Here is a 57671-nt window from a genome sequence, read left to right as displayed (position 1 = left end):
CGTTGATTTGCAGAACGCCTACGTAACCTTCGTTCGTATCAAGCTTGGTATCCGCCTGCGCTGCCGCCGCGATAATTTCATCCGTCGTCTGGAACTCTCCCGCGATGAGCCGCTTCAAGAAGCCGTCCCTTACGAGCGGAAGCTGCCGGTTCAATTCATTTTCGAGCTGCCGGTTGCTCGTAATGATATTAGAAATGTTACCCTGCAAAAAGTCATATTCGTTCCGTCCCGTTACGCCATCCTTGCCGAACTGCTCTTTCATTACGGTAAGCAGCCGATTGATGGGCGCGCTATTGCGGTAGGACAAGACAAGACCGACTAGAAGCCCGAGCAGCAGCGCCGCTCCGGTTACGAACCAAGTAATGTGCTTGATTTGATTCGCGTTTTGCATCAGCACCTGCTTCGGTATTCCTGCTCGGTAGATCCAGCCGTTCTTGTCGGAATGAATCGTAATGACGAGGTCGTCATTGTAAAACTGGCTGACCTTACTCTGATCAAGCTTGGCATCCAAGGACAGCTTCTTGGCGTCTTCCTCGCTTATGCCCCGCAAACCGATCGTATTCCCTTCCGCATCGCTAATATGAGCCCATCCGCCGTATCGATCCTCAAGCCCGGCGAGCAGATTCGAAATATTTTCCTCGTCGATAATAACGACAACCGTTGCCGGTGATGAGCCGTTAAAGCTATCCAGCGGAAGCGACTGCATATACGTAATGACCGAGGTCTGCTTGGCGTTACTTAGAAAGGAACTAAGCGGCTTGATTTCGCTGCGATGCGTTTGATCCAGCACCGACTTTTTCCATTCTTCAAGCGACAGATCCGCATAGCGGTAGTTCTCGTAATAATGCTCCGGCCTGAAATAGGCAGAGCCCTGCGTAAAAATAACGTCATAATTGCTTAAATAGATAAAATAGTTTTGCAAAAAATCGTTCGTCTGGCTAAAGGGCGTAACCTGCTTCAATAAGCTCCAAATGCCGTATACGTTTACGGCCTCGCCGTTTTTCTTTTCATTCATTAACTTGTTTAAATCCGGATTCAAGGCAAGCTGCCTCGTGAAGCCCTCGACCTCAACCATTCTCCGCTCCAATATTTCCTCGCTTCGCTCAAGCTGCGTGATACTATTTTCGATGGAGATCGACTGCGTCACTTCAATTGAGGTCCGATAGGAAACGAAGCCCGCTATGCTTGGAATGATCAAGATAATAAGATAAGAAATAAGAAACTTGCGAAATATGGTTGAGTACTTTGGCACAGCCAACCACCTCCCCCCTTCATAAAAGCGCTTACAAAACATGGGCAAAATTTAAGATTCTCTATTAAAAAAGCTCCGCTCATTCATAATAACCTAATGATACGAAAAGACAACTACTAATAAAACAAGTAGTTGTCTAATACGTTCATTTGGTTAGTTAGATGTGCGCAGCTTGCTGCTTAATGACTTGCAGCTCTTGGTCAAGCTTGTAGACTTGGCCGGGAACAAGCGCGATGGATACTGCCTGCTCGCCGAAGCGTATAATCGCATCCCCGGCGGAGAAGGCTCGAATCGTCGCTTCCGTCAGCTTGCCATTTTCCCACGCGACATCGACCTCGGCATTTCCTTTTGCCCGCAGTCCCCTATAAGAGCCCCTCGACCAAGCGGCGGGAAGCGCCGGAAGCAAATGAATCTCGCCGGCATGGCTTTGCAGCAGCAAATCCGCTACCGCAGCGGTTCCGCCATAATTGCCGTCGATGACGAAAATATTCGTCTCCGCTCCGGCAACGCCTGCTTTGGAATACGTCAGCAAATTATCGAAGCACAGCTCCCCGATTAGATGAATGATATGTCTCAGCGCACGATCGCCGTCAAACAATCTGGAGAAGCCGGTTGCGAACAATACCGCCGTAAATTCAATATCCTCAAGCTCATCGGTCTGCATTCTGCCAAGCAGCGTTTCCCTTGCGGCAGCACTAAGCTCCGGCGTTTTCCGCGGCGTAATTTGATTGCCCGGATATAAGGCGAAGAGATGGGCAAGGTGGCGATGCTCCGGCTGTGCCTCCTCGTAATCCTCCAGCCATTCCTGCAGCTGTCCCCGCTTCCCGATCTGGAGCGGCGGCAGCAGCGGTATCGCTTGCTTCAGCTTCGCTTGAAGCTCCTCATCGACTTGCAGCTGCTCGGCTGCTTCCAGGCAGAACGTGAACAAATCCCGCACCAGCACCTGATCCATCGTCGAGCCCATCGACAGCTGCTGCGCTCCCTCCTCGCGGTTGCTCGTATAGAAGCTGTTCTCGGGTGAGTTCGACGGTCCCGTCACGAGCCAGCCATTGTCCGGATGCACAGTCATATAGTCAAGGAAGAAAATCGCGGCTTCCTTCATAATCGGATAAGCTTGCTTCGTTAAAAACGCATGGTCCAATCCGTACTCATAATGCTCTTTCAGATGAGTGGCAATCCAAAGTCCGCCCGTAACGTTAAGCCCCCAGCCGGTTTCCCAGCCCGGCGCCGAGAAGCCCCATGCATTCGAGAACACATGCGCTACCCAGCCTTCGCTTCCGTAGAAATCCTGCGCCGCTTGCCTGCCCGCGATTGACAGCTGCTCAATGTAATTCATCAAGGGCACATGGCATTCTGCCAAGTTGCTAATTTCCGTCGGGTAGTAGTTCATTTCCGTATTGACGTCCAGATGGTAATCGCAGCTCCAAGCCATCCGGTTCGCTTCGCCGTCATTCCATATCCCCTGCAAATGCAGCGGCAGCGGCGAATCCGCGCGTGAACCGGCAATCGTCAAATAACGGCCATACTGGAAAAACAAAGCGATCAAATCGGCATCCTCGTGCCGACCCTTCGAAAACAGCTTCATTCTCTCGTCCGTCGGCAGCTTGCCGCTCTCCGTATCGCCTAAATCAATTGCCACCCGGGCATACAGCTCCCTATAGTCGGCAATATGATCTTCCTTGAGGCGCTCATACCCTTTCGTAATTGCCGCTGCGATCTCCTTATCGCATTCCAAGGTCCATTTGTCATCCTTTTTCCTGTAATCCGTATGGATGGCAAAATAAATGATCGCCTCATCCGCATCCGATACTACGATTTCGTTCTCCCTGCTTTGAACGGTGCCGCCTACGGCAACAACCTTAAGCATCCCCTCGCAAAATACGCCGCATTTCCCGTCGCTGTGCACGTCCTCGGTCGCTTGCCCATGGAAGGCGAGCGTATCCTCATCTGTAATCACCGTGGCAAAATCGCACGTGCGCCCTTGAACGCCCAGCGAGAAGGAAATCGCCCCGGCTTGCTCGCTCTTCATTCTTGATACAACGATGCCATCGGCATGTGTGGCGAACGTTTCACGAGTGATTTTGTGGCCGGAGTGCGTATAGGAAACCTGCACGGTTGCATTTTCCAAGCTCAGCTCGCGTATTAAATTCTCTCCTTGCTGCCCGAAGCGCAGCTTCACGTCGCACACCGACAGGTTTGTGCCGAAGTTCTGCTTCTTAGGCTGCAGCGCCTGCTTGGCAAGCCGGTCACCCTCGTTGTAGTCTCCTTTAAAAAAGGACTCTCTCATCCGCTCCAGATCCTCTTTCGCGCTGCCGCTGCCTGGAATACGCTCCGTTTTGCCTGACCAATACGTGATCTCCGTCATGCTCCATATTTCGTTATCGATACCGCCGTGTATGACGGCGCCTATTCTTCCGTTTCCGATTGGCAGCCCCTGCTTCCAGTCCGCTGCTGCCCCGTTATACCACAGCTTTGCATGATTCACTTTATACACCCATCCTTTACTATGATTTGGAATAAGCTTCGCTCACCATCCGATTGGTCAAGCTCCCAAGCTTCTCGATCTCAATCGTCACCACATCGCCGTCCTGCAAATAAACGCGCTTCTCCTCCGGATAACCAAGCACGACACCCTCCGGCGTTCCCGTCAAAATAATATCGCCCGGAACAAGCGTCATATGCTGCGAAATATAGCTAACGACCTCATCGCATGGAAAAATCATATCGGAAGTATTGGAGTGCTGGCGGATCTCTCCGTTCACGGTACATTTGATCTCCAAATGATTCGGATCAGCGATCTCGTCCGCCGTCACCAGATAAGGGCCAAGCGGACTGAAATCGTCGCAGCTCTTGCCGAGCAGCCATTGCTGCGTTCTCATCTGGAGATCACGCGCCGACAGGTCATTCACGTTGCAATAGCCGAACACATGCTGCAGCGCCTCATCCTTGCTTACGTATTTGGCCGTTTTGCCGATGACAATGACAAGCTCAGCCTCATAATCAACTTGGGAGGTTACGCGTTCAGGCAGCGCAATATCCATGTGATGTCCCGTAAGCGTGTTGTTGAATTTGTTAAATAGAATCGGATACTGCGGAATCGGCGCATTCGTTTCAATCGCATGCTGCCTATAGTTCAGGCCAACGCAGATGATTTTGTTCGGCCTCGTCACGCAGGGCCCGAATCGAACCTCCTCTTCATGGAGGAGCAAAGCTTCGGTATACTCAGCAGACCCTAGCAAACGCTCCGCATACGCAGTTATCGCGGCAACGCTCTTTTCCCCGCCTTCAATGACAGCCATGACGTCCGTAGGCACAGCCTCATCAGGCAGTTGCTCAAGCGCGGATTGGATATCGAGGATACGCTCATCCAGCTTTACTCCGAGTCTAAATTGTCCGTCTTGCTCTATCGTTACAAGCTTCATACTGTTAGGTCATCCTTTCGTATTGTGAATTAAGCATCCTTGCCGAATACGACTCCGCCATCGATATATAGAGGGGAACCCATCATAAAGGACGATTCATCGGAAGCTAGAAAAAGCACGCCGTTCGCCACATCCGCCGGCCTGCCCAGCTCTCCGCTGAGCTGTCTCGTCTTAATGGCTGCGATTGCCGCCTCAGGGTCTTCGTAGGAGTTCTTTAGGTATTGCTCAACAAAAGGCGTCATAATCGTTCCCGGCAAAACCGCATTTACGCGTATATTGTATTTGGCGTAATCGACCTGCATCGACTTGGTCAGCGCCAGCACGGCGCCTTTCGTAGCCGAGTAGGAGGCGCGGCGCGCGAGGCCGATCTCCGCGATGCAGGAGGACATGTTGATGATATTGCCGGACCTGCGCTCCATCATATACGGAAGCGCATGCTTCGAAGGGAGGAATACGCCGCGAAGATTAACCTGTACGACGCGGTCCCAAGCTTCCGGCTCGATCTCATGCAGCGCCCCGACTCCGCTAATGCCGGCGTTGTTAAATAAAATATCGATCTTGCCGTGGACTTTGATCGCTTCCTTAACCATCGATTGGACCGAGTCCGAGTCGGTTACGTCGGCGTGAAGGAACAAGGCGCTGCCGCCGCTCTCTTGAATCGTTTTTGCCGTTTCTTGACCTTTTGCCTCGTCAATATCGTTAACGATGACCGTCGCTCCCTCTTTTGCGAATAGCTCGGCTGTCGTTTTTCCAATGCCTGAACCGGCTCCCGTTAGGAGCGCGACCTTGCCCTGAAGTCTCATCGGCAAGCTCCTCTCTCGTCCGCTATCTAATGCGGAACTCATTAAAGTATTTCGGTATGATTTCGGTGGAAGCGCCCGGCATCTCCGGCAGCACGTAATGGCCGTTTTTTACAGTTGCAGGCTCGGTGAAGATCGTTCGAATCCAAGGGATATATTCCAGCATGATTGCCCCCGGCGTAGCAGCCACCAAATGCTGATGAATTTGGCCCATATCGCCGACATGAGGGCAGACAGGGATATCATAAGCTGCCGCGAGTCCCGCCACCTGCAGCCATTCCGTAATGCCCGCTACCCGCGTAACGTCGACCTGGCAGTACTCGATTGCTCCTTGATGAATGTAATCGCGGAACGCATATTTGGAATAGACATGCTCACCGAGCGCGATCGGCACGTTAAGCGCGTCCGCCAGCTTTTTGTGGCCAAGGATATCATCAGGGTTAAGCGGCTCCTCTAGCCAAAATAAATCAAACTCCTCCAGCTTTTTGCCCCAAGTCATCGCCGTATTGATATTCCATTGCTGATTGACGTCGACCATAAAAATCACTTGATCGCCAATCGCCTTGCGAACCGCCTTCACCCGGTCGTAATCCTCATGCGGATCTGACTTGCCGACCTTGATTTTCACGCCCGTAAAGCCTTGCTCGACGATGTCCGTCACATCCTTCAGCAAGCGCTCCTTCGACCAGTTCAACCAGCCGCCATTCGTGTTATAAGCTTTGATGCCTGTTGATTTATGTCCGCCTAAGTACTGCCATAGCGGTTTATTGGAAGCCTTCGCCATAATGTCCCAAAGCGCGATATCAACGGCGGCAAGCGCCATATGCGTGATGCCTGCCCTACCGATCCAGTGCATCTTGCCGTACCGCAGCGTATCCCAAATTTCCTTGACCATAAAAGGGTCCTTGCCGATCAGCTCGGGCGCATAATAACGGTCGATCGTATCGACGATCATATCGTCGCCATGCGCGCAGGTACCCGTGTAGCCGTATCCGACAAAACCTTCATCCGTAAAAATCCGAACGCCCGACAATCCCCAATGCGTCGCAACATTAATGGCATCCGTAATCGGCGGATCAATCGGCACATGCAGCACGAACGTTTCTACTTTTGTAATTTTCATCGTTAGCTCTCCCTTATTTTTGTTTCGTTTAGTAGCCTAGCGAGGCGCCGCCTTCTACCGGCAGCGCTACTCCCGTGATAAAGGCCGCTTGCTGCGAAGCCAAGTACAATACGGTTTGCGCAATCTCCTCAGAGGTGGCCGGGCGGCCAAGCGGATGCATCGCATTTAGCGCTTGGATCGTCTCCGCAGGATCCGGCTGCTGCCTAGTCCATTCTTCCAATAAAGGCGTCATGACGCCCGCCGGGCACACGCAGTTGACCCTAACGCCATCCGCGGCAAAGTCCAGCGCCAATGATTTGGTCATCGCGATAACCGCCCCTTTGGACGCGGCATAGACCGGATTGTGCCGCTGGCCTACGAGCCCGTTAAGCGAAGCCATATTGACAATCGAGCCTTTTGTCCGCCGCAAATGCGGAACCGCGTGCTTTATCGTCAAATACACGCCCTTCACATTCACCGCAAGCACATGGTCGAACGCCTGCTCTTCGATTTCCTCAAGCGGCTTTGGCAAAATGACCGCCGCGTTATTGAACAGCACGTCGAGTTGGCCAAATGCTTGAAGCGTTTGAGCGATCAGTTTTTCGACCGCATTTTGCTGCGATACATCCGTTTGAATGGCTACCGCTATTGCTTGCGCGCCCGTTTGTGTAAGCCCTTTCACATTTGCGTAGTGTTCATTGAGCTCACGCGCTACACGCTGCCCCTCCGCCTCGTTCCAATCCGCAATAACGACATGCGCGCCTTCACCGGCGAACAGCTTAGCGCTAACCTCGCCGATGCCGGAGCCGCCTCCTGTTATAAGCACAACCTTATCCTTAAATCGCAAGGGCATCCCTCCTTTTAGCTCCATCTTTAACCCCGCTAAGCAATGAAGTTTATGTTATTAAATAATCCGCATTTTAGGTTGATTGTTCTTTCCCTTATTTTTCAGTTATTGTATCATCTATATAGAACCGTGTATTTGATCGGACATCCATAAAGTTGACAATTCATCCGCTAATTTTCCCATTATAATAGAGCAGAAGAGGGATAACGCTTGAGGAGACTGAATGAGCTTACGCCGCATGTCGGGGATTCAATGAACTATCTTTATGACGGCAGCTCCAACGAAAAGCTGCGCGTCTGCAGCGTCTATGCTTTTCATCTATTTACTGACGGACCGGGGCAAATGGAGATCAACGGAAAGCTGTTTCCTATCGACAATCGAACGCTTATTTTTCTTAGGCCGGATGAGCCTCACGCCTTCCATATTTCCTCTGACCATCCGTTGGCATCGCATAACGTCTATTGCGATTTATGGGATCAGCGCGATCCGCTATCCGTAAACCGGACATTTATCTACGCACCGGAACCTTTTGAGCTGAGCAGCATCGCTTTGTCTTTTCCTTGCGAGGAATTGGAGAGCCTGCCGAGCGTTTTTTCCTTGCAGCCCTATCCGGAGTTATATGAAGCCTTCCTGCTGTTAGCTAAGCTTTTTAATGATACGCAGCATTATCGCACGGAAATGGTAAACAGCCTGCTGTACGCATGGATACTCAACTGGTACAACACCATCCATACCCATCAGCCGACGGATTACCGAATCGTCCGTTTGCTCGCTCACCTAAACGCTCAGCCCGAGCAGCGCGAGCCGGTTGAAACCTGGTGGAAGTTCTGCGGTTTGAAACGAACCTACTTCCACGCCTTATTTTTACGCGAGACGGGTCTCACTCCAAAGGCTTACCATCATAAATTGCTGATGAGACGAGCCTCCCATCTCCTGCTGGAGAGCGAGCTCAGCGTAACCGCTATCGCCGAAAGGCTCGGATATCCCTCGATCCATCCGTTCACCCGTCATTTCGGCGCCTTTTACGGCGTCAGCCCCAAGCATTATCGGCTGCAGCCTCAGTCTCGGTAATAACCATTAGTGGATATAAGCACATATCTGCCTGCATTAAGCTCACATACACGCTTAAAGTACTGAATCAAAAAAATAAAGCCAAGGAGATCCAGGTTATCGACCTGTATCCCATGGCTTTTGTTTGTTAACCTGCACTATTTCAGTTGCCCACGCAAATCAGCGTCGACAATAGCCGGAACCATAACATCCATATTAAACGAGTTGCTGCGATAACATCTGCGCTTGTCTAGAAATAGCCCTTCAGCAGGTCATTCGCCAAGTTTCCGAACTGCCTGATATCGCTTAAGTAATCGTATCCGTTAGCGTTGCTTAGCTGATTGTACATTCTGACGACGACCGCGTCGTACTTCGGCACAACAAGGCATGCGCATCCCGTTATCCCAAGTATTTGATAAGAACAGCTTGGCAGCCTCTCGCCCAGTTGGTTGAGATCAGTGTCGCTTTGCAGCCACCAAATAAAACCGTTTCGCGGCAGGTGGGACGGCACGCCGCTTGGCGTCTGAAGTGACGTGACGCGTTCAAAAACACGTTGAGGCAGCAATTGCTCGCCGTTTATGCGGCCTTGGGCAAGATGCATATAACCCCACATTGCCAAATCTCTTGCACTAACAAACAAGTTGCTTTGGTCACCTGCGTCACTGTCATTTGGCCCGACCCATGTGTCATGGTCCTTGTAATAGTTGTAAATAAGATGCTCATGATTCGCCGTTCTCCAGCCCGTTTCATGAAGCTGATAACCCGCAAACACATGATCTCTCATAAAAGCGCTTAAGGTTCTACCCGATAAGTGTGCGACCAATTGAATGAGCATTGTTATGCCTTCGTTTCTGTAAGCGAAGCTCTCCCCCGCCGGAAAAGCTCTGCCAATCGCTCCGCCTTCCGCTTGTAGACCATGCGTATGCGTGAGCAAATGTCGGAGCGTAACTCCTTCTGCCACAGCTTTATATTCAGTTAAGTAAACGCTAATTTCATCATCAATGCTGGCTATCAGACCTCTTTCCATCAGCAAGCTTATCGCTAGAGCAAGATAGGTTTTGCGGATAGAAGCAACATTAAACTGCGTACGCTCTCCTACAGCCCTCGACTGCTCGAATGATTCATGCCGGCCTGAATACCATTCATTGACGACAGCATTACTTTTAATGATGTACGTGGCTGCTGCCGTGGCACCAATCTCTTTTTGCATGCCATATACATATTCATTGAGTGGTTTAAAATGACCCGTATCTATCTTCAGCATAGCGATACTCTCCTCGTTCGGCTGCCGCTTTCGGTGCACAGAGACCTACAAAACGGATACCAGCCATTTAATCCAGTAGGCGGCTGGCACAAGCAGCACTTGGGCAAGCAGCGTGCCTAATAAGCGCGAAACCATCAATAGGCCAAAAATTTTGTTAAGCGCGTTGATATCTTTTTCGCCTCTAAGCACTTTGTCGGTAATTAAACCAATTTGCGGGTCTATGAGTATGGTCAGCAATATAGTCGCCATCCCATTTATAAGCCCAGAGGCCTGTGAGGCGGAGATTGCATGTTCTTTAGTTAAGGTGGATGCCAATAGAGCAGCCAGCACGCCGATGGTATAAATGGCGGTCACCAAGCTATTCAGAATGACCAGCCTTTTCGGAATGCCGCCGATTCTGAGGCGTGACAGCATCGATAATTTGGGGAATCGCAAATGGTAGCGCACATTTTGCAGCTTTTGGATCGAAACCGAGGTCCGTACCATTTGGGGAATGGAGCCCGCCACTTCAAAATGGGATATGACCCGCTTGGACAATATGACCGCAGACGGAAAAAGCAACAACGCAATAAATGTCCCTACCGTCGAAGCGCCGATAATAATCCGCATCTGATCGACTAGATTAAAGTCCGGGTTCTTTTTGGCAAAATCTATTATTTTACCAGAGAGCGGGCCTTGAACCATATTGGCTGTTCTTGAAATGAGGAGAATGATGCCGGATAAGGATAAGGCAACCGCCAATTTCCCTAAACGAACGCCTGCAGAGCGGAGCGCATAGGTGAGCGTCTCGGAGAGATGAATAATAAAAGTAAAAATGACAACGAGCATGACCTTATCGAGCATATCGCACACCTCATCTCATGGTAACGGCATGTCTATTCTATTACAAATAATGCCATCTAATCAATTAATTTAGTTAGTCTACTATAATCGCGATAAGGAAAAAAAATAGCCTGCTGAGCTTCCTCAGCAGACTATCCCTTTAATTTGGCGCTAGTATTAGATAATGTAAGGGTTCGCTTCCATCTTCTCTGCTTTCGCAATCGCTTCTTCCAAAGTCATGCCGGCAAATGGTTGAGCGTGAAAGAACCGTCCGCTCTTCTGGTCATCTACAAAGGCACCGACTGCAATTCCAGGAATCACGCTTTCCACTGCGCTTGGCGCCTGCGGGCCTCCCAAATCGGTCCTGCACCAGCCCGGATCGGTAATATTAATCATGACGTTGGTTCCTTCCAGCCTTGATGCCAAATCCTTCGTAAATTTATCAAGCGCTGCTTTGCTTGCTGCGTAACCTGCCTGCTCCGGCTCATTCTTAATTCCACTTGTAGTATTAATGACGCGGCCAAAGCCGCGCTCGATCATCTTAGGAATCAGACGATGGCATATCGTAGCAATTGAAATAAAATTAATCCGGAAGCTCATCTCAAAATCTGAAATCGGCGTGTTCCAATAATCCGTCCTATATGCAATTTGCACCGCCGCATTGTTGAAAATAATATCAACAGCCGTCCCCTTACCTTCTATTTCATCCAGCATGGCAACAACCTCTTCGTGGTTAGCGAGCTCTGCTTGCACGCAATATGCCTCTACACCAAGCGCTTTTACTTCCTCTTCCACTTTCTTTGTATGTGCCCTATCTCTGCTATGCAAAATCAAATTGCAGCCTTGCTTAGCCATAAAAATAGCGGTTTGATAACCTACGCCTCTGCTTGCGCCTGTAATAAGCGCCCATCTTCCTGTAACGTCTGCCATGATAAGTTTATACTCTCCTTTTAAACGGCTGTTTGCTTGATTTTGAGCGAACGGCTGAAAGCCCCTCTGCTAGTTTTTTAATTGATAGCTGACAAAAGCCAGCTGCTTGCTATCGGGCGACCATGAATTAACGTTAATGGTGCCTTGGCCTCCGAACAGCTCGGCCAAAGTCCGGTATTGCCCGCCGCTGCTTGCCATCAGCCGAATTTCGACGTTTTTGTTGGCAGGGTGGTCGTTCGGCGCAACGTCGCCTTTGCGATAGGTGATATAAGCGACGGATTCGCCATCCGGGGACAAATGCGGGAACCAGCTGTTGCTCTCGTCATCCGTCATTTGAGTCTGCTCGCTGCCGTCTGCGTTCATTCGCCATACCTGCATCAAGCCCGATCTCGTCGAATTGAACCAAATATGCCGATTGTCCGGCGAGTATTCCGGCCCGTCATCCAGCCCCGGCGTATCCGTTAGCTGCGTCTCGATCCCGCCGTTGACTGAAATGGTATAAATATCGTATTGTCCATTCCGTTCGGCGCAATAGGACAAGGTGCCGCCGTCCGGCGACCAGCCGTGCAGATAGCTTGGCGCAAGCTCCGTAACGAGCACGGGTTGATCACCGCCTGCAAGCGGGAGGATATAAATGCGCGACTGGCCGTCCTCCTGCGTATGATGGCTGACCGCAATTTGCGAATCGTCCGGAGAAAGCACATGGTCATTGTTGCATCTTGTTGCAAAACCTGTGTTGATCACCGTACTCTCGCCGGAGGAGAGGTCAAAGGAGCAGAGCAGCCCTCCGCTGTTATAGATGAGACGTTTGCCGTCTATTGTCCAGTTCGGCGCCTCGATTAAATAATCGAATTCAGCCAGCACCTTCCTATCGCCGGTTACGACATCCACCGTTTCAAGAAAGCTGTTAACGCTGCGGTCAGCGTGCTTGAGAAGCTCCTGCAAGGTCTTCATCATTATCTACCATCCTTTGGGTACCCGTATTTAAACTTCTGTGCGCATCAACCACGTGATTGTGAACGCGTGTTTATAATCGAACAAAAAAATAATGCCATTCACTATCCTGTAGCATCAGGAAACTTTAAACAACCCAGCCCATCGAGTTCACTAAATGCGCCGCATCCTAACCAAGCTTAACTGGCCTCGCCATCTCCGTTACGGGTTTGTTTGTAAACACGTGTTCATAACTTCATCATACCTAATACATGAAATCGCTGTCAATCCTTTTTACAGCAGGACGCTCGCTTTTTCATCAGCCCACATAACGTATGCCGCATAAAAAATGGCATGCCAGGAGTACTCCCTAACACGCCATTTCTTATAATTTAACGATTATTTATCCAAATAGCGCCAGCAGCGCCTTAGCCTCTTCATGCTCCGGCTCAAGCGCTAAAGCGAAGCGCGCAAACTCCGACGCTTCCGCCTCGCTGCCCGTCTCATAGCAGCAGATCGCCATGCTGTAGAGCGTCTCGGCCGTTCCTTCATTGTCCTTCAGTGACCGCTCAATGTAAATTCGCGCATCCTCGTACAATTCCAGCTGATAAAGCAGCATGCCGCAGTCCAGCGCAAGATCATGCTTCTCGTTCATCGGGTAATAGCCATCCCACATTTGATAGATGCCTTGGCGAAGATCCTCTGCTTCCTCATCGCCGGCCTCCGACAGAAGCAGCAGCATGCGCTTCGCGCTTTGAAGGAACAATTGCGAATCGTAGAGGCTTAGCCGCCAAAAGGCGATGATTGGAGACAGCTCCATTTGGTCCAAATGCTCATCAAACCATAGCTTCATGCTGAAAAAATCATCTGGCCCGAACCGGTCGACAAACCGGCGGTAAGCTAGTCGCGTCTGGGCATAGCCAAGCGGATTCTGCAGCATAAGAATGCAGCCTACATTCAAGTTTTTATAATGATGCTCGGTAAAATGGGACAACGCCCCCTTTTGCTCGAAAGCCTTCTCAATCGCATGGTAATTCGCCGTTAAAGAGAAGCTGCCGTGATGAATCAGCTTGGGCGGCTCGGCGAACGCCCAGTTGTCCAAGCGGTGGTCGCCTTTGTCCGCCGTGAGCAGAACAAATCCCTCTTGGGACAACCCGCCAAGCCTCTCTAAGCAATCCATGCCGATCTCCGGGAAAAGAATATGCGAATCCTCAAGCTGCTGCTTATACAGCTCAAGCACCGCCTTGTAGCGATAGGATTCCTCTTCATATTCGGCGGCACGGCGATAATGATATTCGGGAACCATCTTCCCAAGCATGTCCGGCTCAGCCGCCGCTTCATCCTCGGCCATGAGCGGAAAAGAAACTCTGCATTCAAAAATACTGCCTTCATCCACGTAGATCAATTGCTGCGGGATGCTGTCAAAAAAATAATTTGCGACAAGGAGCAATGGCTGCTTCAGGCTTGCCCGGCGTATCGTATCGCCCGATTGGGTCAAATGCAGCTCTGAGTCCTGCACCGCATCAAACTTAGCGAAATCCAGTTTGCCCTGCTGTACGAACGGCTGCAGGCTAGGGTGCTGCTGCCAATATGCCACATTTTTAACCGGCAAATCACTCAAGACATACCGGAATGGCGGAAGCTCGATGCCAGCATAATCGATCAGCTCGGTTAACGCTTTAAGCACATAATAGGCTAAGCGGCCCGAGCCCGCTCCAAGCTCAAGGATCGTAACCGGCTCGCCTGCATTGCCCAGCCTTGCCCTATCCTGAAGGAATCCAAATATGATTTCCGCGTACGCCGTTGCGATCACTGGATTATTCGTGATATATTGCGGCACTTCCTCGTTCTGCCATGCCTCGATGCCCTGTTCTTCAAAATACGCGCGCTGCAGCTCCCAAATAGGCGCTTCACTAAATCGGTAAAGCGGTTGATCGTTATGATTCATTTTAAATAACCTACTTTGCTCTATGTATTAAAAGGATTTAAACAGGCTCCATCAAGTATGCTAGGTCAAAACCGTCCGTTTTAAACCTAGCATCTGTATGCTGCGTTGTCCACACTTAGCATTCTATAACTGCCCATTTGATACCTAAAACAAATATTGACAATTAGATTATTTCAGATTACTCTGAATTACAGAGTTATCTGAAATAATACGTATTCGAGAGGAATGGAGCCATGCAGACCGTGATTCAGTTGGATCAAGTATGCAAGCAGTATGGGACCACAACAGCCGTCGACCATATATCGATGCAGGTAAACAAGGGCGAAATCTTCGTTATCGTAGGACCTAATGGTGCTGGAAAAACAACGTTAATCGAAATACTTGAAGGACTGCGAAATGCAGACAGCGGCATCGCAATGGTATTAGGCAAGGACATCCGCAAGCATTCGCAAGAGATCAAGCAGCGAATCGGCGTGCTGCTGCAATCCACCGCCATGCCGGAGAAAGCCAAAGTTAAAGAAGTGCTGCACATGTTCGGCTCCTTATATAAAAAAACGGCTGATCTAAACGAAATTGCCGCATTCCTTGGACTTGAGGATAAGCAGAATGCTTTCATCAAATCTTTGTCCGGCGGGTGGAAGCAGCGCGTATCGCTTGCGCTCGCATTGATCAATGATCCCGAAATTATTTTTCTCGATGAACCCAGCATGGGTTTGGACCCGAATGCGCGCAGTGAAATGTGGGAGATGATTCACCGGCTGAAGAAGCAAGGCCGGACGATTGTCGTTACGACCCACTACATGGAGGAAGCCGAATACTTGTGCGACCGGATCGCGGTCATCAGCCGCGGGCGGCTGGTCGCTCTTGATACGCCGCGGAAGCTCATTTCCATGCTTGGCGGCACCAAACGCATCAGCTTCAAAAATCCCGGCCATTCAAACGAAAAACATTTCGCAAAGCTGGCACATGTCGCCCACGTCGAATACGGAGCCGATCTCATTAAGCTGCATTCGAGCCATATTGATGAAACGCTAAAGCAGCTGTTCCACTTAGCCTCACAAGAGGATTGGATGGTCAGCGGGCTGCGGCTCGAGGACGCTTCCATGAACGACGTCTTTACCGAGATGACGAATTTGCAAAGCAAGGAGGCTGCGAGATGACTGCCCTAATCCGATTGATCTCTTTCGATTTCCGGTTATATTTGCGCGATTGGCTGACGATATTTTGGATGCTCGTCTATCCGATTCTGATGCTACTTATATTTGGTTCTGTATTCGGCAATCAGCCGGGCGCGATAGAGGGCGCTGCATTCATTGATTCCTATATTCCCGCCTTATGCGCGATGAATGTCATCTCCGTATCTGTATTCACGTTAAATATTAATATGATTACGCAGCGGGAGAGCGGCGTTTTGCGAAGATACCGGGTTAGCCCTATTCGCTCAGGAGCGGTGCTGCTGTCCCATTCCATTCAAGGCGTCATTCTCGTAGTGGCAGGCGCCATCGAAATTATCGTCATTGCCAGCTTAGTGTGGGATATTCAGTTCTCTGTCACTTCGCTGCTCTTGCTCTTTGCTTGTCTATTATTCGGTTGTCTCAGCTTCTTCAGCCTTGGCTTTGCCTTGTCGGGACTTACCCATACGCCAGGCGCTGCGAGCGGTTTAGCGATGGTCGTCTTCTTCCCTTCGCTCTTCCTGTCTGGGATTGCGATGCCAGTCGAAATTTTGCCTACGTTCATGCAGAGAGTAAGCGAATGGCTGCCTCCGACTTATTTCGTGGAGCTTGCCAGAGGGGTATGGCTCGGAGAATCGATCGCTTCGTTCGGACCCCAGATTGCCATTATGGCTGGCTTTGCGGTTGTATGCTGGATACTTGCGTTCTTCCTTTTCAGATGGGAGAAATAAGGCTAGAATGGTTTTAGGTTAAGGAGTGGTTAGATTGAACAAGGATCATGACGTGGCGCATGCCACAGAGTCTCTGCAAGCTTTGCGGGACATCGATTTCATTAAGCAAATCATTACGCGAAACGAGAAGAAAATGGATCAATCGCCGCCCTACTTGTTCATTTGGGGCACATTCCTGATGCTGGGGATGATCGGCATGCAGTTCGACAACGAAACGTGGCCCATGTGGTATTGGCCGATCGCCGCTGTCCTTAGCAGCGTCCTTTCCGCTGTTACCGGCATCAGGCAATCGCGCAACATGCCCAAAAAGCAGGGTGGCACAAACGGCTGGATGTATGGGCTGCCTTTCCTCGTGATGATGGTGGCTGGCTTCTTCATGATGGCAACGGGCATGGTCGAGGCGCAGTATATCCCTTTATTCTGGTTCATGCTCGTAGGCATCCTATATGTTGCCATGGGATCGCTTATGGGAAAAGGACCAGTGATGATCGGGATATGGTTTATTTTGCTCTCCGCTGCGACAAGGCTCTTTTTTCTCGATTATCAGTTTCTGGTTCTAGGACTGCTAGGCGGCGGAAGCCTTGTCTTGGCAGGGGTATTGCTTCAGCGGCGCAGAGGGCGTCATGAGTGACAATTTGCTGGACGCGATCGATGATACGATTCATGCCAAAGCCCGCCTCGGCATAATGAGCCTGCTCATGGTACATGGCGAATGCGACTTCAGCTTTCTCCGCGGCGAACTGGGCCTGACCGAAGGAAACCTCGGCAACCATATCCGTGTGCTAGAGGAGGCAGCCTATATTCAGGTGAATAAGACGTTTGCCGGAAGACGGCCCAAAACGATCTGCTCGCCTACCCAGCTGGGGCAGGACATGTTTCACCAGTATATCGAGGGATTGGAAAAAATCATTCAAATGGCGCGTTCCATGAAAAAAGAAACCGAATAGCGCGAGCAACGCCCGAGCAAAAAAGAAGCCTAGCTGACCATTAAAGGTTAGATAGGCTTCTTTTTACTATCGAACAACTTAGAATACTTTCGTCGTCCAGGTTTCACAGTTCCACGTATCCGTAACGATATCGCGGTAAAATTCCGGTTCGTGGGAAATGAGAAGTATGCTGCCTTTGTACGCCTTAAGCGCGCGTTTCAGCTCATCCTTCGCATCAACGTCCAAGTGGTTCGTCGGCTCGTCGAGTACAAGCAAATTCGTCTCGTTGTTGATCAGCTTGCAGAGACGTACTTTAGCTTTCTCGCCGCCGCTAAGCACCGCGATTTTGCTTTCAATATGCTTCGTCGTAAGCCCGCACTTGGCAAGCGCCGCACGCACCTCGAATTGTGAGTAGGAAGGAAACTCCTTCCACACATCCTCGATACATGTATTGTAATTCGTTTCTTTCATTTCCTGTTGGAAATAGCCGACCTGCTGGTGCTCGCCGCGCTGTACCGTGCCGGAGATCGCCGGAATCTCGCCTAAAATGCTGCGGAGCAGCGTCGTCTTCCCGATTCCATTCGCGCCAACAAGCGCAATCTTCTGGCCGCGCTCCATGCGCAGGTCAAGCGGTCTTGAAAGCGGGCTGTCATAACCAATGACAAGCTCTTTGGTCTCGAAAATAAGCTTGCCGGATGTTCTTCCATCCTTGAAGTTAAACTGCGGCTTCGGCTTTTCCTTCGCAATCTCGATAACATCCATCTTATCGAGCTTCTTCTGCCGGGACATCGCCATGTTTCTCGTCGCGACGCTCGCTTTGTTCCGGGCTACAAAATCCTTAAGATCCGCAATTTCCTGCTGCTGGCGCTTAAAAGCCGATTCCAGCTGCTGCTTCTTCATTTCGTGAACCTGCTGGAAATATTCATAGTCGCCAACATAACGGTTAAGCTCCTGATTCTCCATATGGTAGATCAGGTTAATAACGCTGTTAAGGAAAGGAATGTCATGCGAAATGAGAATAAAGGCATTCTCATATTCCTGCAGGTAACGCTTCAACCATTCGATATGCTGCTCGTCCAAATAGTTGGTAGGCTCATCGAGGAGCAAAATGTCCGGCTTCTCAAGCAAAAGCTTCGCCAGCAGCACCTTCGTCCGCTGCCCGCCGCTCAGATCGTTAACATCCTTGTCCAAGCCGATATCGGTAAGCCCGAGTCCACGGGCTGTCTCTTCGATCTTCGCGTCGATCAAGTAAAAATCCTGATTCGTCAGCGTATCCTGAATCGTGCCAACATCCTCAAGCAGCTGCTCGAGCTCCTCCGGCGACACATCGCCCATGATGCCATACTTATCGTTCATTTCTTGTTCCATATCGAACAGGTACTGAAAAGCCCCTTTCAGCACGTCGCGGATCGTGAACCCTTTGTTTAACACCGCATGCTGGTCGAGATAGCCGACACGCATCCGTTTGGACCATTCAACCTTGCCGTCATCCGGCTGAAGCTTACCCGTTATGATGTTCATGAAAGTGGACTTGCCTTCGCCGTTGGCGCCGATCAGTCCAATGTGCTCGCCTTTAAGCAGGCGGAAGGATACGTCATTAAAGATCGCGCGATCTCCAAAGCCGTGACTTAGTCTTTCTACGTTTAATATGCTCATGAATGACACCTTTTCTTTTGGAATATTCTCGTTACATTATAAACGTTATGGTACCTACAACTCAATGTAGGATTATGGTTTCGCCAAAAAGGCCATCCCAAAAGGCGACAAACCTTCGGAGATGGCCTATTTTCGAATCCAAATTAGGGACTAAGCTCGTTAATCGCCGATTTCATCTCTTCTTCCGTCATGAAGCCTACTTTTTTATGGGCGATGTTGCCCTCTTTATCGACAAACAGGGACACCGGAATCGATCGGACCTGATACGCCTCTGTAACCTGTTTATCCGTATCCAATAAAACACGGAACGAATAGCCGTTATCCTCCTCGATATAGGGCTTTGCCTTCTCTTTATCCTCGCCAACATTAATGGCAAGCACGATCAAGTCCTTGTCTTTATACTGCTGATGGATTTTTTCGATATCCGGCATTTCTTTTTTGCACCATTTGCACCAGGTCGTCCAGAAGTTGATATAAACATTTTTGCCCCGCAAGTCACTAAGCGTAACCTGGTTCCCGTCCATATCCGTTAATGTAAAATCGATCGCTTGCTCCTTTGGCTCGCTCGGCGTTATTGGCTGCTCTGCCTGCTCAACAATGGGCGAATGGCTGGCTTCGGCAGTTGTAAGGCTTGTTGTTGCGGCGTTGCTAAAGCTGTTATTGTTCGTAACGTAGGCCGCAGCCACAACTAGAAGCACGGCTGCGACCGCTAACAGGATGTTTTTTTTCATCGATGTAACCCCTTTTATAAGCTGAAGAAGCTAAAATATGAATTGATCATTTCCAGCTTGTTCGTTAGCACAAGGATGCCCATAACAAGCATGATCACGCCGCTGGCAATGGACACGGCCGGCAAATATTTGGCAAACCTTTTTGAGAAACCCGTTAAATTTCCTACCAGCAACGCGGACAGCATAAAAGGCACGCCCAAGCCTAACGAATAAATGGCAAGCAGCAGCACCCCTTTATCGATCGTTTCCATGCTGCCTGCGTATAAGAGAATGGACGACAGAATGGGACCGATACAAGGCGTCCAGCCGGCCGCAAAAGCCATCCCTAATACAAAGGAGCTTAGATTGCTTTTGCTGGAGCTGCTTGGCATGAATTTCTTCTGTGCATACAGAGCTTTGATCTTGAACAAGCCCAGCATATGAAGAGCAAATAAAATGATGAGAATGCCGCCGATTTGTTTTAGCAGCATGAGATTAGCCGATAACAGTTTACTAACCGAACTAACCGACACGCCTAATACAACAAAAATGAGCGAAAAGCCAACTATAAAAAATAGGGATTTGAGGACTACGCTCCTTTTCGCCGCGACGGTGTTTATTTCGGTCAACGATGAGCCTACCATATAGCTTAGATAGACGGGAATAAGCGGAAGCACGCATGGGGATAAAAAAGAAAGCAATCCTGCTGAAAAGGCTAAAATGAAATCCAACGTATGACTCCTCCAAAAAAGTGATCCGCTTGCGAGAGCAGCGCAAACGGGAAAAATGGGCAGCCATTCGGCCACCCATCTCCATTATTATCGTTATTGCTTCGAAAGCAGGTTATAAAGCACTTGCGCCACTTGCGCTCTTGTGGACACGTCCTTCGGACTTAGCTTCGCGTTGCTTCCCGTAATAATTCCACCCTCTACAAGCGCTTTGAAAGCATCGCTTGCATAGTCCGCGATTTGGCCTGCGTCGCTAAAGCTTGATACGGTTGCGCCCGGTTGCGCTTTTGGAAGCTCGCCCAGCACTTCAAGCGAACGGTACAGAAGCGTGAACAGATCCTGGCGCGTAATTTTGCTGTTTGGCTCGAATTTATTGCCGTCAACGCCTGTTGTAATGCCGAGGCGCTTCGCTGCAGCTAGATAATTCGTGTAATAGGTGTTGCCTGCATCAGCAAAATTGTCCGTTTCCGTCTCATTTGGCGTGATGCCGTAAGCTTTCAATAACAAGACTACAAATTGGCCTCTCGTTACGGTAGCGTTCGGGCTGTAATGATTCTCGTCCGTACCTGTCGTAATGCTTCTTGCCGCAAGGAAGCTAACGGCATCCTTATACCAAGCTGCCGCCGGAATATCGGCAAAGCTTACTTTATTGTAGCCAATGATATATTGAGAGAAGTGCGTAGTCACAAATTCGACTGATCCTGTTGCTGCATTGTATTTGCCGCGAATCGTATCCAGTTCCCCGGAATCCGTCACGTAGTAAACGATAACTGCGTTTTGGTCTTCGCCCGCTTTTAACGTATACGGCACGCTAACCTGTAGAGCGCTGCCGCCAAATGTTGAAATTGGCGTCGTGCCTGCAAATACGGAGAAGTCATAAACCGGTCTATCGCCTAAAGCTTGCTTGCCTTCCTCTGTCAGCTCTACCTTCGAGATGATAATGCTGATGTCGCCCGTTTCAGCTGTTTTGCTGATGCTGCTCACGGCTTGGGCATCAAAGCTTACCGAACCAATGCCATAGTTGACCTTGATTCCGGCTTTGGTGCTGGAAGCTACTTCATTAAACGAGTTTCTTGGAATGCTGAGCTCCACGGATTTCGTTTGGGCTGCAGGTTCAACCTTAAACTCCAGCACAGCTGCTTTGCCCGCTGTTTCAGCTTTTTTCGCTTGCTCAACAAGACTGGTTACAGCAGACGCTGAAGCTTTCGCAACGGTTGCGCCCGTCGTTACATCTGTTGTCGCTGCTACTGTGGTTGTTGGTGCTGTTCCGTCATTTTCTGTGCCGGCTGGAGGAGCCGTCGTCACAGGGCCTGGCGGATTTGGATTGGAACCTGGGCCCGGGCTCGGGCTTGGACTCGGGCTTGGGCTCGGACCTGGTCCCGGATCAAACGCCGGAACGACAACGTCAATCGCCGGGCTTGCGCTGAAGCCTGCTTTAGCCGCATATCTGACATTGTAAGTGCCCGCTGCCAAACCTGTAACCGCCAGGTCCGTTGCAGGCGTATACTCTTTTGTACCGGACAAGCGATACTCAAGCGCCGTTGTTGTACCCGTAATTTGTCCGTTATCATTAGCTGCCGTAGTTGGCGCTACGCCCGCCAAACCAATCGGCGCAACTTGCACTTGTTCGCCAAAAGCTGGAATGACAACCTCAACTTTTGGACTCGGGCGATATCCGTCTTTTGCTGCATACCGTACATCGTAAGTTCCGTATACGAGATTTGTAACGGACGGCTCTGTTGCCGCGATATAATCGACAGCGTCTGCATGCTTATATTCGAGCGCAGTCGTCGTTCCGGTAATTTGTCCATCATTGTTATCGGCTGTTGTTGGAGCAACTCCCTTTAAGCCCGTTGGCGCTGCTTGCTCTTGAATAAACGGCGGAACAACAATTTCTACCGCTTGGCCTGCAAGATACGGTACTTCCGTGAACGGGTACACGCCATCTTTGACAGGAGAAACGGGTCCTTGATAACCTAATTTTGCTGCATATCTCACGCTGTACGTGCCTGGAACGAGATTCGTAATCGCTTCGCCTGCAACAGGGATATATGCGCTGTCAGAACCAGCAAGCTTGTATTCCAGTGCTTTGTTTTTTGTGCCTATGATTTGGCCGTCATCGTTGGAGGCTGATGTAGGGATTACACCTGATAGGCCCGTTGGCGTTGCTTCTACTCTTGTAAAAAGCTTATCCAACGCGTTCGTGTACGTTTCGTGAAATTTGGTTACGATTCCGTTCTTATCCTTATAACCAGGCTGAATCGTATCCCATGAGTACATCAATTCGATATGTCCAAGGATTGGAGCGTTATTTCCTGCAGCATCCTTGTTATCCTTATTGTATTGGAAAAGGAATGGAACCTGCGCTTTGCTTGCAATGACTTCTACGCCGTTTTCATTCGTATATTTGACATTGTTGCTTGCTTTCGCATATTGCGTGCTAATGTTAGTCAGATACTTATTAACCAAATCAACATACAAATTAGCGTAAGGATGATTCGTGTCCCGTACTTGAAGGAAAGTGCCGTTGTGCGGGTCTAGGTTTATATCTTTGGCAGAGATCCCGGCATCCAGCTTGGTGTCCCAGAAATATACCTTATCGATATTGTATTTTTTCGCATATTGATTGATAAACTTGATAGCCGCTCTCGTATTCGGGCACCATGAGCCGCCAAATAGAATGGTATAATTGCCTTCGGTTTCCAAAATCTTGGTCAGTTCGTGATATGTTACACGTTCAAATACGAGTTCGCCATCCGCTTCATCCAAAATCGTTTTGCCTGCGGCATTTTTGTTGAAGGCTGCTTTAATAGCCTCGGAGCTATTAATCGTATCGAATTTTTCGATTCCCTTAAACACATTGCCTACTTCAGCTTTATAAGCATCTACCTTTGCCGCATCCAAAGTGCCATCTGTTAAATAATCATTCCAGACGTTAGGCGACTCTAAGCTGGAAATGATCTTGCCCTTTTCTTCGCCTTGTTTTTTATTGTAGACAAACAAGAATGGAGCCTCGATTTTTTTGGCCGAACCCTGCGCAACTACTGTGCCAGTGGTGTCTTTTTTGGCATAAGTAACCGTATCCGCTAGCGGAAGAACTTCATCGAGGTTCGACAAATAGCGATTAACGAGTTCGACATACGCCTCGCCAAAATCAAAATAGGTTGTTTTGCCGCTAATTTGCTTTGTGATTTCCTTCGTTTGTGTCTGGGCGATTTCAAAATCTTTGCCGTCCAGTCTAGTGTCAAAGTTATAGATCGTTTTGACGCCATACTGCTTTGCTACCTGATTGATAAAGCCAATATTCGCCTGCGTGCGATCGCTCCATGCGCCGCCGAATAGGACAACGTAGGTGCCTTCGCTCTCGAACAAGTTAATGATATCCTCGTAAGTTGCCGTTTGAAGAACATGGCTCTCATCGTTCAAGTGCTCGTATACATCATTAAAATAGTTGTAGTGAGAAGCAGCGCTTGCGCCTGAACCCGCTGAGGCGTTAACCTGAGCCGCTTGGAAGACTGGCAGAACCAGGAAGGCTGCCAGAAGCAGCGCTAACACTCTTTTTGCCGCGTTCGTTTGTGTTTTCATCTTATTCCCTCGTTTTATTATATTTTGTCGTTATTCAGCTTGATGATTATGTATCGGGCTGATGTGCGTGGCACCTCTATCCTCCATGTACACCAACCCTCCAGCAATCGCTCTTAAAAACGGACTAGCACGCTTCTTCTACGACAGGGCAATCTTCTTCACTGGATGACGGAGCTGAAGGCTGAGACTCCGATGATGATGATGAAGACGACGATGACGATGAAGACGATGAAGAAGTTGGCGCTTTAGGCTGAACCGCTTCTTTTTTCACGAAAGTGATTGATTTTTTCTCTTCTTTTGGAGCTGGAGCCGGTTCGCTCTTTTTCTCTTCTGTTTTCGCCGCGGATACCGTTGCTTTTGCTTCTTCCTTGACGGTAGCTGCCGGAGCTTTAGGCTCGCTTGGCACCTTTGTAGCTAATTGTGCTTTAGGCTCGCTCTCTACTTTGGCGGCAGATTCGCTTGCTTTTGGCTTGCTGTCTTCTTTGGTGCCAGCAGCTGCCGTTTTGGAGCTGGCTTCTTCTTTCACCGATGCGGCTTGTGCTTTTGGCTCATTCTCATTAGCTGCATTTTTTTCTACTGCTGCTTCTGCTGCCGGCTCGTTTTCTGCCGGTGCTGCGGCCGTTTTGACAGCAGGCTGATTTTCCTTTTCTTCTACTGCTGTTGTGACAACTTCAGGCGATTTTTCGTCTGCGTTCACCGTTGCAGCCGTGTTCGATTGCTTATTTTCTGTTACAGCAGCGTTTCCATTGGCTGCCGAAACCTCATGGTCCTGTTTAGTGGCAGATAAGGCTGCATAAGTGGAAATTAATATAACTGCGGCTGCAATGCTGAGTGACAAAGTAAGCTTTTTCATAGTAATGGTCATCCTTTCGGTACGTTCTGGTTTTGGTATGAAATCTCGTTTGCAATGCTTTTAATCGTTCGACTTAAAGATACTCTCGCCCGCCTTTGACCCTTCCTCCTTTGATTTTTAGTGCCCGGATAAAAAAAGAAGACCCAACTAGGGCGTAAATATACGCTCCTTGCTGAATCTCTGGTGGACCAGTCGATTTATCATTCTCCGTTATCCATCAAAATGATTTTCCAATTCATTTTGTACGTAGGTTCTATATTATGCTCCCAAAATTACCCTGTCAATAACTAAAAGCATAATTCCCTATCTTTTTTATCGGAATTATTTTTCCGAGACGTGAATGAGCGAAAATAAACACAGAAAATGGAATTATCAGCAAGAAAATTTCCTTTTTCCACCGAATGCTTTACCTCGGCCTAGTCAGAGAGCGATCACCTCTCCGAGGAAGCTTAATTGCTCGAGCATGCAGCCGCCATCTTGAAACTTACGAAGGAGAATCCCGTGCTGCTTGTAATATTGATGGCAGCCTGCGCCTCGACACGATTAACGGGATTAATATTATTGCGCCACGAGGGTCGACTATTCTGATAAACGTTGGCTGAATCTACAGGCACGACGTAGCAGTAAGCAACCGCTCGGAAGACATTACTGCGGAGAATGGAACGAGAAAGGAGCCTGCGCTTGGTAGGCTCCTTTCTCGTTCGCTCTTATTTCTCTTTTTTCCAATCCAGCTCGATCAGCTTCGATTGCAAGTGAGAAATGTTTTGCTTCGCGTACCAGTCCGGATCGGATTGACGCGAGTGAAAGCCAATTTCCGACGTCAAGTAGCCTTTGTAGCCAACTTCCTTCAAAGCGCGCAGCACACCATCAAAATCACAGCGCCCGTGACCTGGCGGAAGTCGTTCGTTGTCAGAAAGATGAATGTGATGCAGCTTGCCAGCCATGCGATACACATAATCGCTTGCCACTTCGTTGCGGTACAAGGCGTGAAATGTATCAAACATCAGCTTTACATTATCTTGGCCGGATTGCTCGCTAAAAAGAAGTGCATCATCTGCGGATTCAACGAGATTGCTGTCTGCCGGCGTTGGTTCGACAACCACGGTAATGCCAAGCTCCTTCGCGTATTGCGCCACTTCAGCAAGCGCTTCTAGGCTATAATCCCATGCTTGCTTCTTCGAGGTACCAAATACAGCCCACCCCGCCAAGTAAATGACCGTAGGACATTCCCAATCATGTGCTAGGCGCAGCACTTCTTTATAATGGTTGATAGTATACGCTCTTTCCTCGGCTATCGGCGAGCTTGGATTGTGGCCCGGGCCGCCACCCGGCGCCGGCAGCATGGATGATACCTGTAAGTTCTCCTTCTTTAGCAGTTGGAAAATATCTTTGCGGCGCTGCGCGGATACATGATCCGGCCAAGCATGCGGACTTGCGCACCCAATTTCAATTCCGTCATAACCAAACGAAGCAAGGCGATGAATGACTTCTTCTAATGGATAGGAAGGCACCCACACCGGAAAGCTGCTGTACACCCATGTATTAAACGATATCCCTTTCACCTTGAACACAACCTCTCGCATTTATTGATAACAGGAATAATTAATCCCAAATAAATACAGCCTTCTCCGTTAATCGTTCATCAAACATCCGAAATGCCGTGGCAGCTTCATCCAGCCTGAACGTATGCGAGACCAACTTCTCGACTGGCAGCTTACGTTCAATAATAAAGCGCGTAATTTCATCGTATTCAAAAATTGGAAAATACCATGAGCCCATCACCGTGATTTGCTTGCGGATAAGCTGAATGCTCGGATTGATCGTCAGCTCTTTGCCTTCACCGATAAAGGCTGCACGGCCATGTGCCCGTAAACTATTCAGTGCCGTGTTCTGAGCATGCGGACTACCTGAGCAATCGATCGCCGCATCCGCGCCGCGGCCGTTTGTGATTTCCATAATGCGTTCCAACACATTTTCTTTTCCGTTAATAATATGATCTGCGCCCAGATCTTTGGCTACTTCAAGACGCTCGTCGAGCATATCTACTGCAATGACGGTTGCACCTAAACCTTTGGCTACCATTACACCCGCCCCGCCCATTGGCCCCATACCAAAAATAACGAGCGTATCTCTGCCATTGATGCTCATGCGCTTCTGAGCATGGTACAGCGTGCCGACCGCATCGGTGGAAACCGCTGCGACGAGAAAACTCATCTCATCAGGAATGCGCATGCAGTTCTCTTCCGGAACAACAACGTAGTCCGCATCGCCGCCATGCGTATCGAAGCCGATACATTTCCATTCCGGACAGAACATCTTATAGCCGCTCTTGCAGTGCTCGCATTCCCCGCAGCCAATCGCGAGGTAAACCGCAACGCGATCGCCAGCCTTGAAGCGAGCAACCCCTTCCCCAACCAGCGTAATTTCGCCTGCCGGCTCATGTCCTGGATGGATGCAGCCGGATTTAGTCGACTCTCCGCCAACAACCGGATCACTGCCATAGTAAAGACTCATGTCGCTGCGGCAAATCGCCGACGCCTTCATTTTAATAAGAACCTCGCCACTGCCCGGAACCGGAATCGGCACTTCTTTCACTTCTACTTGCTTGTCGCCTGGAAATACTACTGCTTTCATTGTCATCTCTATTCCTCCATCATGACTCGACTTGAACCCAGCGCTCTTCTTTATGGCTCTTAAGAATGGCTTCCATAATACACATGGATAGATGTCCATCCTCGAAGGTTGCGAAATTCGCATGATCCTTCAGCAAGCCCTTTCCTTCTCGAATGAACGTATAATATTGCAGCATCATATTTTTCACTGAATCCGGCCATCCTTCCGTATGACCGCCCGGGTGGTGAATGGAGGGTCTCGCCTCTTCAAGGAACAAAGCGGGATCTGCCATCAGCACCTCATTCGAACGATCACGGTGGCCAATCCATAAACTTGCCGGTTCTTCTTGCTTCCAATAGGCAGACTTTCGGCTGCCGTTTAATTCAAAACTGAGGGCGTTTTTCCGGCCGGCGCTAACCTGAGATACGGTAAAGGCACCCTTGCTGCCGTCATCAAAGCGAACGAGAACCGAAGCGTAATCCTCAGTATGGATAGGTATGTCTTTGTATTCTGGTGTCAGCTCGTCCTTGCTTGCACCAAACGTATTGGCATGGGATACGGTTTTTTTCCTAGTTGGATGCACCGTCCATAAATCAGCGAATACTTGTTTTATTTTTTTACCTGTCACGTATTGGACTGTGTCGCACCAGTGCGAGCCGATATCCGCGACCGCCCTCGACCTACCGCCTGTCTTATCTTCCAATCGCCAATTATAATCCGTTTCATACAGCAACCAGTCCTGCAAATAGCTGCCGTGCACCACATTTATTTTGCCGAATTCACCTTGCTTGACCATCTCGGAGAGCTGCTTCATCATCGGATATTGACGGTAGTTAAAATTAACGCCGTGCACAATGCCGTGCTTCCTTGCCAGGGCCAGCAACTCGGCAGATTCGGAGCTCGACATAGCAAGTGGCTTCTCGGACAGGACATGCTTACCGGCTGCGATGATCTCAAGGTTGATCTGATGATGCAGATGGTTTGGCGTACAATTATGAACAACGTCAATATCCGGATTGCGAAGCATATCCTTGTAATCGCCGTAGGCAAGCGGCACGCCAAGCTGCTCCGCCTTGATTCGGGCGCTCTCCTCTCCATTTTGAGCCAAGGCGATCACTTCAACGAATTCCAGCCTGCGTATGGCCTCAATATGCGCCGGTCCGATAAAACCCGTACCGATAATACCTGCTTTGATTTTATTTATCATTTTTTTACCGCTTTCTTGCCGAATACGACAGCCAAAATAATAATTAAGCCTTTGATCATCATTTGTTGGCTGACATCAAGTCCCATGATAATAAGTCCGTTGTTGATGGTTCCGATCATAAGTGCGCCTACTACGGTGCCGACTATCGTGCCAACTCCCCCGAATAAGCTGGTACCGCCAAGAATGACAGCCGCAATGACCGAAAGCTCATCTCCTTCGCCAAAGGAGAATCGTCCCGCATTCATCCGCCCAGCATACAAAAGACCTGCTAGACCAGCCATGGCTCCGGTGCCAAGGAACACGAGAAGCTTAATGCGCGCAGTCTTCACGCCAGAAAATTTAGCTGCGTTCTCATTGCCGCCTGTAGCAAGGGTCTGCCGGCCAAACGAGGTTTTACGCAGGAGCACATGCGCGATGATCGTAAATACAACAACCCATAGCAGCAATACAGGTACCGGTCCGATATCGCCTGAGCCGAAGATGAAATTAAAAGTGTCGTTAATGATAGGAATCGGAGCCGTATCGGTGATCCACATCGCCATCCCTTTAACAGCTCCCATCGAGCCTAGCGTAACGAGGAAGGAAGGAATAGCGGCTTTTGTTACAAGCAAGCCGTTAACTAAACCAATCGCAAGCCCCGTGCCGACACCAGCGATTAATGCGCCAACAATTCCGAGGCCGGATTGCAGCGCCAGCGCACCCGTAAGCGAAGATAACGCCGCGATGGAGCCCACGGACAGATCAATTTCACCCGTGCTAATGACAAATGTCATCGCAAGTCCCATTAACGAGATGGTAGCCGTCTGCCGCACGATGTTAAGCAAGTTGCCCGAAGTCAGAAAACCATCGTCGAACAAAGTCGCCGAGAAATAAATAAATACGCCGATAAAGGCCAAATAAACGATGTAGTTCCGCCATTGAAAGCTTTTTACAGATCCGGTCAGGCTCGGCTTGGTGACAGGCTTGTTTACACTAATATCCCTGGATTGCATATTGCAGCTCCTCCTCTGATTGAATCTCCCTGCGTTTCATCTCCCGTTTGATCTTGCCTTCATGCATAACTAACACGCGATCGCTGAGTGCAAGCAGCTCCGGGAGCTCTGAAGAAACAACGAGTATCGCCTTGCCGTTTGCGGCCATTTCACGCACGATATCAATAATTTCGGTTTTGGCGCCGATATCGACGCCGATAGTCGGTTCGTCCAGCAGCAGAACATCCGGTTCGGTTGCGAGCCATTTCGCGAGTACGATCTTCTGCTGATTGCCGCCTGACAGCAAGCCGCTTTGCTTGTAGATATTGTCGGTCTTGATGTTTAGCCTTTTTACGAGTCGCTCGCTCATCTCATTGGTTTTCTTGTTGTCGACCAACAGTCCTTTTTTCACCTTGGAGAGGATAGTAAGGATCATATTATCCCGAATGCTGTGCTGCAAAATAAGCCCCTGCATCCGGCGGTCTTCCGGAATTAAAGCAATGCCAGCATCGATCGCTTGCCGTGCGCTTCGAATTTTCTGCTTCTTCCCTTTCACGTAAACCTCGCCGCTATCCATCGGATCAATACCAAAAATCGTACGCAGAAGTTCCGTTCGTCCGCTTCCCATAAGACCAGCTAGACCGATAATTTCACCGGGCTGAATTTGAAGGCTGACGTTGTCGACCTTCGTTCCGGCTGTGACGTTCCGAATCTCAAAAGCGGGAGGCCCATCTGTTCTGTATTTGCTCTCGACCCATTCGAACGCCTTATTGAGCTCTGCCCCAACAATATGCTGAATAACAGAATCGAGTGTCGTTTCCTTGATGACCTCGGTTGTAATTTTGCGGCCGTCCCGCAAGATGGTGATGCGGTCGCAGATTTGAAAAATCTCATCCATGCGGTGTGAAATATAAATGATCGCGTAACCTTTCGCCTTAAGCTGATTAATGAACGAGAACAATATTTCCGTCTCCGTCTTCGTTAGCGACGAGGTCGGTTCATCCATGATCAGAACCTTCGCTTCCTGCGATAAGGCTTTTGCGATTTCGGTCATCTGCCAATAGCCGACCCCAAGCTCCTGCACGATATCGGAAGGTTTTATATCAACACCTAGTTCTTTGAGCAGCTTTTCAGTCTTGAGCGCATTGTCTTTGTCATCGAGCAGCCCCAAAGAGGTTTTGGATTCTCGGGTTAGATAAATGTTTTGGGCAACGGTTAATGTTGGAATTAAGCTAAACTCTTGAAAGATCATCGAAATTTTATTCGCTCTTGCATCTTCGTAGCTTTTAATACTAATCGGCTTTCCTTCGATTAAAATGTCGCCTTTGTCAGCCGTATAGACGCCGGTGAGAATCTTCATAAGCGTCGACTTGCCGGCTCCATTACCGCCCATTAGGGCATGAACCTCGCCTTGTCTCACCGAGAAGCTGACATCATCCAGAACCGTAATGCCATTAAATCCCTTAGAGATATTTTTCATTTCGAGAATAGGTTGATCCACTGCATTCACCTTCTTTAGTTGGAGGCTGCCCATGAGCAGCCTCCATAAATGGGGATGTTTATTTCTTCATTGCATCCTGTACACTTGCCGGTGCGTCTGCGCCATAGATGAGCTTCCAGTTTTCCAGTACATTTTCTTTGGTAACCTTAATAGCTGGCGATGCGACATATGCTGGCGCTTCCTTGCCAAGCAGTGCATAACCAGACAAAATGGCTTGTGCTACGCCTTGGTCATATGGCAGCTGGGCGCCAAGACCACGAACGATGCCGTCAGAAGCGATAGATATCGCAACGTTAGTGCCAAGATCGACTGTAGTCACAACTAGATCGTTCCTCCCTGCCGTTCTTGCAGCAGCCATAACACCTTCTGCCGGAACATCCCATGGAGCGAATATCCCATTTATATCCGGGTTTCTCGTGAGCATCGCCGATGCGACCTCTTCACCTTTGTTAGGATCTGTAATTCCTCCCTGAGCGACAATCTCAATATCGGGATACTTTTCTTTCATGCGGGCTTCAAAAGCATCGGAGCGGTTCTTCGTCACAAAAAAGTTAACGTCATGAAACACGATTCCGACCTTGCCTTTTCCGCCAAGCTTCTCCGCCATAATATCTGCGGCTAGCGCACCGTTGCCGTAGTTGTCGCCTGATACGATACTGATATAATCTTTGCCGGGAATAAGTCCTGAAGCTGCTCCATCCATAAATACCAGCTTCACGCCTTGATTGACCGCCTTCTTGTATGCGCTCGCTGTGGATACAGCATCAACCGGTACAGAAATCATAATGTCGGGCTTTTTTGCCAAAACAGTCTCAATATCGTTTACTTGCTTCTCCGCTTTGAACTGCGCATCTGTTACCGCAACAACTTCAATACCCATTTTCTTGAACGTATTTTCCATTGCACCTACAGCAGCAGTCATATAATCGGTACCGGAATAATGCATAACGATTGCAGCTTTGAATTTACCGTCTTTAATCTTCTGAAGCTCGTCTTCAGATAGCTGCAGGCTCTTCGCCGATACTGCTTTCTCGCCATTTGGGCCAATGTCCTGAACCGGTAAATCTGGAATGTTGGGATTAATCGTCAACGGGCCGGAAGCCGTATAGCCTTCATGCTCTTTTGGCGGCTCCGACTTGTTATGCGCGGCGCTACCGCAGCCGGCGATTGTCATTCCGCAGACAAGCAGTACAGCGAGTGATGCTACTAAACTTCTCTTCATATTGTGATACCCCTCACTTTATATATGTTGTAGATCGATTTATTCAAAGTAGCCGAACAATCGATTAATTTGAGTATAGAGCGAACGGGTTTGCCGAAGTAGACGATGAATTTAACCTGCAGGGGGGAATTTTTTAGTGGTCTTTACATCTTCAAACATAATAAGAGGCCATGCGATCACAAATCGCACAGCCTCCGAATCACCTATATGACACTCATTTTCAAGTATTAATAGCCGCTTTCTTTCATCAATCGATCCACCTTAGAAGCTGCTTCGTCCAGTGCGGTCCTCGCGTCCTTCTTCCCGGTCAAATACTGCTGCACCGCCGTTTGAACAGCCTCTGACACCTGATCATAATTGTTGATCCGCGGCCTTCCGACGCCTATGCTCAAGGAACGACCAAGCACTTCGTAATACTCGCGCAGCGACTCGTCATTCATCTTTTTAGCGGCAACATAAGCCGATTTACGGGTCACATGCTGCCGAAACTGCAAGTAATCGCGCTGAACGTCAGCACTGGTCAAATAATCAGCCAAAACGTAAGCGGCTTCCTTCTGCTCCGAATATTTGTTAATCGCTAAACCCCATGAACCAAAATGGGGACCGCGCACCAATTTATCGCCTTGCTTCACGCCCGGCAGCATGAAATAACCGACCTGCCCGCCTTTTACGTTCGGATGAAGCTTCATGTCATGGACGTTCATCCCCATAGCCGCTTGTCCGAAGCCAAAAGCAATCTCGACCTCATCCCAAGTGTAAGAGAGCACATCAGGTGAGGTTACTTTTCGCCTTAATATCCAACCTCCATAAGTCTCCAGCGCCTTCACGCCACTCTCGGAATTGAACACGGGATGGAGGTTTTCATCGAACAGCTTGCCTCCAAAATCACTTAGAAACGATTTGTAATCGACAAAATTGGATTCATGCTTACCTGCCATCAATGTCGTGCCGTACATATCTATCGTCCCGTCGCCATTTATGTCACGCGTAAAAAACTTCGCAATATCCTCGTATTCCTCCAGCGTGTTAGGAATAGCTAATTCTCGCTTAAACCTTTTTTTAAAAGCAGCCCGATTAGCCTCATCCTGGAATAAATCCTTCCGGTAGCTGACCGTAAGCACATTCGACTGGATCGGCAGGCTCCATACATCGAAGCCCGCTGCCGTTATTTGGTCCAAATTGATCGTATCCAGCGCAATCGGCGCTCTTTGAGGCGTGTCCTTATCAAAGACAGACGTGTCCAAAAACAATTTTGCGATAAAATCATCCATACCCGTGGTTGATTCCGCCTTTCGAATATAACTTGTCATCGGCTCCAAATGCTGAATGATTTTGGGCATCCACGGCGTATCGATGGCAATGAGATCATATTCGCTGCTCATTCGCGACAGCTCTGTAAATACCTTTTCCTGCAAGCTGTTATATGGAAACGTGCTGACCTCGACATGAATCCCCGTCTGCTGCTCGTAATTTTCCGCCGCATGAATGACCGCTTCGGAGCCCGCTTCCACTGTTGCATACAACACCTTCAACGTCGTGGCAGAAGCATGAGCCGATTCGCTCGGCGTCTCGGTGCCAGGATTCAAGCTTTTTCCCGCACATCCTGTACACCCTATCGCGAGTATGAATACAATAAGCATATAAGTCCGTAATCTGGCCACCCGCCACACTCCTCTCTTTATTGGCTCCTCACTCGGTCTCATCCGCAGCGGTCATGATCCCATTTTTCTTCCTAAATTCCGATGGTGAACAGCCAAATTCCTTCTTGAACAAGCTTCTAAAATAGGCATAATCGGCATATCCGATATCCTCCGAAATTTCATTCCCTTTTTTGCTTGTGTTCAGCAAGAGCTCGCTGGCATGCTGCATTCTTCTGCGCGTGAGAAACCGTACAAAGGTGATGCCCATTTGCTGCTTGAACATGCGGCTCAGCGTCACGGGATGAACATTAACTGCTTCCGATACGACCTCTAGGCTCAAGTTTTTGTCGCTCGAGCTTGCTATGACTTGCAATGCCTGCTTAAACCAACCGTTTGCTTGCGGCGCCTCACGTTCTTGTTGATCCAGGTTTTTTAACTCCTTAACACCGTTAAGAACCATGTGATGTACCCGGCCTATCAAATCGTTCCAAGTATGATGCCGCCCGACCCATTCGTCCCAATAATAAAGAGTGTCTTCATCCACCATAATAAGATCACTCTTGCCAAGGCCTTCATCCAGTACAGCCATCAGATGGGCACACTCCTTACGAAGATCTTCATAGGATATCTTCTTTAAGCATGTGGACCATTTAGCCATAGCAGCCTCCAGTTCCCCAACTTCGCCGGTCCTCGCAAGATGAATGATCGCCTGTCTGTGCCTTACAGCTTGTTTGGCATGATCCTTCCGATCAGAACGGCTCACAGGGAGGTCTGGATCATTTTTCTGAAAAAATAGAAGCTCCTTCTTCATCCGTATTTGAGAATGTAGCACGGGCAAAAAGTCTTTTTTCTCTCTAAAGCCTCGATCCGTATGCTCCACAGGCGCTCTGAACACGATCGCTTCAAGGTCAACATCCAGTAAAACGGTAAGAAGGATATCGTGAAGAGGAATACTGCTGCTTTTTTGAGCGGCTGGGTCTAAAAGCTCGACCTGCTTCCATTCCCTCTCGTCAAACCATAGGCTGACATTAGCGGTTCTCACCTTATCCAAGGAAACATGCGAAATCGGCGCAATATTCAAAAGCTGGTCGAGCTCTTTCAAAAATCGCTGCTCCATCATGCTTTTTACTTTGAGGACAATATCCGATAATTCCCCGCGATCCGCAGGCTTGAGCAAGAAGTCAGTGGCACCGTGCGTAAGAGCTCGCCTTGCATATTCAAAATCGTCATACCCTGATATAATGACCACATGAATGGCGGGGTACCTTTCATGTAAGCGTTGAAGAATCTGAAGCCCATCAAGCTCCGGCATCCGAATATCGAGAAATACAAGATCCGGCTGAATCAGCTCAATTCGCTTCAAGGCTTCATATCCAAACTCCGTATTGAACACTTGCACATGGGGAAAAAGTGCTGTCAGCTTTTGAATAATGCTGACTCGCACCTCACTTTCATCGTCGACGACACAGATTTTCATAATAAATCCAGCTCCTTCATGTAATCCTAAAGTGAAGCTTATCCAGGAGATGAAGCGATTAAGGGGGAACTCTTGTTTGACTCTTCTTACCTATTTGAAGCGTAGCATACAGCGCTTGTCCTTAAAGTACAAGCTATTCGTGCTGCTCGCTCTGATTTCGATTATCCCCATATCCTTGGTCAGTTATAGCTCCGAGTACTTTATGTTTCGCTCCGGCACCGAGTATTCCGCTTCCATTTCAACGCAGTATGTGGAGTTCGTCTCCAAGGAGCTATCCGATTATTTGCAAAACTTGAATGAATCTTTCGACAGCCTATTTATTAACGCAAGCTTTCATCATTTTATCAATATACCTGCCGACCAATTAAACGAGCAGGCAAATGAACTCATGCATTTTAGGCCGCTGGTTAGGAACTCGATGCAGTTCCATCCTGAGGTGCTTGGCGTGTTGTATATTGATCTCGCTCAAAAAGTATATTTCGATTCGTATCAGAAACAGTTGAATCCCGATTACTCATTTGGGGCAGAACATCTCTATCAATCTGCATTCGCAAGCAAAAAGCCCGTGCTTACTGCACCGCATCTACTGCCTTATATTTTGTATAGCAAAGCAAAAGTATTTTCATTTATCAGACCGATTCTTGATACGGACACCGGCGAAACAGAAGCCTTGTTCATCATAGAAATCCATGAAGAGAAAATCAAGAGCATGCTCAGCAGCAATCAAAAGGATGAGCAAGGACAAGTCATTTTGTACCACGAGCAGGATGGCACAACCGTATCTGAATCGCCAGTTGCCGCCGATCTGATGCAAGATTTTCGAAAGGCTAGAGTCAAGGCTCCTTTGTCGAGTAAACAGCTGCTGTTCACTTCCGGCAAACATGAATATCAAGCGATCTACGCCGAGCTGCCGGGCAGTGAGTGGAAGGTTCTATGGACTGCCCCGCTTAGCAGCATTAATAAAGGGGTAAGGCAGACGTATCAGCTCACACTGCTGATCGCCGCCCTTAGCCTAGTTACCGCTTTGATCATCGCTTTTCCTGTTATGAACGGCATTCTTCGGCCCTTGTACAGGCTGAAAAAAGGTATGCAAAGCTTAGGACGCGGCGTCTATCTCCCTGTTGCCGTGAAGCACAACTACGATGAAATTGGTTTTTTGATCCACAGCTATAACCAAATGCTCGATAAGCTTCAATTCATGGAACGGGAAGTGTATCAAGCCAACATGAAAGAAAAGGAACGCGAGCTGCTACAGCTGCAGGCTCAGATCAATCCGCATTTTTTATTCAATACACTGGAGACGATCGAGTCCTATGCAGTCAGGAACAATGGCGAGGCTGTCGGTGAAATGGTGCAATCCGTATCCCGCATGATGCGATACACGATTCGCAGCGATGACGGCTGGGCGACACTGAAGGAGGAAATGGCGTACATTAGCAATTTCCTGACCATTCATTACTATCGCAACGGCAAGGATGTTCATGCTCGTTTCGAGATCGCCCCCGAGCTGCTGGGCTTCCCAGTCATGAAACTCAGCATTCAGCCCTATATCGAAAATGCAATCAAATACGGCTGGAGTCCAAATATGAGTACGGATGAGTTTCAGCTTACCGTCAAGGTTGTGGCCCAAGCTGACGGTTTGTTGATTGAGATTTCCGATACAGGGACCGGAATATCTGCGGACGTGCTGAGCAAGCTTCGGCAGCTCATTCAAGAAAACGGAATGACTACAGACGCATACTTCCGTAAGCATACCGGAATTTTTAACACGTACCGCAGATTCATTCTCGTATATGGCGATCAGGTTAAATTCCATGTCGAGAGTTCGCCAGAGAGCGGCACCACATTTAAGTTCCGTATTCCGTTTAAAGACCCGAATAGAGGCCCAGCTTAAACATTCCAATCCTGCGCCCGCTCCCTATCCATTCAAACGAAGATATTCATATCGTGCAACAAGAGGTAACCAATTTGGTTACCTCTTGTTTGTTTATGCGTCTTGAACAGTTGCTCGCATTACCGCTGCCGGCTGCGGCGAGGACGTACTTACCCATCTGCCGGTGATAGCGGATTCCAATATAGCATCGGATATCACATGGATGCGATACCCGTCCTCGAAGCTCGGCGAGATGTCCGTATCGTTCACGATAGCGGATATAAAATCATGCGCTTCGATGATCTTTGTCTCCCCGTAACCAATGCCAAGAGCCGGAATAGGCCATAATGCGGCACCGCTTGGATGGGCTGGCCCTGTATAAATCGTACGAAAACCTCGTCTGTCGTCAGGATCATCTGCGAAGCAAACCTGCAGCTCGTCGCGGCGCTCGTAATTAAAGGCAATGGAGCCTTTGTCGCCGTGAATTTCAAAGGTTAAGTAGTTGTTCCGTCCCCAGGCGTTGCGAGTCGATTCAATGCTTCCGACGGCTCCATTTTCGAATCGAAGCAATGTACTTACTTCATCGTCTACGTCGACTGCCGCCATTTGTACGTCGCCCGATGACCGTACTGTACCTAGCTTATCCATGGAGCCTGTCGATACTGGACGCTCCTTAATCCATGTGTTCGTCGTCCCCATCACTTCGGTAATTTCTCCGACCAAATAACGGGCAAAATCGATCACATGCGTGCAAATATCGCCAATTGCACCCGAACCGGCTATGTCCTTGCGAAAGCGCCATGAAAGGGGGGAGTTTGGATCGGCCGACCAATCCTGCAAATAGGTGCCGCGGAAGTTCAATATGTTGCCAATTGCGCCCTCCAGAATATATTTCTTCGCCAGCGCTACAGCAGGCGTGCGGCGATAGTTAAATGCCACCATATGTTTTACGCCAGCCTCATTCACCGCATCAAGCATCTGCTTTGCTTCTTCTGTCGTACGGGCAAGCGGCTTCTCAGAGATGATATGCTTACCTGCTTTGGCAGCGGCAATAGCGATTTCGGCATGCGTATGATTAGGCGTCACGATATCGATGATATCGATGCTCGAATCTTCAATAACCCTTCTCCAATCAGAAGAATAGGATTCGAAGCCATAACGGGCAGCGGCTTCCTTTGCCAGATCATCATTGATATCGACTACCGTCTTGCGGAATGGGATAGCGGGCGCAGGCCAAAAAAACATCGGCATTCCTGCATAAGCAAGCGCGTGTGCCTTTCCCATAAAACCTCCGCCAATCATCCCAATATTTAATGTACGCATCGTAATCTCTCCTCTACATGTGCAATCTATAGATCATTTGCAACTCAATCTTGGTTATAAAAAAGGGCTACCTTATTTCGCTATATTTTGAATCGAGGCAGGCGCATCCGCATGATAAACCGTTTTCCAGGATTCCAAAATGTTATCCTTATTTACCTGAAGTGATGGCACGGCAACATAAGCCGGCGCTTCTTTTCCTAGCAACGCATAAGCCGCAAGAATCGCTTCCGCAACACCTTGATCATATGGAAGCTGAGCGCCCAGCCCTTTGATCATGCCGCCCTTGGCAATATCCAGTGCCACGTTTGTTCCAAGATCTATCGTTGAAATAGCCAAATCCTCTCGCCCGGCAGATCGTGCAGCAGCAAGCGCGCCTTCTGCAGGTACATCCCATACGACAAACAAACCTTTCATCTTCGGATGTTTCGTCAGCAGGGCTGCTGCCACCTTCTCACCATCGTTTGGACCCGAAATGCCGCCGCGGTCTACGATATTGATGTTCGGGTACTGTTCTTGAATCGTTTTCTCGAATGCCTCTGTTCTTTGCTTCGTGACGAAAAAATCTGCCTCGTGATAGATTACACCAATCTCGCCTTCCTCACCGATGGCTTTCGCCAAAATATGGGCGGCTTCAACCCCATTGCCATAGTTGTCCGCCGAGACGACGCTGACATAATCTTTGCCGGCTTGCAGGCCGCTTGCTTTATTGTCCATAAAAACAAGCTTCACACCTTGCTCAGCTGCTTTTTTGAACACGCTCGCCGTCGAGACCGCATCTACTGGAATACTTACTAGGATGTTTGGTTTTTTGGCAAGAATCGTTTCGATGTTAGCCACTTGGGTTTCCGCTTTGAAGTTCGCATCGGTTGTCGCGACGATCTTAATATTCATGCTGGCGAATGTATTCCGCAGTCCCTGCAGCTGTGCAGCAGACCAATCGTTGCCGGCATAATGCATCGAAATCGCTGCCGTATATTGGCCGTCCTTAATTTGCGCCAGCTCTGCTTCAGTCAATATAAGCATTTTCGCGGAAACGGCATTCTCTCCGTCCGGTCCTTTGCTTAAAATTTCTTTATCCTCCAAAGCCTGATTAATCGTGATTGGTCCGCTGGTTTCCGAGGAGGAGGCCACGTTCCCTTCTGTCTTATCGCTCGGCGCGTTTTTCGCTTCGGAAGCAGTACCCGTAGCGTCATTGACAACTCCATTGCTCACTCCACAAGCCGCCAAAGCCAAGCTGCAAACAAGCACACACGCTACCATTGCAAATTTACGTTTTCTCATAGCCAATGCCCCCAGTTGGATTATGCTTGAAAAATCCATTTCCCCTTCGCGCTTCCCTACTCCGCCGCACCTCATTACTCTGGCGCAAAAAACGTGAGACTACCCTCCTCGCACCTTCAGCTATTTACAAAAATACTGTGCTTATCTTAGCAGCAGCACTTATTGTAAGCGCGTTCATAATGAGTATAGAAGGTTCGGAAAAGGAAAACCGCGGAATAATTTAACAAGCGGGGAAGAACTTTTTAGCCTGTGTAGAATCGGAAACAAAAAAAGCCGGGCAGAAACAGGAGTGAATGTCCTGAAAATTGTCCGGCCAGGCTAAGGACATACTATGAAAGGGTAACGGTAAGAGAAGTTAGCGCGTGGACAGCTTCTTCTTTTTTGTTTATTCTTTATGTAAGTTTCATGAGCATATCAAAAAGGAGGTTAAATTATGAAATTTCAAGCGGTCATCCTGCTTAGCGGCAAGTCTGCAACAGGCATTCGAGTCCCAGAAGAAATCGTTACGGCGCTCGGAACGAGCAAGAAGCCGCCTGTCCAAATAACGATTAATGATTACACCTACCGAAGCACAGTCGCATCGATGGGCGGACATTTCATGATCCCTGTCAGCGCGGAGATTCGCAAAGGAGCAGGTGTTGCGGCAGGTGATGAAGTGGAAGTGGAGATTGTGCTTGATACCGAGCCCCGCGAGGTTGCCGTACCGGCAGATTTCCTAGATGCGCTTGAACATGAAGCAGAAGCCAAGCCATTTTTCGAAGGTTTGTCCTACAGCAACAAACTGCGAATTGTTCTCTCGATCGAGGATGCCAAAACAGCAGAAACCCGGCAGCGGCGAATAGACAAATCAGTTGCTATGCTCAAAGAAGGACGAGCCCAATAGCCCGTCAAACAGGAGCTGCGTGGAAGCCTGTCATTGTTATATTGCAGCAATGATTGCTCAGATTCCGGGCGCTCCCTTCTTTTTGCATGAAACCACCTCAGTATCGAAGTTGATAATTTTGAAAATTATCCGTTTTATCGCCCGCACAGACTAGTTCTTCTATTATTTTTTTAGAATTAACAAGCTTCGCGCAGATTCTTTTTATATCTGTATTGAACCAACACGCATTTCATCCAGTACCAAGCTATTTGAAATAGGTGAAGCTTGTGAATTTTGCTCATGCTCACACTACTCTCTTCCTCATGACTTACTTTGGCTGCGCAGGCGTCTCTTGATGATAAAACATTTGCCTCTTCAGCTCCCCATACTCACCACTCGTTAATCCAAAAATATATTCGTCGAAGTATCGTCCATTCGTAAATATCATATTTCTGAGCTTTCCTTCTTCAAGAAAACCGAGGCGCTTATGCAGTGCGATCGAGCCCTCGTTAAAAGCATAAATATGCGCGGTCACCTTCTGATAACGCAATTCCTCAAAATAATACCTAAGCAGGATCATGATTGCTTCTGCAGCGTAGCCTTTACGCCAATGCTCTCTAAAAATCGCAGTCCCGTACTTAAACGTGCCATACCGCGGATCACAGCTATGTGTGCTTATGCTGCCAACCAGCTCCCCTTCAAGCGTTTCAATTGCAAGCATCACGTTATCGCCATCCGGCGCTTTGGCTGCCTGATGCTCGGCCCAAGCTTTTGTGCCGTCCTCCGACCTCGGAAAATGAACCATATCGCTCGCTCTCGCACATTCTGAGTCATAATCGTTTTGATGGAACCATTCCCAATCGGCAGGGACAATGGCACGCAATCTAACTTTGCGGCCTGACCATATATTTTTAATCATATCGTTTCTCCTAAAAGGTTTTGTTTCATCGCCGAAGCTATTTTTTGCTCATTCTCCCTCTCGCTTTGTTCCAGCCGCTGAATGACAAGCGCCTGCCGCTCCGGTCGATGATTCTGGCTCAGCTTTGCTTTGCCTTCTACTTTATTTATGCTTATTTTAAAGCCTTGGATTCCTTTGCTCATGCCTGCTATAAAATCCGGATCTACTTGATCAAGCTGATAAGGACTGTCTGGCGCTTCGTACTTCAATACCATTTGGCGCAAGGCGTCCAGCAGTTCATGTTCATCGTCTATAAGCTCCACCTTGCCATATACGTGAACGGCTACATAATTCCATGTGGGTACTGCCATTTCGCTCTCATACCAAGAAGGCGAAATATAACAGTGCGGCCCTTGAAAAACCGCAAGCACCTCTTGGTTTTGAATGTCCTTCCACTGCGGGTTTGGGCGAGCAAAATGACCGTATAAGCATCGGTTAGCCTTATCTAAAATTAACGGCAAATGCGTTGCGAACGGAGCCCCCGCATGTTGCGAAATTACAGTAGCGAAGCTGTTTTTTATCATCACATCAAAAATAATTTCTTCGTCTTCAATCTGAAATGGTGAAGGTATGTACATGCGTTTCCATCCTTTTTGGTTCGACTTAAGTATATAACGCCTCAAACTATTAGACTCCTCATTTTGGGAATTGTTGCAGGATAGACTGCCCACCTGGCTGCCCGTTTTTCTTAACTCTCGCTAGCCGAATTGTACGATCGCAATGTTTGTTTGCCTTGAAAACCATAAGGTATGGCTTCAGATTCAATCAGCCTTTGCAATCCGCCTTTGTAATACGGCATTTTTTGATTTGCCTCATTAAGATCTGCCCACTTTACTTCCGCTATTTCATGAGGCCGTGTAATCAGTACATCTGTGCTAACAGCCTTTGCTTTAAAGGTTGCAAATACGACATGCTCGTTTTTTTCTTCAAAAAAACATTCATTTATTGCACAAATACCCAATAACTCAACGGCAAGGCCCGTTTCCTCTTTGGCTTCCCTAACCGCTGCCGAAGACCATGATTCATTAATCTCTACAGCGCCGCCCGGCAGCGACCAACTCGAAGTATGTATGTTTCTTACGATTAAAACCCTGTCCTTCTCTTCATTCGTGATCAAGGCATAGGCAACATCCACTCGGTACAAAATGCTCACCCTTTCGGAAATCTAAATGACCTCAAACTCTCTTAATGCGTAAAAAATACCGCCTTCGCTTGCCTTCTTCGTAGCGTCAGACTCAACGTTTCTTTTAATGCCTGCAAAATCCGTTCATCGTCCGCGCCGATTCCATTGTGGCGACTAAATCGCCTCGGAACAAGCCTCCTTGTAATCACTTGTTTGCGCTAACGAAAGGACAAAAGGCCGCCGTGTGGCAGCCCTATTTTCAATAGTTCTATCTAAATGCTGATTCCAAAATAAGTCCGCAAGGCTTCTGCGTATTCTTCTTGCGTCCGTGGCGTGAACGCTCGAACGCCCTCTGGCGTAAAGATCCGAAACTCCTCGCCAGCTATCGAATTTCTGCCCGCACTTGTCCGAATCGCCACCATGGCATCTTTAGTGAAGATGGAATCAGGCGCGTGTTCACACCAATAGGACGTCATCAAAAAATCTTTAGGCAGCTGCGGCTCCTCCGTGAAAGAATAAAGACGGCTCCACTGCCCCTTCTTCCGCTCATTTAAAACCCACCCGAAAAACGAATCTTTCTCCAGGCGATACGCTTCGTCCTGTTGCTCTTGAACTGCATTTTCTATCATATGAATAGGGCTCCGAGGCGCAATGCCGCCTACTCCAACATCACACAAATAAAGCTCGCCTTCCGCTTCTACCTGCAAAATATGATGTCTGCGCTTAGGCGGCGTATCCGTCTCGTCGCGCCAGAACCTTGCAAAATAATTAGTCACCTTAAAGCCTAGCTCCATTAACAACCAGCCAAATAACGCATTAAGCTCAAAGCAGTAGCCACCGCGGCGGCGGACGACCACTTTATCGAATAAGCTTGGTATTTCTAAAGACAAAGGTATCCGATTTAAAATATCAAAATTTTCATAGGGCACCGTATGAACATGGCACTCTTGAAGTTTTGCAAGCGTCGCAAGGCTAGTGTCAACCGATCCGCTATATCCGATTCGTTCAAGGTAAGCGACTACCTCAGGTTTCAAACTGCTGCTGTTCACTATCATTCGCTCTACTCCTCGCTACTTGTAGACTTCAACTTCTATTATCATAGCTTCCTTTTTGAAAACCGTAAATGAGTTGACGGACAACCAGTCTGATGAGTTTGAAATTATAACAAAAGCAAACATTCCTTATAAGGAAAAACAATTTGTCTCGTGGTTTTTATAATGGTATTTTCATATTGTACAGTAAATTCATGGGTATTATGAGAATATTTCAAGGAGGGAAATCTGCATGCTGCTTTCAAAAATACTGCAAAACGCTGCTCGATTATATCCAGCACATATCGCGATGAAAGCTCAAAACGTGAGCTTGACTTATGAAGAGCTGTTTCATCAGGTTAGCCGTGCGGCTTGGGGATTTAACGAGCTTTCCATAAAGCCCGGTGAACGAATCGCTCTACTGGGGAACCCATCGCCTTACCTAGCTATTGCCGAATATGCTGCCGTTGCAATAGGCGCGATTCCGGTGACGATTTTCCCCGGCTTAGCCGCGCCGGAAATGAAGCAGATACTCAGCGATGCCTCGCCTGCTGCGATCGTGTACGACCATGAACATGCTCCCTATTCCATAGAGAACTTTATTTCGAATTGTCCCGCTTTCATCCAATGGCATGAAGCAGATCCTGACGATACCGCGCTTCTTATTTATACCGGGGGTACAACCGGCCGCTCCAAGGGGGTTATGCATTCGCATCGCAGGATTAGAAACTGGGCTTCTATGAATCCAGAACGGGGTGGAGGGCATAATCCAACCAAAAAGTCCCTTGTCCCGAATCAAGCCCATTTGACAGGTCAATTCATATTATGGTCTGCCCTGTTTGAAGGCGGATGTCTGATCTACGCAGATTCCTATCCCCTTCAAGCCGAAGAGGTTGTTGCTATCATTGAACGTGAGCAGCTTAAATTTTTGGGTACGGTCGGCCTTCTATTCCGAGATATTATTCATATCCAAAGCATGAAAGCCAAACCCTTGTTATCCATAGAAGGGATCTCTTGCGGGGGTGCTCCAATCAGCGAACGCACATTTCATCAAGCATCTGCTATTTTTCCGAATGCTCAAATTACGGAAGTGTATTCTCAAACCGAAAGCGGTCAATTCATCAGCTTCTTATCCATTAATCCATGTTTCGTTAACGGGATGGTCAATCGTCTGCGTTCCGTTGGCCGCCCGGAAGACCTTGCCTTATGGGGACAAAAACCATTCAGCATACGTATTGTTGATGAATATGGCAAAGACGTAAATCAAGGGGGCGTAGGCGAAATCATCTGTCAAGGCGAGCAAATGATGCTCGGCTACTGGAACAATCCCGAAGAAACAAGCAAATCGATACGTGACGGCTGGCTCTATACCGGAGATATAGGCAGATTTGATGAGGATGGTTACCTATATCTCCTAGATCGAAAGAAAGACATGATCATTGTTAATGGTTCAAACGTTTATTGCTCAGAGGTTGAAGAAGCATTAAGCAAGCACCCTTCCATTTTAGAGATAGCCGTTGTAGGAACTCCGTTGCCAGAAGAGGGCGAAGAGGTCACTGCGGCAGTCATTCTGAAATCAGATAGGGAACTTACCTTAGATGGAGTGAAGCAATTTTGCCTTAACCAAATAGCAGAGTTTAAGATCCCCACGCGGTTAGAGATCGCAGATGCCTTCCCTAGAACTTCGGTTGGAAAAATAAACAAGGCCGAGCTCAGGAAGACTTATTGGGGTGGAAAAACACGTTTAATCAATTGATTATGCCCTGTAGGAATCGTTCCATACCCTCTCGACTTGCTCCAATCGATTCATATTAAACGTCAATTTATAGATGTCGGGCTTTGACGTTGAATCCCAAAATTCAAATCCATATTGATCATCAAAATCGTTCATTATAATGGTCATAATATTTCCATGTGTACCTATGACGATATTTTTACCCTGTTGTTCCTCTAACAGCTTCTCGATGACCGGAATAGCTCTTTGCTGTGCTTGCCGCGTCGATTCTCCGCCCTTCAAAGCAAAGTCCTGATCAACAAATGATGTTCGGATGGCTTCATATAGTTCATTCCATGGGGCTTCATAATCGAGGCCCTTAATCGGGCGTTCAATAAGTTCCTCGTATTCTACGATCTCCAAGCACTTTTGGTCAGCTATGTATTGAATGGTCTGTTTAGCTCTTGTATACGGGCTAGATGCCATGTAATGCACATCAATACCCGTGAATAATTCAGCCATTTGCTTTGCTGCTGCAAAACCTTCCGTCGAGAGTCCCCGCGTTCTTTCTTGTCCGAACGCAAAGGCTGATTCCGCGTGCCTGACCATATAGATTGTTGTTTTCATAATGCCTCCCTATCATGAATAGCCGTATACATAACATCGCTTATTTTTGTCATCCTTGCAACCGCAGCTTGTATTACTAGAAAAAAAAAACGACCAGTAGAAATAAATCTACTAGCCGCCTTTTTGAGAAAATGATTAAATCTATTAAAACAGGCTTGCCGTTGGACGCACAATCATTTCACTAACGTCAACATCCGCCGGTTGTTCAATGGCGTACACGATCGCACGCGCGATTGCCGCAGCGGGAATCGAGACCCGTCGAAAATCATTCATCACCTGACGCGCTTCTTCATCTGAAATCGATTCTGCAAGCTCGGATTCCGTTACTCCAGGTGAAACAAGCGTCACACGGATATCGCCGCCTGCCTCCTGACGCAGTCCCTCCGTAATGGCTCTCACAGCAAACTTAGTTGCACAATATACAGCCGCGGTTGGTGAAACGGTATAAGCTCCGATTGAAGCCATATTTATAAATTGGCCAAAGCCCTGCTTTCTCATAATAGGCAGCCCCGCAGCAATGCCGTGAAGCACGCCGCGAATATTCACGTCAATCATCCGGTCCCATTCCTCTACCTTAAGCGCCTCTATGGGAGACAACGGCATTACGCCGGCATTATTTATTACAACATCGATTTGCCCATACGTTTTGTTCGCAAGCTGAATAAAAGCTTCCATTTGATTTCTATCCGTCACGTCTAAGCTCTGCAGCTCAACCAGACCGCCTTCTGAACGGATCTCAGCTGCAAGGCTTTCCAGCTTATCCGTGCGTCTTGCTCCTATTACGATACGTGCTCCTTTTTGTGCTAACAGACGTGCAGTTGCCTCTCCGATTCCACTGCTTGCACCCGTAATGGCAACAACTTTTCCTGCGATATTAGACATTTTTTTATCTCCTTTACTAATGGCTGATTTTTTTCGCTTACTCTGCAGCCTCATCAAAGGCCTAAAGCAAGTATAGGGTAGAGGGTTCGGAGGCCGGTATCAGGATGCTCCTGTTTTATTGCACGATCCTCCAGATCATAAAACAAAAAAAAGAAGCTGCCTCCTTTCTTAAAAGGGCAGCTTCTGAAAATCCTATATGGTTTGCTTGCTCGCCTGCAGCAAATTCAAAATAATTGTAATTGCCTCGGCCCTAGTTGCTTGCGCATGGGGCGCGAACTTATTGCCTGTTCTTCCTTTCAAGATCTCCGCTTCCTTCATGGCATATACAGCGCTCTTAGCCCAGGCTGGGATTTCGCTGTCGTCCGCAAAGCCGGTTGTATCCACCTCCGGAAGCTTTACTCCGCCGGCTCTGGCAATCATGACCGCCAGCTCCGCACGCGTAACACTCGAAGACGGACGGAAGCTTCCGTCCTTATAGCCGGTTACGATTCCTGCTTGCAGCGCTTTGGCAATTGCTTCCTGGGACCACGCGCCAATCTTGTCGCCATCGACAAAGCTCAGCTCGGCCTTGCTGTCAGCCAACTTCAGACCGTTCATGAGCATGACTACAAACTCTGCACGTGTCACCGTTGCATTAGGCTTAAACGTGCCATCCGTGTAACCTTTGACGATGCCTAGCTTCACGGCTTGCTCGATGCTCGCTTGCCCCCAATGGCCGTTAACATCCGTGAATTTAGGAGCTTCCGTGCCCTCATTTTCCCCGGTTCCACCATTTGAATGATTACCGTTATTGCCGTTATTGCCGTTATTGCCGTTATTGCCGTTATTGCCGTTATTGCCGTTATTGCCGTTATTGCCGTTGTTCCCGTTATTGCCGTTGTTCCCGCCGTTATTTCCGCCATTGCCGCCATTGCCGCCGCCGGTGTTTATAACTTTTACTTCAAGATTGGCGTTTTCGCCTTCGCTGAACGTAAAGGTAAGATTGGCGGTTCCTACCTCAAGAGCAGCCAAATACGATTTCATTATCGTTACCTTATCGTTTACCAGACTATAGTCTACATTAGCTGTCAGCTGCACCTCACCGTTTTTCACTCCGATTAGCGTATTTCCGTTTAACGCCACATCAATCACTGCATCCAGCTGCTGTGAAGGATTTTTGTCAAAGACGAACGATACGGGGCTAATAGAGGAATTGGATGCCGCCGCTTCTTTAAATGTAAATACATTAAAATCGTATACGCTGGCCCCGTTTCCGCTTGAATCCGTCACATTCAACCGAATATATCTAGCCGAGACGGCAGCTTCCTTGCGATCCTCATTTATTTGTTGCGTCGTAGCCGCGCTGGTCTTGTCGGCATACGCTGTCCAGCTATTGCCGTCCGAGGAGTACTCTATTTTGTATTTGTATCCCGAGTTCAGCTCAAATCTCGTTTTAATGCCTGTGATGTTGTAGGCATCGCCAAGATCAACCTTCAGCCACTGAGGCACGGTCAAGCCTTCCTGCTGCGCCCATCTGGTGGATGGGTTTCCGTCTATAGCAAACAACGGATTTTGGCTTTGTGACGATGCAATAACCGATTTACTTAAAGCGATATCGATTTCTCCACCACTAATTTCGGTTACGCTTACCTCTAAATGCTTGTTGTCGCCTGAACTGAATTCGAAGGTTAGGCTACTCTTTCCTTCACCTAGCGTTGCCAGATAAGCGCGATGGATCTGAACCTCGTTTCCCGTAACGCTATAGTCTGCATCAGGGCTCAGGTAGAGCGATCTATTTTTGATGCCGGTAAGTGTATTGCCTTGAAGATCCAGTCCAACGGTTATATCCGACTGGCTATTCGGATTTTTGTTAAAAGCAGCCGTTGTCTTATCAAGGGCAGAACTAGGATTTGTTTTGGTGCCATACACACTAAACTCGTATATGCTCGGGCCCAAACTATATAACGCCTTTATTTTCATATACCTTGCCGTAACCGCATTTTCGTTGTTGTCCTGGTAGGTTTGCTGCGTCGTTTCACTTGCTGTTCGGTCTGCATACGTGTGCCAGCTTTGCCCATCCATGGAATACTCGATTTTGTATTTATAGCCACTAGGCAATTCGAACATGGTCGTAACGGATTTCACGGCATATACGCCCTGCAAATCAACCATCAGCCAACCTTCGGTATTCCATATCCCTTCCTGCTGCGCCCATCTTGTGCTTGCATTCCCATCGACGGCATTAGCAGGCTCCAAGCTTTGCGACGAAGCCGTTACCGGCTTGTTAAGCGCGACATTGACGGACCCGTCGTCTTCAATGACATTCACCTTCAGGTCAGGGTCTTCTCCGGTTTCAAAATCAAACGTCAGGTTATTTTCCCCAGTTGGCAGTGATTGGAGATAGGATTTATAGATCAATACCTGATCCCAAAATAATTTGTAGTCTTGATCAGGTACCAGCTGAGCCGCCCCGTTTTTGATTCCATCCAGCTTCCCGCCGTTTAAAACCATTTTGACCTGCACGTCAACCTGCCTTGATGGATTTTTATCGAAGGTGACTTCCTTCCGCTGAATCAATGAATTGGCTTCGGGAGGCGTGCCGCCTTCTCCAGGATACACGCTGAATTCATAAATGCTTCCTCCCCAATCGTGAGACAGCGTAATTCGCATATACCGCGCCATTGCGTCATTTTCGTCCTGGTTGGTTTGCTGGGTCGTGGCAACTGCTGTCTTGTCGGCAAACAGCTCCCAATTCTCTCCGTCCTCCGAGTATTCAATTTTGTATTTGTAGCCTGTGTTTAGCTCAAACATCGTGCTTGTCGAAGCAATGGAATATACGTCTCCAAGATCTACCGTCAACCACTGGGCATCGGTTCTTCCTTCTTCCTGCGCCCATCTCGTGCTCGTATCGCCATCCACCGCGAATGCCGGATCTTTGCTTTGCGAGAATGCTGTTACCGGTTTTTTCAATGCGAGATTTACAGGCTCTTGAGGTGCCGGAAGCGGCGCTTTCCACGGGCCTGCCGCTGCAATAATATCCTGCGCTTCCTGCGGCCAGTTTTGGCCTGCGACGCTGATGTTCCCATAAGCCGTGCTTGATGAATTCACTCCGCCAAAGTCAACATTGTAATAGTTGTACCTAATGATATTGTCGTGCGCGGAACCCGAGAAAGCATGCTCCGTATTATCGATCACGTTTCGCTCAACCATCCTGTAACTCGTTTGCCCATCCAAATAGACGCCCATGATATGGTTCCAGGCCGCATATTCACCTTGCCTCATGTTTTTTATATAGTTGTGATAGATATTGGAGTATCCATCCATGCGACCCAGTGTGTAAATGCCGCCTCCGTCCTGGACAAGCCTTACTGAATCATGAATGTAATTGTTGCGCACCTGATTATTCGTCATGCCATGATCTGCATCAGCCCAGTTCCACCCTATACTAATGCCGGAATACGGCAGGTTGCTGATCTCATTATTTGCGATTGTCATGTTTTGGGGAAGCATGGCTCCAATCCCAACCATATCGCCGTAATCGAGCCCAATATGATCGATTGTGTTGTTTGTAATGGTATCAAATTGGCTTTGGCCATCAGGCAGCGTGTAAGAAAGATCTTTTCCTTCGTTGTCATCCCACAGATCGCCAACAATGCCCATAGCTACGCCGCCCCCGGCATTGTCGCTAAATTTGTTCCCGTCTATCGAGGTGTGATCGGTGCCCTCATACCCCATAATGCCCCAGCTTCCCGCATATTGAAAAATATTGTTAGAGATCGTAATATGGCTTGTATATTTCAACTCAAGCATCGCTCGGGATGCAGTATAACGGGCTGTATTTCTAATTTCGGTGTTATTTCCGCCAGTGACGGACTGATATCTGAAGCCTGCCTGCACATCTACATAACCATAGCTCGACGGCGCCAGCCAATTGCTGTGCATGAATGTAATGCCAGAAAATTCGATGTCATGAACGCTGCTCCCTGAGCTGCCTTCCACATTCACAACAGTCTCCAGCTTAGGGGCAATGATCCGAGTGGCATTGATGCTCTCGCTGCTTCTTGGCTTGTAATATACCGTTTCTTCAGCAGTATCCAGATACCATTCCCCTTCTGCGTCTAGTAAAGATAAAGCGTTTTCAAAAAAGTATGGCGAATTGCCTTGACTATGATGATTGTACGAAAAGCCGCTTTCAGGGAATTTAAAGTCTACTTGCCCTGTCGTTTCATTAATGGTGTCAATTCGGCCGCGCACTTGACTCCAGCTTTGCAAAATAACCATTTCAGCAGATGTTCCGCTTAATTCGCTGGCCCACGAGCGTGCATCCTCATTAATAGCATAAGGATATTCGCCGTTTTTAGCCCTATAATATGGACCTTTGACTACATCATTGGTCAAATTGGGCTGCCGTGCCCGGATTCCCCGATCCTCGCCAACATACAGCTGCCTGAAATTCCAATTTACGCCTGTCTTTTTATAGATGTTTTTATCGCTATCGTATAATTCCCAGCCTGCACTAATGTCGACGCCGCCGCTAATGACAGGAGTCGCTCCCGCATCAGCCGTGTAGATCACTTTGTATCCGTTATTACCGGAATCCAAGGTGTCGAATGTCAAAGTTTCATCTAACAGATATTCGCCATCCTGCAAATAGACATAAATATCATTTGTCATGGTGCTGTTTATTTCGCGTACAGCCTCCCTCGCTTTATCAATGGTCCTAAATGGCGAATCAGAGGTCCCGCTGTTGTTGTCATCTCCTAGCGGCGATACGTAAAAGCTCTGCTGCGAAGCGGCTTGAACCGGTTTAATCGCACCTGACAGGGACAAGCTTGTAAACACCATGTATATGGCTATTAGCAAAGCCAGCTTTCTTTTCATGGATAGACGCCTCCTACGTTTCTTTTCGTTTTTTTTCGCTTATGACCAGTGCGGCTTAACTGCGCCCGCACTGGCTATTACGTTCAGCCAAAGTCAGAACTCAGCCCCCTTTCCAAATCATATCGCATCAGAGAAGAAGCACTTCGCTCTTGCGATCAAGGCTCCAATTGATACGCGCTACCCCTTTAGCGAGCCTTCCGTCAGCCCCGCAATAAACTGCCGTTGCATGAACAGGTAGAGTAGAAAAATCGGCGCCGAGGCCAATACGACTAGGGCAAACACATCCTCCCAGTTCGTGCTGTACTGCCCAACGGCTTGAAAGATTCCCGTCGTTACGGTGTAGCTCTTCGTAGAGCCCAAAATAATGACCGGATTTATAAAATCATTCCAAATCCACAAGCATAAGAAAATAACGGCTGAAGCAGTCGCGGGACGCAGCAGCGGGAATAATATTTTCCAAAAAATCGTAAATTGACTCGCCCCGTCAATCTTTGCGGACTCATCCAGCTCCCTCGACAGCGTGCGGATAAAGCCTACAAATATAAATACCGTAAACGGCACATAAAACCCGATATTGTAAAGAATCAACCCCTGCGGCGTGAACATCAGTCCAAGCTTCGCCAGTACCTTAACAAGCGGAATCAAAATCACTTGCGGCGGAATCATTAAACCTGACAGCAGCAGCAAATAGCATACGGACAAAAAGCGATTGCTCACGCGGGCAAAAACAAAGGACATCATCGAGCACAGCACAATAAGCAGAACGACCGATACCGATGTAATGAGAACAGACGTCCCGTATGCTTTGAAAATATTAAAGGATGGCGTCACCGCCGATCTTATAAAATTGTCTAGCGTCAAATTGAGCACGGGCAGAGAAAAAGGGTTGTTCAAAATGTCCGTTCTTGTCTTGAATGCATTGACGACAGCGATATAGAACGGAATAAGCAATAACAGAGACAAAGGCATGAGGAATAGATGCCTGATCGAATGGGAGAAACTTCTCCTCATAGCAGCCTCTCCTCTCTTCTTCGCAAGTAGACCGTCAAGGAAACCGATAAAAGGCTTACGATAATCAGCATATAGACGGCAAGACTAGCAGAGTAGCTCAGCCGGTTCGCGCTAAAGCCGACCTTAACCACCTGATAGGCGATTGTTTCAGTCGCTCCGGCCGGTCCGCCGGAAGTAAGGATAGCAACGCGGTCGTATTCCCGCATAGAGCCCGTAAACATAAAGATGATGCTCATCGTAAACGCAGGTGCCAGCATCGGAAACGTGATATGCCTGAACTGCTGCCATCGGTTGGCCCCGTCCATTTTGACCGCCTCATACAAGCTGCCCGGAATCGATTGAAGCCCTGCCAAATAGATGACAATAATAAAGCCGGTAGACTGCCAGATCGCAAGGAAAGTAATGGTCAGTACCGCCAAATCCGGGTTCCCGAAAAACTCGATGCGCTCCGTCCCAAGCTTCTCCAGCAGGTTGTTAAGCAAGCCGTTGTAGCTCAGTATGCTCTTCCAAATAAAACCGATCGAGACTGTGCTCAGCAGCAGAGGGAAGAAGAAGACGGATCTATACATATTTGTCATCCGGCCTTTTTTGTTCAAGAGAACCGCAAAGGCGATTCCAAGTATATTCACAGCCAAGGTTGCCACCACCGTAATGAACAAGGTGACTTTCAGCGCACGTGCAAAAGCCTTGTCATGAAAGGCTTCCACATAGTTGCTTAATCCTGCAAATTGATAGGACGGGCTAAGGCCATCCCAATTGTAAAAAGAATAATAGACTAACAGGAAGATAGGGATCAGCAGGAAACAGAAGTAAATCATAATGCCTGGTGAAAACATTAACGCAAAAGACCATCGATCATTTTTAAGCAATTTGTATCACCGCCAAGTATCTTAATGATGCCATTGGGATAGGGGCGAGCCCTAATGTTCGCCCCTTCTGCCGCAGCTTTATTTATTGTTTTTATCCCAATATTCGTCTAGTGATTTCATACCCTTCTCCACATCCAAATCACCGAGCATAATGCTTTGCGCTACTTTGTTGTATTGGTCCTGAATGCCTGCAACAGGCACTCTGCCGACTTTATTGTTCATATGGCCAACCATTGGAGGGTTGTTGAGCAGCAGCTCGTAAATTTCCGTCTGCAAAGGAGACATTTCCCATTTGAGCGGCTCCTTCAAATTCGAGAACAATGCGTCTGCCTGCAAATAGCCTTTATGGGCTTCCGGGTCCAGCATCATAAATTTTGCGAATTTGAGCGCCTCTTCGGGGTGATTGCTGTTTTTGGCAACCGCATAACCGCCCGCATTTTCTCCGCCCAGCAAATATTGCGTGCCATCCTTGGTAGGTGTCGCAAATACGCCTACCTCAAAATCCTTGTCCGCAACAGCTTCAGCCGCGCTGAACCATGAGCCCATCGGATACATAGCTCCCTTGCCCTTCAAAAACTCCTGCTCAACTGCCGTGTAGTCGATGCTTAAAGCACCTTTGTTGAAGTACCCCTTCTCAACAAGATTGGTATAATAACCGGCTGCTTCCTTCCAGTTCGCATCTGTAAATTTCACTTTATTGTCGAAGCGGTCTGCGTACCAATTTTTATTGTCCTTATAAACGCTAGGCGATGTCATTACCGAAAACGTAAATCCAGCCGTCCAATCGCCTGCCGTAAGCAGCGGAGTAATATTTTTGGCCTTCAGCTTCTCCGCAGCCGCTTCCAGCTCTGCCCATGACTTCGGAGTGGAGGTAATGCCCGCTTCGGCGAATAGCTTTTTATTATAGAAAATAAGAGATTGCGGCTGTCTGATGGCCGAAATATTGTATAGCTTGCCATCAATCATCTCAGCCTCATAGTTGTTAATCTTCTTAATGTCATCGTCAATTGGAATATCAAGCAATGCGTCGGCATCTACGAACATTTGGATCGTGGCGTTCTGGACGACATCAGGGAAGTCTCCCGATGCAAGCAATGTTTTTAGGTAGCTGTCAGGCGATCCTTCGTTCGCCGGAGGCTGAATTCGCTTCACTTTGATGCCAGGGTTAGCGCTTTCAAACTTTTTAATCAATTGATCGTAATATTCGACCGTCAGGTTCGGAGTAATCCAGGATTGAAATACAATTTCAACATCCTTGACTGCTTCTTTATCCGTTCCCTTCTCCCCGCCGCTGTTCGTCGACTGGTTTGGAGCGGACTCCTTCTCGCCAGCGCTATTTCCGCTATTGCCGCTGCAAGCCGCCAATACCGCAGCCAGCATCATGATCGTACAAAGCGCAAACCACTTTCTCATTTCGACCACCTCTTCTTCTCTGTTAATAACCTCAAATCTATTATAGGAAGATGTTGTTAAACGCTGCCACAGTATAAACTCTACTTTAACTAGACCAATTAAACCTCTTTTCGCGGTTCAAAATATACGCCATTCCGTGTTTAAACGCACGCTGCCCCCCTCTGCAATTCATTATTTCCTTATTAAACCGATGCACCATTTCCGCTAGAGTAAAAACGATAGCTTTACTGGAAAAACTGTATCTTCACGGCTTATGCTCTGGCAAGATTAAACAGGAATTAGCGCCAGCCCCCCGCTTAGCCTTGCCTGAGATGCTTACGGCTAACAGTTGACAGCGCTTTAAATTTGTTCATAAAATGTCGTTAGATGAACAAGCGCTCACGACAAACCTAAATTCATCAACACCAAAGGAGTCGGCTCCATGTGATTAAGACCTTGTACCGCGAATGGATCGGCAGATTTATATTTCGCAAGCTGAATATCGGGATTGGCGCAGCGTTGCTTATCGTATTTTTGCTGCTTGGCCTCGTCATTTACGATAACTTCTATTCCATTCTGGAGAAAAAAGAGCATGAACTGCTAACCTTCCGCACAGAGAAAATAAAAATTCAATTGATTGATATTATGGAGCGGTTCAAATATGATTCCATGAGCATCTATCAGAACAGCAACATGCAGACCAGCGTGTATGAGTTGTTCCTCCCTGAAAATACTCCTAGTCATTTGGAGGACAGGAAAGCGGTAACCGAACAAAATTATCTCAAAAACGTGATGACGCATATGCTTTCCCGTAACCCCTATATTTCCGCAGTTATGATGTACCGGCTGCAGGATGAGCGATTATTTGTAGAATCACAGCAGCAAAAGTATCGCGTTAATCCCTCCTATCCGTATAAGCCGTTTTTCGAATCCTTTCCAAAGTCTTATCAGCATCCCTATTTCGGAAGCGCCGATCAGCTGCTGGCACCCGCTGACCGTATGCTTTACATCGTTAATCCCATCTATAATCCAACGAGCATTCATCCCGACCAGGTATACGGTTACCATCTCGTTACCCTAAATACACGTACCATTACGAATGAGTTCGATTCCCAGAGCTCGGACTACAGGCTTATTATTAAGCAGAAGGACAATGTGCTGCTGGATAGCAGGCCGGATGAACCATCCGCTTGGGACGAATCGGATGATTTGATCTCTCAGCTCTCGATCGATAAATACCAAATTGAGATTATAGGCATTAGCTACAAATCCAATTTGCAAAGCAAGCTATCGGACATCGCGGTTCGCGTATTAATCATACTTGGCTTAAGCTGGCTCGTCTGCATCGTGATCATCCATATTATTCAGCGGTTTATCGTCGGGCGATTTAACCAGATGAGCAAGCACTTCAAAAAGGTGCAGCGCAATCCGTTCACTCATCTGATGCCCGTAAATGGCGAAGATGAAATCAGCGATCTGATGCTCCGCTTCAATCGGATGACGCAGGAGCTGCAAAACCATATCAGTCAGGTGTACATAGCCGAAATTCGAAAACGCAATGCAGAGTTTATAGCCTTAAAAACCCAGATCCATCCTCATTTTTTATACAATACGTTGGAATCCCTGCGCATGCAGGCCGTCATTAGCGAGCAGCCTTCTCTGGCAGAGAAACTTTATCATCTTGGGCGGCTGTATCGCTGGATGCTCCAGCCGACGGACGACCTCATCTCCGTGCAGGAGGAGCTTGCGCATACGAACTACTACTTGGAGCTGCTTATGCTTGGCAAGTCCAACCGCATCGAGCTTCGGGTAATCTCCGAGCTCAATTTGGAAAACTGCTTCATGCTCAAATTCACCTTGCAGCCTGTCATTGAGAACGCCATACAGCATGGCATGCTGGAGCAGTATGATGATCCTGTTATTACGGTAACGATCAAGAAAGAATCCGATCTGCTCATGATCGAAATGCATAACAACGGCAAAAACATTTCCGCAGAGGAGCACAGCCGCTTGCAGCAGCTGCTGGAAACGGCAAATACATTTCCCGAGCAGCATCTGGGACTCAAAAATATTCACGAGCGCATCAAGCATTATTACGGCAATGAGTACGGCTTGTCTCTGCCCGAACATCAATCCGAGGCTATGCCCTTTCGGCTGATTATGATATTCCCCTATAAACGCTAGCCAGCTTTCTTGAGGAGGTTTACGATGACAAGTCTATTAATTGTCGATGACGATCAATATATAAGAGAAGGCTTAAAGCGGTTAATTAATTGGAAGGCGCTTAATATTACGCAATTATCCGAGGCAGAGGGCGCTTATGAAGCATTGGAGCTAATGGAGGCGAACAAGCCCCATATTGTCCTTACTGACATTCGTATGCCAAAGGGGGACGGACTGCATCTGATCGAGCAGATCAGGCTGAGAAACTGGAACACCTCTATCGTCGTGCTCAGCGGGTACAACGAATATGCTTATGTGCGGCAGGCAATGAAACATCAAG

The 57671-nt window shown here is 48.2% G+C and carries 46 protein-coding genes (2 of these 46 cut by a window edge); 10 read left to right on the top strand and 36 right to left on the bottom strand.

All coding sequences use genetic code 11. The annotated features are described in order from the left end of the window. The 6 genes from ADU23_RS12330 to ADU23_RS12305 form a co-directional block, all read right to left on the bottom strand. Positions 1-1252: the 5' portion of a helix-turn-helix domain-containing protein gene (locus tag ADU23_RS12330; protein WP_053377601.1), read on the bottom strand. It extends 1049 nt beyond the left edge of the window; only the first 1252 of its 2301 coding nucleotides appear in the window; the start codon lies at positions 1250-1252; its stop codon lies beyond the left edge, outside the window. A 157-nt stretch (positions 1253-1409) separates the two neighbouring features. Further along, complete coding sequence (locus tag ADU23_RS12325) at positions 1410-3737, bottom strand: glycoside hydrolase family 95 protein (RefSeq protein ID WP_053374011.1); 2328 nt, start codon at positions 3735-3737, stop codon at positions 1410-1412. A gap of 19 nt (positions 3738-3756) precedes the next feature. Next, positions 3757-4674 carry a fumarylacetoacetate hydrolase family protein gene (locus ADU23_RS12320; protein WP_053374010.1) on the bottom strand — a complete coding sequence of 306 codons (918 nt, stop codon included), beginning with the start codon at positions 4672-4674 and terminating at the stop codon, positions 3757-3759. Between the two features lie 29 nt (positions 4675-4703). Next, positions 4704-5477 (bottom strand): SDR family NAD(P)-dependent oxidoreductase, encoded by a 774-nt coding sequence (locus tag ADU23_RS12315; protein ID WP_053374009.1) that lies wholly within the window; start codon positions 5475-5477, stop codon positions 4704-4706. A gap of 22 nt (positions 5478-5499) precedes the next feature. Beyond that, positions 5500-6597 carry a mandelate racemase/muconate lactonizing enzyme family protein gene (locus ADU23_RS12310; RefSeq protein WP_053374008.1) on the bottom strand — a complete coding sequence of 366 codons (1098 nt, stop codon included), beginning with the start codon at positions 6595-6597 and terminating at the stop codon, positions 5500-5502. 28 nt (positions 6598-6625) lie between these two features. Beyond that, the gene (locus ADU23_RS12305; RefSeq protein WP_053377600.1) at positions 6626-7429 is read right to left on the bottom strand and encodes an SDR family oxidoreductase; all 804 of its coding nucleotides are present in this window, start codon (positions 7427-7429) and stop codon (positions 6626-6628) included. 204 nt (positions 7430-7633) lie between these two features. Here ADU23_RS12305 and ADU23_RS12300 point away from each other — a divergent pair, with 204 nt between their 5' ends. Next, complete coding sequence (locus ADU23_RS12300; protein WP_053374007.1) at positions 7634-8494, top strand: AraC family transcriptional regulator; 861 nt, start codon at positions 7634-7636, stop codon at positions 8492-8494. 229 nt (positions 8495-8723) lie between these two features. Here the strand turns inward: ADU23_RS12300 and ADU23_RS12295 are convergent, their stop codons facing one another. The 5 genes from ADU23_RS12295 to ADU23_RS12275 form a co-directional block, all read right to left on the bottom strand. Continuing rightward, positions 8724-9737 carry a serine hydrolase domain-containing protein gene (locus ADU23_RS12295; protein WP_053374006.1) on the bottom strand — a complete coding sequence of 338 codons (1014 nt, stop codon included), beginning with the start codon at positions 9735-9737 and terminating at the stop codon, positions 8724-8726. Between the two features lie 45 nt (positions 9738-9782). Further along, positions 9783-10580, bottom strand: a complete 798-nt coding sequence (locus ADU23_RS12290) for a lipid II flippase Amj family protein (RefSeq protein WP_053374005.1) — start codon at positions 10578-10580, stop codon at positions 9783-9785. A gap of 156 nt (positions 10581-10736) precedes the next feature. After that, positions 10737-11489 (bottom strand): SDR family NAD(P)-dependent oxidoreductase, encoded by a 753-nt coding sequence (locus ADU23_RS12285; RefSeq protein WP_053374004.1) that lies wholly within the window; start codon positions 11487-11489, stop codon positions 10737-10739. Positions 11490-11558: 69 nt separating this feature from the next. Further along, the gene (locus ADU23_RS12280; protein WP_231637363.1) at positions 11559-12446 is read right to left on the bottom strand and encodes a TolB family protein; all 888 of its coding nucleotides are present in this window, start codon (positions 12444-12446) and stop codon (positions 11559-11561) included. A gap of 379 nt (positions 12447-12825) precedes the next feature. Continuing rightward, positions 12826-14370 carry an SAM-dependent methyltransferase gene (locus ADU23_RS12275; protein WP_053374003.1) on the bottom strand — a complete coding sequence of 515 codons (1545 nt, stop codon included), beginning with the start codon at positions 14368-14370 and terminating at the stop codon, positions 12826-12828. Positions 14371-14603: 233 nt separating this feature from the next. Between ADU23_RS12275 and ADU23_RS12270 the strand changes: the two genes are divergently transcribed. From ADU23_RS12270 to ADU23_RS12255, 4 genes are read left to right on the top strand one after another with little or no spacing between them, the layout of a single operon-like run. Then, positions 14604-15530, top strand: coding sequence for an ABC transporter ATP-binding protein (locus ADU23_RS12270; RefSeq protein WP_053374002.1), 927 nt, complete (start codon positions 14604-14606; stop codon positions 15528-15530). Beyond that, positions 15527-16273: an ABC transporter permease gene (locus ADU23_RS12265; RefSeq protein ID WP_053374001.1), complete on the top strand. Its 747-nt coding sequence runs from the start codon at positions 15527-15529 to the stop codon at positions 16271-16273. Before ADU23_RS12270 ends, ADU23_RS12265 begins: the two co-directional genes overlap by 4 nt. Positions 16274-16307: 34 nt before the next feature. Next, the gene (locus ADU23_RS12260) at positions 16308-16904 is read left to right on the top strand and encodes a hypothetical protein (protein WP_053374000.1); all 597 of its coding nucleotides are present in this window, start codon (positions 16308-16310) and stop codon (positions 16902-16904) included. Continuing rightward, positions 16897-17220, top strand: a complete 324-nt coding sequence (locus ADU23_RS12255) for a winged helix-turn-helix domain-containing protein (RefSeq protein ID WP_053373999.1) — start codon at positions 16897-16899, stop codon at positions 17218-17220. The genes ADU23_RS12260 and ADU23_RS12255 overlap by 8 nt, the downstream gene beginning before the upstream one ends. A gap of 78 nt (positions 17221-17298) precedes the next feature. On the opposite strand, the gene ADU23_RS12250 is transcribed toward ADU23_RS12255, so the two are convergent. The 13 genes from ADU23_RS12250 to ADU23_RS33940 form a co-directional block, all read right to left on the bottom strand. Continuing rightward, positions 17299-18855, bottom strand: a complete 1557-nt coding sequence (locus ADU23_RS12250) for an ABC-F family ATP-binding cassette domain-containing protein (RefSeq protein WP_053373998.1) — start codon at positions 18853-18855, stop codon at positions 17299-17301. A 143-nt stretch (positions 18856-18998) separates the two neighbouring features. Continuing rightward, positions 18999-19586, bottom strand: coding sequence for a TlpA family protein disulfide reductase (locus tag ADU23_RS12245; RefSeq protein ID WP_053373997.1), 588 nt, complete (start codon positions 19584-19586; stop codon positions 18999-19001). A gap of 14 nt (positions 19587-19600) precedes the next feature. After that, positions 19601-20296: a cytochrome c biogenesis CcdA family protein gene (locus ADU23_RS12240; RefSeq protein WP_053373996.1), complete on the bottom strand. Its 696-nt coding sequence runs from the start codon at positions 20294-20296 to the stop codon at positions 19601-19603. Positions 20297-20389: 93 nt separating this feature from the next. Beyond that, positions 20390-23878: an S-layer homology domain-containing protein gene (locus tag ADU23_RS12235; protein WP_053373995.1), complete on the bottom strand. Its 3489-nt coding sequence runs from the start codon at positions 23876-23878 to the stop codon at positions 20390-20392. A 124-nt stretch (positions 23879-24002) separates the two neighbouring features. Beyond that, positions 24003-24731 carry a hypothetical protein gene (locus tag ADU23_RS12230; protein WP_053373994.1) on the bottom strand — a complete coding sequence of 243 codons (729 nt, stop codon included), beginning with the start codon at positions 24729-24731 and terminating at the stop codon, positions 24003-24005. 707 nt (positions 24732-25438) lie between these two features. After that, complete coding sequence (locus ADU23_RS12225; protein WP_053373993.1) at positions 25439-26293, bottom strand: sugar phosphate isomerase/epimerase family protein; 855 nt, start codon at positions 26291-26293, stop codon at positions 25439-25441. Between the two features lie 40 nt (positions 26294-26333). Further along, a complete protein-coding gene (locus tag ADU23_RS12220) occupies positions 26334-27371 on the bottom strand; it encodes a zinc-dependent alcohol dehydrogenase family protein (protein WP_053373992.1) in 1038 nt (345 codons plus the stop codon). Between the two features lie 13 nt (positions 27372-27384). Continuing rightward, the gene (locus tag ADU23_RS12215; protein ID WP_082311291.1) at positions 27385-28548 is read right to left on the bottom strand and encodes a Gfo/Idh/MocA family protein; all 1164 of its coding nucleotides are present in this window, start codon (positions 28546-28548) and stop codon (positions 27385-27387) included. Next, on the bottom strand, positions 28548-29543 hold the full coding sequence (locus ADU23_RS12210) for an ABC transporter permease (protein WP_053373990.1): 996 nt from the start codon (positions 29541-29543) through the stop codon (positions 28548-28550). The genes ADU23_RS12215 and ADU23_RS12210 overlap by 1 nt, the downstream gene beginning before the upstream one ends. Beyond that, positions 29524-31023, bottom strand: a complete 1500-nt coding sequence (locus ADU23_RS12205; protein ID WP_197286063.1) for a sugar ABC transporter ATP-binding protein — start codon at positions 31021-31023, stop codon at positions 29524-29526. Before ADU23_RS12205 ends, ADU23_RS12210 begins: the two co-directional genes overlap by 20 nt. A gap of 58 nt (positions 31024-31081) precedes the next feature. Then, positions 31082-32245, bottom strand: a complete 1164-nt coding sequence (locus tag ADU23_RS12200) for a substrate-binding domain-containing protein (RefSeq protein ID WP_053373989.1) — start codon at positions 32243-32245, stop codon at positions 31082-31084. Between the two features lie 227 nt (positions 32246-32472). Beyond that, positions 32473-33906 carry an ABC transporter substrate-binding protein gene (locus ADU23_RS12195; protein WP_231637362.1) on the bottom strand — a complete coding sequence of 478 codons (1434 nt, stop codon included), beginning with the start codon at positions 33904-33906 and terminating at the stop codon, positions 32473-32475. 28 nt (positions 33907-33934) lie between these two features. Further along, a complete protein-coding gene (locus ADU23_RS33940) occupies positions 33935-35362 on the bottom strand; it encodes a response regulator transcription factor (RefSeq protein ID WP_053373987.1) in 1428 nt (475 codons plus the stop codon). Between the two features lie 76 nt (positions 35363-35438). Here ADU23_RS33940 and ADU23_RS12185 point away from each other — a divergent pair, with 76 nt between their 5' ends. Continuing rightward, positions 35439-37256, top strand: coding sequence for a cache domain-containing sensor histidine kinase (locus tag ADU23_RS12185; protein WP_231637361.1), 1818 nt, complete (start codon positions 35439-35441; stop codon positions 37254-37256). A gap of 93 nt (positions 37257-37349) precedes the next feature. Here the strand turns inward: ADU23_RS12185 and ADU23_RS12180 are convergent, their stop codons facing one another. Further along, positions 37350-38558 (bottom strand): Gfo/Idh/MocA family protein, encoded by a 1209-nt coding sequence (locus ADU23_RS12180; RefSeq protein ID WP_053373985.1) that lies wholly within the window; start codon positions 38556-38558, stop codon positions 37350-37352. 72 nt (positions 38559-38630) lie between these two features. Beyond that, positions 38631-39839, bottom strand: coding sequence for a substrate-binding domain-containing protein (locus ADU23_RS12175; protein WP_053377597.1), 1209 nt, complete (start codon positions 39837-39839; stop codon positions 38631-38633). 433 nt (positions 39840-40272) lie between these two features. On the opposite strand from ADU23_RS12175, the gene ADU23_RS12170 reads away from it, so the two are divergent. Then, complete coding sequence (locus ADU23_RS12170; protein WP_053373984.1) at positions 40273-40722, top strand: YdeI/OmpD-associated family protein; 450 nt, start codon at positions 40273-40275, stop codon at positions 40720-40722. A 307-nt stretch (positions 40723-41029) separates the two neighbouring features. Here the strand turns inward: ADU23_RS12170 and ADU23_RS12165 are convergent, their stop codons facing one another. From ADU23_RS12165 to ADU23_RS12150, 4 genes are all read right to left on the bottom strand, one after another. Beyond that, a complete protein-coding gene (locus ADU23_RS12165; protein WP_053373983.1) occupies positions 41030-41620 on the bottom strand; it encodes a GNAT family N-acetyltransferase in 591 nt (196 codons plus the stop codon). After that, positions 41617-42237: an FMN-binding negative transcriptional regulator gene (locus ADU23_RS12160; protein ID WP_053373982.1), complete on the bottom strand. Its 621-nt coding sequence runs from the start codon at positions 42235-42237 to the stop codon at positions 41617-41619. Before ADU23_RS12160 ends, ADU23_RS12165 begins: the two co-directional genes overlap by 4 nt. Positions 42238-42347: 110 nt before the next feature. After that, on the bottom strand, positions 42348-42803 hold the full coding sequence (locus tag ADU23_RS12155; protein WP_053373981.1) for an NUDIX hydrolase: 456 nt from the start codon (positions 42801-42803) through the stop codon (positions 42348-42350). 251 nt (positions 42804-43054) lie between these two features. Continuing rightward, positions 43055-43837 carry an arylamine N-acetyltransferase family protein gene (locus ADU23_RS12150; RefSeq protein WP_053373980.1) on the bottom strand — a complete coding sequence of 261 codons (783 nt, stop codon included), beginning with the start codon at positions 43835-43837 and terminating at the stop codon, positions 43055-43057. A 229-nt stretch (positions 43838-44066) separates the two neighbouring features. Here ADU23_RS12150 and ADU23_RS12145 point away from each other — a divergent pair, with 229 nt between their 5' ends. Beyond that, on the top strand, positions 44067-45569 hold the full coding sequence (locus ADU23_RS12145; protein WP_053373979.1) for a class I adenylate-forming enzyme family protein: 1503 nt from the start codon (positions 44067-44069) through the stop codon (positions 45567-45569). Here ADU23_RS12145 and ADU23_RS12140 read toward each other — a convergent pair whose 3' ends face one another. The 6 genes from ADU23_RS12140 to ADU23_RS12115 form a co-directional block, all read right to left on the bottom strand. Further along, a complete protein-coding gene (locus ADU23_RS12140; RefSeq protein WP_053373978.1) occupies positions 45570-46154 on the bottom strand; it encodes a histidine phosphatase family protein in 585 nt (194 codons plus the stop codon). Positions 46155-46298: 144 nt separating this feature from the next. After that, positions 46299-47036, bottom strand: a complete 738-nt coding sequence (locus ADU23_RS12135) for an SDR family oxidoreductase (RefSeq protein ID WP_053373977.1) — start codon at positions 47034-47036, stop codon at positions 46299-46301. Between the two features lie 192 nt (positions 47037-47228). Then, positions 47229-51896, bottom strand: a complete 4668-nt coding sequence (locus ADU23_RS12130; RefSeq protein WP_053373976.1) for a X2-like carbohydrate binding domain-containing protein — start codon at positions 51894-51896, stop codon at positions 47229-47231. Between the two features lie 177 nt (positions 51897-52073). Then, positions 52074-52907, bottom strand: coding sequence for a carbohydrate ABC transporter permease (locus ADU23_RS12125; protein ID WP_053373975.1), 834 nt, complete (start codon positions 52905-52907; stop codon positions 52074-52076). Further along, positions 52904-53776 (bottom strand): carbohydrate ABC transporter permease, encoded by an 873-nt coding sequence (locus ADU23_RS12120; RefSeq protein WP_053373974.1) that lies wholly within the window; start codon positions 53774-53776, stop codon positions 52904-52906. Before ADU23_RS12120 ends, ADU23_RS12125 begins: the two co-directional genes overlap by 4 nt. A 78-nt stretch (positions 53777-53854) precedes the next feature. Next, positions 53855-55189 (bottom strand): ABC transporter substrate-binding protein, encoded by a 1335-nt coding sequence (locus ADU23_RS12115; protein WP_053373973.1) that lies wholly within the window; start codon positions 55187-55189, stop codon positions 53855-53857. A 423-nt stretch (positions 55190-55612) separates the two neighbouring features. Here ADU23_RS12115 and ADU23_RS12110 point away from each other — a divergent pair, with 423 nt between their 5' ends. Further along, complete coding sequence (locus tag ADU23_RS12110) at positions 55613-57352, top strand: sensor histidine kinase (protein WP_053373972.1); 1740 nt, start codon at positions 55613-55615, stop codon at positions 57350-57352. Between the two features lie 24 nt (positions 57353-57376). After that, positions 57377-57671: the start of a response regulator gene (locus tag ADU23_RS12105; RefSeq protein WP_053373971.1), read on the top strand. The gene runs 953 nt beyond the window's last position; 295 of the gene's 1248 nt are visible here — the first part of the coding sequence; its start codon is at positions 57377-57379; its stop codon lies beyond the right edge, outside the window.

Origin of the sequence: Paenibacillus sp. FJAT-27812 (genome assembly GCF_001273905.1) — a bacterium.
In the GTDB taxonomy this organism is placed as follows: Bacteria; Bacillota; Bacilli; order Paenibacillales; family Paenibacillaceae; genus Pristimantibacillus.
The sequence above is the reverse complement of the archived record's forward strand: the minus strand, read 5'-3'. Positions and strand labels throughout refer to the sequence as shown.

What these genes read in the sequence shown, in the direction of transcription:
- ADU23_RS12320 (WP_053374010.1), bottom strand. Translation starts at nt 4,674, where the DNA reads ATGAAGCTTGTAACGATAGAGCAAGACGGACAATTTAGACTCGGAGTA.
- ADU23_RS12315 (WP_053374009.1), bottom strand. Translation starts at nt 5,477, where the DNA reads ATGAGACTTCAGGGCAAGGTCGCGCTCCTAACGGGAGCCGGTTCAGGC.
- ADU23_RS12310 (WP_053374008.1), bottom strand. Translation starts at nt 6,597, where the DNA reads ATGAAAATTACAAAAGTAGAAACGTTCGTGCTGCATGTGCCGATTGAT.
- ADU23_RS12305 (WP_053377600.1), bottom strand. Translation starts at nt 7,429, where the DNA reads ATGCCCTTGCGATTTAAGGATAAGGTTGTGCTTATAACAGGAGGCGGC.
- ADU23_RS12295 (WP_053374006.1), bottom strand. Translation starts at nt 9,737, where the DNA reads ATGCTGAAGATAGATACGGGTCATTTTAAACCACTCAATGAATATGTA.
- ADU23_RS12290 (WP_053374005.1), bottom strand. Translation starts at nt 10,580, where the DNA reads ATGCTCGATAAGGTCATGCTCGTTGTCATTTTTACTTTTATTATTCAT.
- ADU23_RS12285 (WP_053374004.1), bottom strand. Translation starts at nt 11,489, where the DNA reads ATGGCAGACGTTACAGGAAGATGGGCGCTTATTACAGGCGCAAGCAGA.
- ADU23_RS12280 (WP_231637363.1), bottom strand. Translation starts at nt 12,446, where the DNA reads ATGATGAAGACCTTGCAGGAGCTTCTCAAGCACGCTGACCGCAGCGTT.
- ADU23_RS12275 (WP_053374003.1), bottom strand. Translation starts at nt 14,370, where the DNA reads ATGAATCATAACGATCAACCGCTTTACCGATTTAGTGAAGCGCCTATT.
- ADU23_RS12270 (WP_053374002.1), top strand. Translation starts at nt 14,604, where the DNA reads ATGCAGACCGTGATTCAGTTGGATCAAGTATGCAAGCAGTATGGGACC.
- ADU23_RS12265 (WP_053374001.1), top strand. Translation starts at nt 15,527, where the DNA reads ATGACTGCCCTAATCCGATTGATCTCTTTCGATTTCCGGTTATATTTG.
- ADU23_RS12255 (WP_053373999.1), top strand. Translation starts at nt 16,897, where the DNA reads ATGAGTGACAATTTGCTGGACGCGATCGATGATACGATTCATGCCAAA.
- ADU23_RS12250 (WP_053373998.1), bottom strand. Translation starts at nt 18,855, where the DNA reads ATGAGCATATTAAACGTAGAAAGACTAAGTCACGGCTTTGGAGATCGC.
- ADU23_RS12245 (WP_053373997.1), bottom strand. Translation starts at nt 19,586, where the DNA reads ATGAAAAAAAACATCCTGTTAGCGGTCGCAGCCGTGCTTCTAGTTGTG.
- ADU23_RS12235 (WP_053373995.1), bottom strand. Translation starts at nt 23,878, where the DNA reads ATGAAAACACAAACGAACGCGGCAAAAAGAGTGTTAGCGCTGCTTCTG.
- ADU23_RS12230 (WP_053373994.1), bottom strand. Translation starts at nt 24,731, where the DNA reads ATGAAAAAGCTTACTTTGTCACTCAGCATTGCAGCCGCAGTTATATTA.
- ADU23_RS12220 (WP_053373992.1), bottom strand. Translation starts at nt 27,371, where the DNA reads ATGACAATGAAAGCAGTAGTATTTCCAGGCGACAAGCAAGTAGAAGTG.
- ADU23_RS12210 (WP_053373990.1), bottom strand. Translation starts at nt 29,543, where the DNA reads ATGCAATCCAGGGATATTAGTGTAAACAAGCCTGTCACCAAGCCGAGC.
- ADU23_RS12200 (WP_053373989.1), bottom strand. Translation starts at nt 32,245, where the DNA reads ATGAAGAGAAGTTTAGTAGCATCACTCGCTGTACTGCTTGTCTGCGGA.
- ADU23_RS33940 (WP_053373987.1), bottom strand. Translation starts at nt 35,362, where the DNA reads ATGAAAATCTGTGTCGTCGACGATGAAAGTGAGGTGCGAGTCAGCATT.
- ADU23_RS12180 (WP_053373985.1), bottom strand. Translation starts at nt 38,558, where the DNA reads ATGCGTACATTAAATATTGGGATGATTGGCGGAGGTTTTATGGGAAAG.
- ADU23_RS12175 (WP_053377597.1), bottom strand. Translation starts at nt 39,839, where the DNA reads ATGAGAAAACGTAAATTTGCAATGGTAGCGTGTGTGCTTGTTTGCAGC.
- ADU23_RS12170 (WP_053373984.1), top strand. Translation starts at nt 40,273, where the DNA reads ATGAAATTTCAAGCGGTCATCCTGCTTAGCGGCAAGTCTGCAACAGGC.
- ADU23_RS12165 (WP_053373983.1), bottom strand. Translation starts at nt 41,620, where the DNA reads ATGATTAAAAATATATGGTCAGGCCGCAAAGTTAGATTGCGTGCCATT.
- ADU23_RS12160 (WP_053373982.1), bottom strand. Translation starts at nt 42,237, where the DNA reads ATGTACATACCTTCACCATTTCAGATTGAAGACGAAGAAATTATTTTT.
- ADU23_RS12150 (WP_053373980.1), bottom strand. Translation starts at nt 43,837, where the DNA reads ATGATAGTGAACAGCAGCAGTTTGAAACCTGAGGTAGTCGCTTACCTT.
- ADU23_RS12145 (WP_053373979.1), top strand. Translation starts at nt 44,067, where the DNA reads ATGCTGCTTTCAAAAATACTGCAAAACGCTGCTCGATTATATCCAGCA.
- ADU23_RS12140 (WP_053373978.1), bottom strand. Translation starts at nt 46,154, where the DNA reads ATGAAAACAACAATCTATATGGTCAGGCACGCGGAATCAGCCTTTGCG.
- ADU23_RS12135 (WP_053373977.1), bottom strand. Translation starts at nt 47,036, where the DNA reads ATGTCTAATATCGCAGGAAAAGTTGTTGCCATTACGGGTGCAAGCAGT.
- ADU23_RS12130 (WP_053373976.1), bottom strand. Translation starts at nt 51,896, where the DNA reads ATGAAAAGAAAGCTGGCTTTGCTAATAGCCATATACATGGTGTTTACA.
- ADU23_RS12125 (WP_053373975.1), bottom strand. Translation starts at nt 52,907, where the DNA reads ATGAGGAGAAGTTTCTCCCATTCGATCAGGCATCTATTCCTCATGCCT.
- ADU23_RS12115 (WP_053373973.1), bottom strand. Translation starts at nt 55,189, where the DNA reads ATGAGAAAGTGGTTTGCGCTTTGTACGATCATGATGCTGGCTGCGGTA.